This is a genomic window from Variovorax xiamenensis (genome assembly GCF_050916385.1).
Taxonomy (GTDB): Bacteria; Pseudomonadota; Gammaproteobacteria; order Burkholderiales; family Burkholderiaceae_C; genus Variovorax.
The window spans coordinates 224,432-281,104 of the sequence record NZ_CP139038.1; the positions used below are offsets into that span (position 1 = coordinate 224,432).

The 56,673-nt window shown below is 66.3% G+C and carries 46 protein-coding genes, 2 tRNA genes and 3 rRNA genes (2 of these 51 only partly in view); 30 read left to right on the top strand and 21 right to left on the bottom strand.

The annotated features are described in order from the left end of the window. The 5 genes from SFB74_RS00990 to SFB74_RS01010 all read right to left on the bottom strand — a co-directional run. On the bottom strand, nt 1–264 hold the beginning of the coding sequence (locus SFB74_RS00990) for a glutaminase (RefSeq protein WP_432728809.1). Its footprint begins 681 nt before the window's first position; only the first 264 of its 945 coding nucleotides appear in the window; it begins with the start codon at nt 262–264; its stop codon lies beyond the left edge, outside the window. Continuing rightward, entirely contained in the window at nt 261–1,169 is a 909-nt protein-coding gene (locus tag SFB74_RS00995) for a DMT family transporter (protein WP_432728810.1), read from the bottom strand. The genes SFB74_RS00990 and SFB74_RS00995 overlap by 4 nt, the downstream gene beginning before the upstream one ends. Before the next feature lie 93 nt (nt 1,170–1,262). Beyond that, nucleotides 1,263–1,766 (bottom strand): BON domain-containing protein, encoded by a 504-nt coding sequence (locus tag SFB74_RS01000; RefSeq protein ID WP_432728811.1) that lies wholly within the window; start codon nt 1,764–1,766, stop codon nt 1,263–1,265. Continuing rightward, on the bottom strand, nt 1,763–2,308 hold the full coding sequence (locus tag SFB74_RS01005; protein ID WP_432728812.1) for a flavin reductase family protein: 546 nt from the start codon (nt 2,306–2,308) through the stop codon (nt 1,763–1,765). The genes SFB74_RS01000 and SFB74_RS01005 overlap by 4 nt, the downstream gene beginning before the upstream one ends. A gap of 6 nt (nt 2,309–2,314) precedes the next feature. Then, nucleotides 2,315–3,238, bottom strand: coding sequence for a LysR family transcriptional regulator (locus tag SFB74_RS01010; protein WP_432728813.1), 924 nt, complete (start codon nt 3,236–3,238; stop codon nt 2,315–2,317). 73 nt (nt 3,239–3,311) lie between these two features. Here SFB74_RS01010 and SFB74_RS01015 point away from each other — a divergent pair, with 73 nt between their 5' ends. Beyond that, complete coding sequence (locus SFB74_RS01015; RefSeq protein WP_432728814.1) at nt 3,312–5,318, top strand: alkyl/aryl-sulfatase; 2,007 nt, start codon at nt 3,312–3,314, stop codon at nt 5,316–5,318. On the opposite strand, the gene SFB74_RS01020 is transcribed toward SFB74_RS01015, so the two are convergent. Then, nucleotides 5,300–6,529: a nucleoside recognition domain-containing protein gene (locus SFB74_RS01020; protein ID WP_432728815.1), complete on the bottom strand. Its 1,230-nt coding sequence runs from the start codon at nt 6,527–6,529 to the stop codon at nt 5,300–5,302. The two genes, SFB74_RS01015 and SFB74_RS01020, sit on opposite strands and share 19 nt — an antisense overlap. Before the next feature lie 72 nt (nt 6,530–6,601). Between SFB74_RS01020 and SFB74_RS01025 the strand changes: the two genes are divergently transcribed. From SFB74_RS01025 to SFB74_RS01040, 4 genes are all read left to right on the top strand, one after another. Then, nucleotides 6,602–8,179 (top strand): phospholipase D family protein, encoded by a 1,578-nt coding sequence (locus SFB74_RS01025; protein WP_432728816.1) that lies wholly within the window; start codon nt 6,602–6,604, stop codon nt 8,177–8,179. A gap of 113 nt (nt 8,180–8,292) precedes the next feature. Next, complete coding sequence (locus SFB74_RS01030) at nt 8,293–9,858, top strand: metallophosphoesterase (RefSeq protein WP_432728817.1); 1,566 nt, start codon at nt 8,293–8,295, stop codon at nt 9,856–9,858. 2 nt (nt 9,859–9,860) lie between these two features. Beyond that, nucleotides 9,861–11,171 carry a cytochrome-c peroxidase gene (locus SFB74_RS01035; protein WP_432732041.1) on the top strand — a complete coding sequence of 437 codons (1,311 nt, stop codon included), beginning with the start codon at nt 9,861–9,863 and terminating at the stop codon, nt 11,169–11,171. A 94-nt stretch (nt 11,172–11,265) separates the two neighbouring features. After that, nucleotides 11,266–12,426, top strand: coding sequence for an ABC transporter substrate-binding protein (locus SFB74_RS01040; RefSeq protein WP_432728818.1), 1,161 nt, complete (start codon nt 11,266–11,268; stop codon nt 12,424–12,426). A gap of 106 nt (nt 12,427–12,532) precedes the next feature. Here SFB74_RS01040 and SFB74_RS01045 read toward each other — a convergent pair whose 3' ends face one another. The 8 genes from SFB74_RS01045 to SFB74_RS01080 form a co-directional block, all read right to left on the bottom strand. Further along, nucleotides 12,533–13,237 carry an ABC transporter ATP-binding protein gene (locus tag SFB74_RS01045; protein ID WP_432728819.1) on the bottom strand — a complete coding sequence of 235 codons (705 nt, stop codon included), beginning with the start codon at nt 13,235–13,237 and terminating at the stop codon, nt 12,533–12,535. Beyond that, nucleotides 13,230–14,015 carry an ABC transporter ATP-binding protein gene (locus SFB74_RS01050; protein WP_432728820.1) on the bottom strand — a complete coding sequence of 262 codons (786 nt, stop codon included), beginning with the start codon at nt 14,013–14,015 and terminating at the stop codon, nt 13,230–13,232. The genes SFB74_RS01045 and SFB74_RS01050 overlap by 8 nt, the downstream gene beginning before the upstream one ends. Then, a complete protein-coding gene (locus SFB74_RS01055) occupies nt 14,012–14,974 on the bottom strand; it encodes a branched-chain amino acid ABC transporter permease (RefSeq protein WP_432728821.1) in 963 nt (320 codons plus the stop codon). Before SFB74_RS01055 ends, SFB74_RS01050 begins: the two co-directional genes overlap by 4 nt. Continuing rightward, on the bottom strand, nt 14,971–15,831 hold the full coding sequence (locus tag SFB74_RS01060) for a branched-chain amino acid ABC transporter permease (protein WP_432728822.1): 861 nt from the start codon (nt 15,829–15,831) through the stop codon (nt 14,971–14,973). The genes SFB74_RS01055 and SFB74_RS01060 overlap by 4 nt, the downstream gene beginning before the upstream one ends. A 51-nt stretch (nt 15,832–15,882) precedes the next feature. Beyond that, a complete protein-coding gene (locus SFB74_RS01065; protein ID WP_432728823.1) occupies nt 15,883–17,082 on the bottom strand; it encodes an ABC transporter substrate-binding protein in 1,200 nt (399 codons plus the stop codon). 98 nt (nt 17,083–17,180) lie between these two features. Continuing rightward, nucleotides 17,181–17,504, bottom strand: coding sequence for a 2Fe-2S iron-sulfur cluster-binding protein (locus tag SFB74_RS01070; RefSeq protein WP_126472594.1), 324 nt, complete (start codon nt 17,502–17,504; stop codon nt 17,181–17,183). Between the two features lie 117 nt (nt 17,505–17,621). Continuing rightward, nucleotides 17,622–19,067 carry a glutamine synthetase family protein gene (locus SFB74_RS01075; protein ID WP_432728824.1) on the bottom strand — a complete coding sequence of 482 codons (1,446 nt, stop codon included), beginning with the start codon at nt 19,065–19,067 and terminating at the stop codon, nt 17,622–17,624. Nucleotides 19,068–19,076: 9 nt separating this feature from the next. Next, nucleotides 19,077–20,414 (bottom strand): Rieske 2Fe-2S domain-containing protein, encoded by a 1,338-nt coding sequence (locus SFB74_RS01080; RefSeq protein ID WP_432728825.1) that lies wholly within the window; start codon nt 20,412–20,414, stop codon nt 19,077–19,079. Nucleotides 20,415–20,676: 262 nt separating this feature from the next. On the opposite strand from SFB74_RS01080, the gene SFB74_RS01085 reads away from it, so the two are divergent. Beyond that, a complete protein-coding gene (locus SFB74_RS01085; protein ID WP_432728826.1) occupies nt 20,677–21,414 on the top strand; it encodes a GntR family transcriptional regulator in 738 nt (245 codons plus the stop codon). A 97-nt stretch (nt 21,415–21,511) separates the two neighbouring features. After that, complete coding sequence (locus tag SFB74_RS01090; protein WP_432728827.1) at nt 21,512–22,129, top strand: TetR/AcrR family transcriptional regulator; 618 nt, start codon at nt 21,512–21,514, stop codon at nt 22,127–22,129. A 19-nt stretch (nt 22,130–22,148) separates the two neighbouring features. Here the strand turns inward: SFB74_RS01090 and SFB74_RS01095 are convergent, their stop codons facing one another. Next, entirely contained in the window at nt 22,149–23,660 is a 1,512-nt protein-coding gene (locus tag SFB74_RS01095; RefSeq protein WP_432728828.1) for an amidase, read from the bottom strand. A 73-nt stretch (nt 23,661–23,733) separates the two neighbouring features. Continuing rightward, a complete protein-coding gene (locus SFB74_RS01100; protein ID WP_432728829.1) occupies nt 23,734–24,549 on the bottom strand; it encodes a metallophosphoesterase in 816 nt (271 codons plus the stop codon). Between the two features lie 125 nt (nt 24,550–24,674). Here SFB74_RS01100 and SFB74_RS01105 point away from each other — a divergent pair, with 125 nt between their 5' ends. Continuing rightward, nucleotides 24,675–24,848, top strand: coding sequence for a hypothetical protein (locus SFB74_RS01105; RefSeq protein WP_177213568.1), 174 nt, complete (start codon nt 24,675–24,677; stop codon nt 24,846–24,848). 24 nt (nt 24,849–24,872) lie between these two features. Here SFB74_RS01105 and SFB74_RS01110 read toward each other — a convergent pair whose 3' ends face one another. Next, complete coding sequence (locus SFB74_RS01110; protein ID WP_432728830.1) at nt 24,873–25,853, bottom strand: LysR family transcriptional regulator; 981 nt, start codon at nt 25,851–25,853, stop codon at nt 24,873–24,875. A gap of 122 nt (nt 25,854–25,975) precedes the next feature. Here SFB74_RS01110 and SFB74_RS01115 point away from each other — a divergent pair, with 122 nt between their 5' ends. The 6 genes from SFB74_RS01115 (at nt 25,976) to rrf (ending at nt 32,462) form a co-directional block, all read left to right on the top strand. Then, the gene (locus tag SFB74_RS01115; RefSeq protein WP_432728831.1) at nt 25,976–26,518 is read left to right on the top strand and encodes a hypothetical protein; all 543 of its coding nucleotides are present in this window, start codon (nt 25,976–25,978) and stop codon (nt 26,516–26,518) included. 712 nt (nt 26,519–27,230) lie between these two features. Next, nucleotides 27,231–28,765 (top strand): 16S ribosomal RNA (locus tag SFB74_RS01120). An 87-nt stretch (nt 28,766–28,852) separates the two neighbouring features. Continuing rightward, nucleotides 28,853–28,929, top strand: a tRNA-Ile gene (locus tag SFB74_RS01125). Between the two features lie 30 nt (nt 28,930–28,959). Next, nucleotides 28,960–29,035, top strand: a tRNA-Ala gene (locus SFB74_RS01130). 317 nt (nt 29,036–29,352) lie between these two features. Further along, nucleotides 29,353–32,223 (top strand): 23S ribosomal RNA (locus SFB74_RS01135). A 126-nt stretch (nt 32,224–32,349) separates the two neighbouring features. Next, nucleotides 32,350–32,462: ribosomal RNA gene (gene rrf, locus SFB74_RS01140) — 5S ribosomal RNA — on the top strand. The 16S, 23S and 5S rRNA genes sit together here with 2 tRNA genes alongside, the layout of an rRNA operon. A gap of 235 nt (nt 32,463–32,697) precedes the next feature. Here rrf and SFB74_RS01145 read toward each other — a convergent pair. The 3 genes from SFB74_RS01145 to SFB74_RS01155 form a co-directional block, all read right to left on the bottom strand. Then, the gene (locus SFB74_RS01145) at nt 32,698–34,563 is read right to left on the bottom strand and encodes a phosphoenolpyruvate carboxykinase (GTP) (protein ID WP_432728832.1); all 1,866 of its coding nucleotides are present in this window, start codon (nt 34,561–34,563) and stop codon (nt 32,698–32,700) included. Nucleotides 34,564–34,716: 153 nt separating this feature from the next. Beyond that, nucleotides 34,717–34,869 (bottom strand): hypothetical protein, encoded by a 153-nt coding sequence (locus tag SFB74_RS01150; protein WP_170217208.1) that lies wholly within the window; start codon nt 34,867–34,869, stop codon nt 34,717–34,719. A gap of 119 nt (nt 34,870–34,988) precedes the next feature. After that, nucleotides 34,989–36,188, bottom strand: a complete 1,200-nt coding sequence (locus SFB74_RS01155) for a threonine ammonia-lyase (RefSeq protein WP_432731856.1) — start codon at nt 36,186–36,188, stop codon at nt 34,989–34,991. Between the two features lie 116 nt (nt 36,189–36,304). Here SFB74_RS01155 and SFB74_RS01160 point away from each other — a divergent pair, with 116 nt between their 5' ends. From SFB74_RS01160 to SFB74_RS01170, 3 genes are all read left to right on the top strand, one after another. After that, nucleotides 36,305–38,629 carry an ATP-binding protein gene (locus tag SFB74_RS01160; RefSeq protein ID WP_432728833.1) on the top strand — a complete coding sequence of 775 codons (2,325 nt, stop codon included), beginning with the start codon at nt 36,305–36,307 and terminating at the stop codon, nt 38,627–38,629. An 87-nt stretch (nt 38,630–38,716) separates the two neighbouring features. Further along, complete coding sequence (locus SFB74_RS01165) at nt 38,717–40,345, top strand: S41 family peptidase (RefSeq protein ID WP_432728834.1); 1,629 nt, start codon at nt 38,717–38,719, stop codon at nt 40,343–40,345. 202 nt (nt 40,346–40,547) lie between these two features. Further along, nucleotides 40,548–41,750, top strand: coding sequence for a nucleoside hydrolase (locus SFB74_RS01170; RefSeq protein ID WP_432728835.1), 1,203 nt, complete (start codon nt 40,548–40,550; stop codon nt 41,748–41,750). Between the two features lie 18 nt (nt 41,751–41,768). On the opposite strand, the gene recQ is transcribed toward SFB74_RS01170, so the two are convergent. Further along, a complete protein-coding gene (recQ, locus tag SFB74_RS01175; protein WP_432728836.1) occupies nt 41,769–43,661 on the bottom strand; it encodes a DNA helicase RecQ in 1,893 nt (630 codons plus the stop codon). A gap of 293 nt (nt 43,662–43,954) precedes the next feature. On the opposite strand from recQ, the gene SFB74_RS01180 reads away from it, so the two are divergent. The 13 genes from SFB74_RS01180 to SFB74_RS01240 form a co-directional block, all read left to right on the top strand. After that, the gene (locus SFB74_RS01180) at nt 43,955–44,926 is read left to right on the top strand and encodes an ABC transporter substrate-binding protein (RefSeq protein ID WP_432728837.1); all 972 of its coding nucleotides are present in this window, start codon (nt 43,955–43,957) and stop codon (nt 44,924–44,926) included. 4 nt (nt 44,927–44,930) lie between these two features. After that, nucleotides 44,931–45,803, top strand: coding sequence for an ABC transporter permease (locus tag SFB74_RS01185; RefSeq protein ID WP_432728838.1), 873 nt, complete (start codon nt 44,931–44,933; stop codon nt 45,801–45,803). Then, nucleotides 45,788–46,588 (top strand): ABC transporter ATP-binding protein, encoded by an 801-nt coding sequence (locus SFB74_RS01190; protein ID WP_432728839.1) that lies wholly within the window; start codon nt 45,788–45,790, stop codon nt 46,586–46,588. Before SFB74_RS01185 ends, SFB74_RS01190 begins: the two co-directional genes overlap by 16 nt. A gap of 11 nt (nt 46,589–46,599) precedes the next feature. Then, nucleotides 46,600–47,337, top strand: a complete 738-nt coding sequence (gene hutC, locus SFB74_RS01195; RefSeq protein WP_432728840.1) for a histidine utilization repressor — start codon at nt 46,600–46,602, stop codon at nt 47,335–47,337. Nucleotides 47,338–47,395: 58 nt separating this feature from the next. Beyond that, a complete protein-coding gene (hutH, locus tag SFB74_RS01200) occupies nt 47,396–48,955 on the top strand; it encodes a histidine ammonia-lyase (protein WP_432728841.1) in 1,560 nt (519 codons plus the stop codon). 28 nt (nt 48,956–48,983) lie between these two features. Next, complete coding sequence (hutU, locus tag SFB74_RS01205) at nt 48,984–50,705, top strand: urocanate hydratase (RefSeq protein WP_125952689.1); 1,722 nt, start codon at nt 48,984–48,986, stop codon at nt 50,703–50,705. Beyond that, nucleotides 50,705–51,556, top strand: coding sequence for a phytanoyl-CoA dioxygenase family protein (locus tag SFB74_RS01210; protein ID WP_432728842.1), 852 nt, complete (start codon nt 50,705–50,707; stop codon nt 51,554–51,556). The genes hutU and SFB74_RS01210 overlap by 1 nt, the downstream gene beginning before the upstream one ends. Before the next feature lie 124 nt (nt 51,557–51,680). Then, nucleotides 51,681–52,412 (top strand): IclR family transcriptional regulator, encoded by a 732-nt coding sequence (locus SFB74_RS01215; RefSeq protein ID WP_093206958.1) that lies wholly within the window; start codon nt 51,681–51,683, stop codon nt 52,410–52,412. 55 nt (nt 52,413–52,467) lie between these two features. Continuing rightward, a complete protein-coding gene (locus tag SFB74_RS01220) occupies nt 52,468–53,220 on the top strand; it encodes a transporter substrate-binding domain-containing protein (protein ID WP_125952686.1) in 753 nt (250 codons plus the stop codon). A 7-nt stretch (nt 53,221–53,227) separates the two neighbouring features. Further along, nucleotides 53,228–53,896, top strand: coding sequence for an amino acid ABC transporter permease (locus SFB74_RS01225; protein WP_026346849.1), 669 nt, complete (start codon nt 53,228–53,230; stop codon nt 53,894–53,896). Then, complete coding sequence (locus SFB74_RS01230) at nt 53,893–54,471, top strand: HutD/Ves family protein (RefSeq protein ID WP_432728843.1); 579 nt, start codon at nt 53,893–53,895, stop codon at nt 54,469–54,471. The genes SFB74_RS01225 and SFB74_RS01230 overlap by 4 nt, the downstream gene beginning before the upstream one ends. A gap of 32 nt (nt 54,472–54,503) precedes the next feature. Further along, the gene (gene hutI, locus SFB74_RS01235; protein WP_432728844.1) at nt 54,504–55,733 is read left to right on the top strand and encodes an imidazolonepropionase; all 1,230 of its coding nucleotides are present in this window, start codon (nt 54,504–54,506) and stop codon (nt 55,731–55,733) included. Continuing rightward, nucleotides 55,730–56,673, top strand: the 5' portion of a protein-coding gene (locus SFB74_RS01240) for a formimidoylglutamate deiminase (protein WP_432728845.1). Its footprint extends 442 nt past the window's final position; the window shows 944 of its 1,386 coding nt (coding positions 1–944); it begins with the start codon at nt 55,730–55,732; the stop codon falls past the right edge of the window. Before hutI ends, SFB74_RS01240 begins: the two co-directional genes overlap by 4 nt.

Here is a 56,673-nt window from a genome sequence, read left to right on the forward strand (position 1 = left end):
CCACAGCGCGTCGCCCATGCGCTGCATGGCGAGCGTGAGCGTGAAGAGCTTCGACACGCTCTGGATGGAAAAGGGCGTCTCGAAGTCGCCCGCGCCGGCTTCTTCGCCCTCGCAGGTGCGCAGCGCGATGCCGAACTGGCTCGCGTCGACGCGCGCGAGCGCCGGGATGTAGCTGGCCACCTTGCCGCCCTGGCCCAGCTGCGGGCGCAGGGTGGCGACGATCTCGTCGAGGACGGGCTGGAATTTGCTGGTCTTGCTGCTCATGCGGTGCGTTGTACCGCAGGCCGCCGGTTCACCAGCACGATGCCCAGCGCGACGCCGACCAGCGCCACGATCAGCTGCGCCGTGAGCGGCTCCTTCAGCAGCGCCACGCCGAACACCAGCGCGAACAGCGGCGTGAGGAAGGTGAAGGACGACATTTGCGTGGCCGGGTAGTGCCGCAGCAGCCACATCCACGCGAGGTAGCTGGCGAAGGCGCCGACCACCGTCTGCAGGCCGATGGAGGTCCAGGCCCAGGCGGAGTACGAGAAGCCCCAGTGCTCGCCGAGCGCCAGCGACAGCACCGGGCACATCGCCGCAGTCACCGCCACTTGGTAGAACAGCGTCTTCTCGGCGCTGGCCGTGGCCAGGCGCGTGGTGCGCAGCGTGAGCGTGGTCAGGCCCCAGAGCATGCCGGCCGCCAGCGCCATGCCGTCGCCGATGAGCTGCGACGAACTCATGTGGGCGAAGCCCTCGCTGAAGGCCAGCACCACGCCAGAGAACGCGATGAAGAGGCCCAGCCACTGGAAGCCGCGAAGCCGTTCGGCCGGCACCCAGCGCGGCAGCAGCAGCGACACCCAGAAGGGCGCGGTATAGAGAAACACTGTGAGCCGCGAGGCGCTGGTGTGCTGCAGCCCCAGGTAGATGCCGGCGAATTCGCCCGAGAACAGCAGGCCGGCCAGCAGCCCGGGCCACAGCGTGCCGTCGCGCTCGAAGAGCGGCACGCGCCGCCACACGCACCAAAGCCACAGCAGCAAGGTCGCGCCGATCATGCGGATCGAGGCCTGCCACATCGGCGGCACCTCGGCCACGGTGGTCTTGATGAGGATCTGCTGCAGGCCCCAGAAGGCGCAGCAGGCGATGAGCAGGCCGATGGCGAGGCCGTCGAGGTGGGTTTTGCGCTGGATCATGCGGGCGGTCGTTTGCGGCGAATGGCCGCCGGATTCATCCGATGATCGTATCGCGCTCGCGTGTTCGGCGTGCGGGCAAGGCTTCCCGGTCGTCTATCTGGCCGGGGCCACCGGATAGGGCGGCTTGCCGCGTGTGCCCGTCATCAGGTCGGGCACGACGGTTTCCACGTCGGGCACCGCGCGCGCTGCGCGCTCCAGCTTCTTCGCGAGCGCTGCGTCGGGCACGCAGCCCTGCAGGTACACCCAGCGGCGCTGGATGATGACCCAGACGCTGCCCTTCTTCACGCCCGGCACGGCCAGCAGCGCTGCGCGCACCTTGGGCGCGAGCGGCTTGTCGTAGCGGTAGGCGTTGCTGTCGGCGCACTTGCCGGCCAGCCAGCAGGTGGTGCCGCGCTCCAGCCGCGAATGGGTCTGCAGGCGGCGTTCTTCCGTCGTGTAGAACGGGCCCTCGGGCACCGCGCAGGCCGGCAGGCCCGACGAGAGCTGGAAGAACGGGTCGTCGAACCAGTTCTGCTTGAGCGGCGCCGTGGTTTCCTGCGCCGTGCCGGTCTGTGCGGCGAGCAACAGGACGAGCAGGAGCGCAGGGCGGAGAGTCACAAGGGATGCTCTGTGTAGAAGCGCCCGCCGTGAAAGAGCAGCGGCGATGCGCCAGCATCGTGGGAGCAGCGCTCCACCTCGCCGACGAAGATCACGTGGTCGCCTTCGTCGTAGCGGCTGCGGTTGAAGCACTCGAAGCTGGCCGCCGCGCCCACGAGCACCGGCGCGCCGCCCAGGCCCTCGGTGAAGGCCACGTCGGCCCAGCGGTCGATGTTCTTGGCCGCGAAGCGTTCGGCCAGCGCCTTCTGGTTGGCCGCCAGGATGTTCACCGTGTAGTGCGAGCCGGCGCTCAGCGCGGGCATCGAGCCGGCGGCGCGAGAGAGGCTCCACAGCACCAGCGGCGGCGTCAGCGAGACCGAATTGAAGGAGTTGGCCGTAAGGCCGACCAGCGTGCCGTTCGCCGCGCGCGCGGTCACGACGGTGACGCCGGTGGCGAACATGCCGAGGGCTTCACGGAACTCGTCGGACGAAAAGGAGGGCGGTTGGGCCCGGCGGGGAGTGGTCACTGAAAAAGACGCAATGGCTTGAAGGCGGAGGGCCATTTTGGCTCAGCGCCCGCCGGCCTGCCCGAGCGGGTCCATCAACTCGGCCACCAGCCGGGTATAGACGGCTGCGGCCGGGGAGGGCGTGCGCGTCGCCAGCGTGACGAGGCTGTAGTGCGTCTGCATGCGCTCCAGGCCCGCCACCGGCAGGGGAACGAGCGTGTCCGTGTCGTGGCCGGGCACTGGCGCGACCGGCGCGAGGATCACCGCGTCGGCCGTGAGCGCCAGGTGCCGCAGCGTGCCGGCGTCGTCGCAGGTCACGTTGAACACGCCGCGGTCGCCACGCGGCGCCACCCGCTCGAACTGCGCCGCGACCTCCGCCGGCAGGCGTGGGCCGGCGACGGGGTAGGCCATGAGCTTCTCGAGCGTCGCGGGCTGTTGCGGCTTGAGCCTGAGCAGCGGGTGCTTCGGCCGCACGAAGAAGGACACCGGCAGGTTGGGCAGCCGCGCGAGCTTCAGGCCGGGCTGCTGCTTCGTCAGGTCGCGCGTGTCGGCGACGAACAGGTCGAGTTCGCGCCGGTGCAGCCGCTCGCAGAGGGTGGCGGTGTCGGCCACTTCCATGCGCATCTGCAGCTGCGGATGGCGCTGCGTCATGAGCGACAGCGCCGCGCGACCCAGCGTGCCGGCGGCGAAGGGGCCGAAGCCCACCGCGAGGCTGCCGATGGCGAGGCCCTCGAGCTGCAGCACGTCGCGCGCGATCTGCTGCGCGTCGGCCAGCAGCTCGCGAGCACGCGCCAGCACCAGTTCGCCGGCCTGGGTGAAGCGCACGCTGCCGTAGGCGCGGTCGACCAGGCGCGCCTGCAGGTTCTCTTCCAGGTTCTCGATGCTGCGCGAGAGGGCGGGCTGCGAAAGATGCACTGCCTGGGCCGCGCGGCCGAAGCTGCCCTGGTCCGCCAGGGCGACGAGATGCTGGAGCTGGCGAAGCTGCATTTTGCGTTTTGCTTCAAAAGGAAGCACATATTTTGCATTTGCCAATGATTCTGGCGCTTCGCAGAATCGCCGGATGACTTCTTCCTCGCCAGCTTCTTCCTCCTTCTCCGCTGCACTCGTTGCCCTGGCGTGTGCCCTGGGCGCGCCGTCGGCTGCGTTCGCCCAGGCAGCGCCCAAGGCGCCCGAGCCCTCCACGCTCAAGGCCAACGCCGACATGGCGAAGACGCTGCCCTTCGCCAACCGGCAGGACTTCGAGGACGCGATGCACGGCTTCGTCGGCACCGTGCCCGACGCGCTGGTGCCGGGCTCCGGCGCGCGCCCGGTCTGGAACATGAAGCCCTACGAATTCCTCAAGGCCGACGCGCCGGCCGACACCGTCAACCCGAGCCTGTGGCGGCAGGCGCAGCTCAACGCGATCCACGGTCTGTTCAAGGTGACCGATCGCGTCTACCAGGTGCGCGGCTTCGACATCGCCAACATGACCATCGTGGAAGGCGACAGCTCGCTGATCGTGATCGATCCGCTGCTGGCCGCCGAGACCGCGCGCGCCGCGCTCGAGCTCTACTACCAGCACCGACCGCGCAAGCCTGTGGGCACGGTGATCTACACGCATGGCCATGCCGACCACTTCGGCGGCGTGAAGGGCGTGATCGACGAGGCCGACGTGAAGGCCGGCCGTGTGCAGGTGCTCGCGCCCTCGGGCTTCATGGAAACCGCGGTGGCCGAGAACATCCTCGCGGGCAACGCGATGAGCCGGCGCTCGCAGTACCAGTTCGGCACGCTGCTGCCGCCGGGCCCGCGCGGGCAGGTCGACACGGGGCTGGGCAAGGCGCTGGCGCGCGGCACCATGTCGCTGATCGCGCCCACGGCCACCATCGACAAGCCCACCGAGGAGCGCGCCATCGACGGCGTGCAGTTCGTCTTCCGGCTGGTGCCGGGCTCCGAGGCGCCGTCGGAAATGCTCATGTACCTGCCGCAGTTCCGCGTGCTCAACATGGCGGAGGACGTGACGCACAACATGCACAACCTCTACACCATCCGCGGCGCGGAAGTGCGCGACGGCAACCTGTGGTCGAAGTACATCGACGAGGCGCGCGTGGCCTTCGGCGACAAGGCCGAGGTGCTGATCGCGCAGCACCACTGGCCGACCTTCGGGCAGGGCCGCATCGTCGACCTGCTGAAGAAGCAGCGCGACATGTACAAGTTCATCAACGACCAGTCGCTGCGCCTGCTCAACCAGGGCTACACGGCGGCCGACATCGCCGAGACGCTGCGCATGCCGGCGAGCCTGGAGCAGGAGTGGTCCGCGCGCGGCTACTACGGCACGCTGCGGCACAACGCCAAGGCCGTCTACCAGAAGTACCTGGGCTGGTACGACGCCAACCCCGCCAACCTGAATCCGCTGCCGCCGGTGGCCTATGCGAAGAAGACGGTCGAGTACATGGGCGGCGCAGATGCAGTGCTGGTGCGTGCGCGGGAAGACTTCAAGAAAGGCGAGTTCCGCTGGGTGGCCAGCGCGATGAGCCAGCTCGTGTACGCAGATCCGTCCAACCGCGCGGCCCGCGAACTGGGCGCTGATGCACTCGAGCAGATGGGCTACCAGTCGGAGGCCGGCACCTGGCGCAGCGCGTATCTCGTGGGCGCGATGGAGCTGCGCAACGGCGTGCCGAAGATCGCGGGCGGCAACAGCGCCAACGCCGATTCACTGAAGGCCGTGAGCAACGACCTGTTCTTCGACTTCCTCGGCGTGCGGCTCGATGCCGCCAAGGCCGAGGGAAAGAAGATGGCCATCAACTGGAATTTCACCGATTCGAACCAGCAGTTCGTGCTGACGCTGGAGAACTCGGCGCTCACGCACATCGCCGGCTGGCAGCCGGACGCCGATGCCTCCGTGACGCTGAGCCGCGCCACGCTCGATGCGATCACGCTGAAGGAGACGAGCTTTCCGGCGGCAGTGCTCACCGGCAAGGTGAAGATCGAAGGCGACCGCGCGAAGCTGGCCGAGCTGATGTCGATGCTCGATACCTTCGAGCCGATGTTCCCGATCGTCGAGCCGAAGGCTCAGCCGAAGAACCAGTAGCACACGGCGATGGCGGCCACCACGCCCGCCGCCTCGGCCAGCAGCGCGCACGACACCGCGTGCCGCGTGCGCTGGATGCCCACCGCGCCGAAGTACACCGCCAGCACGTAGAAAGTGGTCTCGGTGCTGCCCTGGATGGTGGCGGCCACCAGCGCGGGGAAGCTGTCGACGCCCTGGCTCTTCATGGTCTCGATCAGCATCGCGCGCGCCGCGCTGCCCGAGAAGGGTTTGACCAGCGCGGTGGGCATGGCGTCGACGAAGCGCGCGTCGAGGCCGGCCGCACCCACCAGCCAGCGCAGGCCGTCGAGCGCGAAGTCGAGTGCGCCCGAGGCGCGCAGCACGCCGATGGCGCACAGCATCGCGACGAGGTACGGCAGCAGGTTCTTCGCGATGTCGAAGCCTTCCTTCGCGCCCTCGATGAAGCACTCGTACACCTTGATGCGGCGTATGGCACCGGCCAGCAGGAACACCACGATCACGCCGAACAGCGTGAGGTTGCCCAGCAGCGACGACAGCGAGGCGATGGCGGTTGCCGACAGCGTGCCCAGCAGCGCCATGAAGCCGCCCAGCAGCAGCGCGCCCGGCACCAGGTAGGCCAGCACGACCGGGTCCCACAGCCGCAGGCGCTGCGCCACCGCCACCGACAGCAGGCCGACCAGCGTGGAGGCGCTGGTCGCCAGCAGGATCGGCAGGAACACCAGCGTCGGGTCGCCCGCGCCCTGCTGGGCTCGGTACATGAAGATGGTGACCGGCAGCAGCGTCAGCGACGAGGCATTGAGCACGAGAAAGAGGATCTGCGCGTTGGTGGCCGTCACCGGATCGGGGTTCAGCCGCTGCAGCTCACGCATCGCCTTCAGGCCGATGGGCGTGGCCGCGTTGTCCAGCCCCAGCGCGTTGGCCGCGAAGTTCATGGTGATGAGCCCCAGCGCCGGGTGCCCCGCCGGCACGCCCGGCATGAGGCGCCGGAAGAGCGGCCCCAGCAGCCGCGCGAGCCAGCCGACCAGCCCCGCCGCCTCGGCGATGCGCAGGAAGCCCAGCCAGAGCGTGAGCGTGCCGAAGAGCAGCACCATCACCTCCACCGCCAGCCGCGCCATGGCGAACAGCGCCTCCACCAGCGCCGCGAACACGGTGGGGTCGCCCCCGACCAGCCACCGCCCCAGCGCCGCCAGCGCCGCCACCCCGAAGAAACCAAGCCACAAGCCGTTGAGCACGCTTCTTTTCCTTTTGTTTCGCTTCGATGATAGGCCCGCCATCCGGGGCCGCCGCGAGCTACAGTTCGGCCCATGCGCGCTTCCGTCGTCCGCCGATTCGCCGCTCTCGCACTGGGCGCCGCCGCCCTGTGGCTGGCGGGCTGCGCGAGCCTGCCGCCGCCGCAGCCGCGCCCGGTGGTCACGGCGGTCACCGATGTGTCGCAGACCGAACTGGGGCAGCTCGCGGCCAAGGGCACGCCGGGCGGGTCCACGGCGCTGTCGGGCTTCCGGCTGCTGCCGGAGGCCGCCTTCGCGTTCGATGCGCGCATCTCGCTTGCGCGGCACGCCGAGAAGTCGCTCGACGTGCAGTACTACCTGATCCAGAAGGACGACGTCGGCCTGCTGTTCCTCAAGGAGCTGCGCGAGGCCGCGGCGCGCGGCGTGCGCGTGCGGCTGCTGGTGGACGACCTCTACACGGGCGGCGAAGACGAAGTGTTCAGCACGCTCTCGGCGTTCCCGAACATCGAGGTGCGGCTGTTCAACCCGCTGCCCTCGCGTGCCGACTCGCTGGCGACGCGGCTGCTGTTCTCGCTGAGCGACTTCGGCCGCATCAACCACCGCATGCACAACAAGCTGCTGGTGGCCGACAACAGCTTCGCGGTCTCGGGCGGCCGCAACATCGCCAACGAATACTTCATGCGCAGCACGGCGGCGAACTTCATCGACATGGACGTGCTGTCCAGCGGCCCGGTGGTGCGCCAGATGTCCGAGGGCTTCGACCGCTACTGGAACAGCGAGCACGTGCGCCCCATCGAGCAGATCGCGCCGCTGCGCATGCCCGTGGAGCAGGCGCAGAAGCGCTTCGACGAGATCGCGCGCACCGCGGTGCCCGACGTGGCCATGCACCAGCGCGACGTGCTCGACAAGTCGCCGGTGGGGCAGCAGCTCATCGCAGGCAACGTCGAGCGCTACTGGGCACCGTCGACGCTGTTCGTGGACGACCCCGAGAAGATCACGCGCAAGCCCGACGCCGCCTACGCCGGCAGCGTGACGGAGGGCGCGCTGAGCGTCATCAATTCGGCGCGGCGCGAGGTGAAGATCGGCTCGCCGTACTTCATTCCGGGCGCGCGCGGCATGGCGATGATGAAGGCGGCCATCGAGCGTGGCGGGCGCATCACGGTGGTGACGAATTCGCTGGGCGCCACCGACGAGCCGCTGGCCTACGCGGGCTACGAGCGCTACCGCGCCGACATGCTGAAGATCGGCGTCACCATCTACGAGATCGCGCCCACGCTCACCGGGCGTTCGGGGCGCTTCGGCGACTTCGGCAAGTCGATCAGCCGGCTGCACGCCAAGCTGGCGATCATCGACGACGAGCGCTTCTTCGTCGGTTCGATGAACCTCGACCACCGCTCGGCCGCGGTCAACACCGAGATGGGGCTGGTCATCGACAGTCCCGAGCTGGTGAAGGACTACGACAGGCTCATGGGCGGCGAGCGCGTCAACCTCGGCTACCGGCTGCGCCTGGGGCCCGACGGCCGGCGCGTGCAATGGCTGGAGTACGACGACGCCGGCGGCGACATCGTCCACGAGGACGAGCCCGGCGAATTCCTCTGGCTGCGCTTCAAGAACTGGCTGCTGCTGCCCATCGTGGGCGAAGAGCTGCTGTAGCGGTTCTTTCATCACTGCGCGCCGGCGGCGCGCCTGCAACCGTGTAATACGGATTGCACACTGCCCCTCTAGATTGCGGCGTCCCACGACACAACAACCAGAGGGATTCCCAGATGCGCACCACACCTACCGCAGCCCCCGCGCCGCGCGCCACGCCCGACCTGCGCTGGCTGGCCAGCCTGGCCTGCACCGCCATCCTGCTGCAGGGCTGCAATGGCGGCGGCAACGGCCAGTCGATCGTCCTGGGGCCGCCCGCGGCTCCCGCACCCGCCCCGGCACCAGCGCCCGCCCCGCAGCCCGACGCAGCCTCGGCAGACGCCAACCTGCAGGCCACCTGGGTGGAGATCGGCGACAACAACGCCGCCATCGCGCGCGCCATCACCAGCTACACGGCGCCGGCCTCCGCCATCACGGCCGATGCCAATGCCACGTGCCCGCAGATCACGGTGGACGGCAAGACGACGCGCATGACCTTGCGCGCCGGCGCCGGCACCATGGCGCAGCGAACCACGGCCAGCGATCCGGCCGACTCGAAGCCCTCCGCGTTTCCCGTGTCGTCCTGCGAGACCACGCTGGCGGCCGACGCGAAGCAGGCCGCCATCGGCAGCCGCACGCTGCCGTTGCCCAAGGCCGAGCCGCAGCGCGTTCTCGTGCTGGCCGACACCGGCTGCCGCCTGAAGAAAGCCGACAACGCCTACCAGCCCTGCAACGACAGCACCGTGTGGCCGTTCGCGCCGCTCGCGGCCACCGGCGCGGGCTTCAACCCCGACCTGGTGCTGCACATCGGCGACTACCACTACCGCGAGAACGTCTGCCCCGACGACATCGCCGGCTGCAAGGGCAGTCCCTGGGGCTACGGCTGGGACACCTGGCAGGCCGATTTCTTCAAGCCTGCCGCGCCGCTGCTGGCCAAGGCACCGTGGATCCTGGTGCGCGGCAACCACGAGGAATGCGCCCGCGGCGGCCAGGGCTGGATGCGCTTCCTCGATCCGCGCCCGTACTCCGACAAGCGTTCGTGCAACGACCCGGCCAACGACAGCACCGGCAACTATTCGGAGCCGTATGCGGTGCAGCTGGGCACCGGTTCGCAGATCGTCGTGTTCGACTCGGCCAAGGCCGGCAAGGCGGCGCTGAAGACGGACGACCCGCAGTTCATCGCTTACCAGAAGCAGTTCCAGACCGTCGCGACGCTGGCCGCCAAGGCCGGCATCACGACCACGATGTTCACCAACCACCACCCGATCCTGGCCTTCGCGCCGATCGCGGGCTCGACCCCGGCCTCGGGCAACCTCGCGCTGCAGTCGGTGATGGGCAACCTCAACCCCAAGGCCTACTACCCGAGTGGCGTGCACATCGCGCTGCACGGCCACGTGCACGACTTCCAGGCGCTGAACTTCGCCACCGACCATCCCGCCACCGTGGTGTCGGGCAACGGCGGCGACAATCTCGACGTGGCGCTGCCCGACCCGCTGGCCGCCGGCACCTCGCCCGCGCCGGACGTGACGGTCGACCGCATCACGCACCACAACACCTTCGGCTTCATGCTGATGGAGCGCAAGGCCTCGCCGGGCGTGGGCTGGACCTTCAAGGCCTACACCGTGGCCGGCAAGCTGCTCGCCACCTGCCAGCAGACCGGCCGCACGCTGGCTTGCGACAAGACGGGCATGCTCACGCCGTGACGATGCGCGCAGCGCTGGCGGTGGTGGCCGCATGCCTGGCCTGGCCGGGCACGGCCGCCGTCGCTCTTGCGGCGACCACGACGGAGATCAACCCCGGTGGCCCGCAGAGCGTGGTGATCGATCGCATCGGCGCCACGCCGAAGATCTCCGCGCGTGTCGATCCCACCGCGGCCACCTTCAAGCCCGACCCCGCGCTGGCGGAACTGGGCAAGCGCATCTTCTTCGACACGCGGCTGTCGCAGCCGCAGGGCACCTCGTGCGCGAGCTGCCACGATCCGCTGCGCGCGTTCACCTCTACGCTGAACGCGCCCTCGCTGGCCGGTCCCCGCACCCCGCAGGGCAGCCGCCCGGGGCGCTTCAGCGCGCGCACCGCGCCGTCGCTGCTGTACGTGCGCTATGTGCCGCGCCGGCACTTCTATCAGGACGACGACGCGCCTTTCGCCTCGCCCTTCGGCGGCCTCTTCGCCGACGGCCGCGCCGACACGCTGGCCGAGCAGGCGCGCGGCCCGCTGTTCGACCGCGACGAGATGAACAACGCCTCGCCGCAGAGCCTGCTGCGCAAGCTGCGCGGCACCGACCTGGCGCCCGCGATGTCACTGGCCTTCGGGCCACGCGTGCTGCGCGACCCCGAGCAGGCGGTGAAGGGCATCGGCCAGGCGCTGCAGGCCTACCTGCAGAGCGACGAGATGGCGCCTTTCACTTCGCGCTTCGACGACTACCTGCGCCACCGCACGCCGCTGAGCCCGCAGGAAATGCGCGGCCTCGCGCTGTTCAAGAACCCCGACAAGGGCAACTGCATGTCGTGCCACACGCTGTCCGACACGGCGAGCCGGCCCGAGCGATCGCTGTTCACCGACTTCGGCTACGACGCCATCGCCGTGCCGCGCAACCTCTCGCTGCCCGCCAACCGCGATCCGCGCCGCTTCGACAACGGCCTGTGCCGCACGGCCGCGCAGCTGCGCTGGCCCGAGCCCAACCAGTGGTGCGGCTACTTCCGTACGCCGGGGCTGCGCAACGTGGCGGTGCGCCAGAGCTTCATGCACAACGGCGTGTTCACCACGCTGCGCGACGCGGTCGCGTTCTATGCCACGCGCTCGACCGACCCGGCGAAGTGGTACCACGGCAAGCCCACCTTCGACGACGTGCCGGCGGCCTATCGGGGCAACATCAACGTCAATTCCACGCCGATGAACCGTCGCCCCGGCACAACGCCGGCGTTGACCGACGAGGAGATCGACGAGATCAGTGCCTTCCTCGGCACCCTGACCGACGCGCGCTATGTGGCGGCCATGCCGAAGCCCGCGACGAAGTAGGCGTCCGGGTCATCTCCGGCGCGGGAAGGTGCGTTACATTTCTTCCAAGAGTGTGAACTTTTGTCACAGACGCCTTTCTTCTGGAGACTTCGACATGACCGTTCCCGTGCCGCGCGAGTCGATTGCGCCGCTTTCCAACAGCCGTCGGCGTGCGCTGACCGGGCTGGCCGCCGCCACCGCAGCCGCCGGCCTCGGCTTTCCGGCACTGGCGCAGAACCGGCCGGTGCGCGTGGGAACGACCTTCGACAACAGCAGCGTCGAGAAGGCGAACGGGCAGGGCCTCCACCAGGGCTCGAGCGCCTTCTTCAATGCGCTGAACAAGGCGGGCGGCATCAACGGCACCAAGGTCGAGCTCGTGATGGCCGACGACACCTTCAAGCCCGACGTGGCCAAGGCCAACGCGCTGGCCTTCGAGAAGGACAGTTCCGTGCTCGCGCTGGTGCACCCGCTGGGCACGCGCCAGACCGCCGAGGTGATGGACGCGGTGCCCGGCATGGCCGTGGTGGGCCCCATCACCGGCACGATCTCGCTGCGCAAGAAGAATTCGCCCAACACCTTCTGGGTGCGCGCCAACTACGACCAGGAAGTCGAGAAGCTGGTGAGCACCGCCGCCGTGCTGGGCCAGAGCCGCATCGGCCTCGTGCATTCGGAAGACCCGCTGGGCCAGTCCGTGCTGGCGGCCTTCAAGAACGCGCTGGCCAAGGCCAAGCTCGAGCCGGCGGTCATCGCGACCACGCCCAACACCACCAGCATGGAAGTCGGCCCCGCGGCCGCCGCCATCGCCAAGGCCAAGCCGCAGGTGGTGGTGGTCGGGCTGGCCGGCACGGCGCCGGTGTTCCTGAAGGCGCTGCGCGAGGCCGGCAACAGCAGCTCGGCCTACGGCCTGTCGATCACGGCCAGCGCGCTGTCGGCCATGGGCGACCTGGCCAAGGGCCTGGGCTTCGTGATCGTGGTGCCCTCGCCGTACTCGACCAAGTTCGAGATCGTGCGCCGCTACCAGACCGACATGGTGGCCAACGGCGTCAAGGACTTCTCGCTCACCAGCCTGGAGGGCTACCTGAACGCCGCCGTGCTGGCCGAAGGCATGCGCCGCGCCGGCGGCTCGCTCACGCGCGCCTCGGTGATGTCGGGGCTCGCGAGCATCGAGAACTTCGACCTGGGTGGCGTGAAGATCAACTACGGGCGCACCAACCGCGAAGGCGGCCAGTTCGTGGACGTGGCCGTGATCGGCAGCCGCGGGCAGATGCTCAGCTAGGCCAGGTACTCCCCCCAGGCTTCGCGCACTTCGTGTCGCTTCGCCAACCCCCTCGCCGGGGGCGACACCTGCGGCCCGGCAAAGCCGGTTCCGCGGAGTCCTGCAATCAGACCCCGACGCCCAGCAAGCCTTCCAGCAATTCCTGGTCGGCCGCCAGCGCCGCGCTCGGCCCCGCGTGCACCACCGTGCCGCGCTCCAGCACGATGGCCTTGTGCGTCATCTCCAGCGCGAGCACCGGATGCTGCTCGACCACGATCGAGGCGAGCCCCTCCGATTCGCACAGCCGGCGGATCGCCGCCGCCAGCTCTTCCACGATGATCGGCGCGAGGCCTTCCATCGGCTCGTCGAGCAGCAGCAGTTTCGGGTTGGTCATGAGCGCGCGGCCGATGGCGAGCATCTGCTGTTCGCCGCCCGAGAGCTGGTTGCCGTAGTTGCCGCGCCGCTCGCGCAGGCGCGGGAAGAAGTCGTAGACGCGCTTGAGGTTCCAGCCGCCCAGGCGCGAGATCACCGTGAGGTTCTCCTCGACGGTGAGCGAGGGGAACACCTCGCGCTCCTGCGGCACCCAGCCCAGCCCCGCGCGCACGCGCTGGTGCGAGGGCCAGCGCACGATGTCCGTGCCCTGCCAGCGGATCGCGCCCTGCATCACGCGGGTGTTGCCCATCAGCGTCTCGAGCAGCGTGGTCTTGCCCACGCCGTTGCGCCCGAGGATGGCGAGGCTTTCGCCCTGCTGCAGGGAGAAAGCCAGCCGGTCGAGCACCACGGCGTTGCCATAGCCGGCGGTGACGTTGTCGAAGGCGAGTGCTTCAGGCATGTTGGTCGTGTGGGTGGTGATGGAGGTGCGAACTGCCCAGGTAGACCTCGCGCACGCGCGGGTCGGCGCCGATTTCCGAAGGCGTGCCCTCGGTGAGGATGCGTCCGCCCACCAGCACCGAGATGCGGCGCGCGAAGCGGAAGACCAGCTTCATGTCGTGCTCGATGAAGAGCACGCTGATGTCCTGCGGCAGTGCCGCGATGGCCTCGAACAGCTCGCCGCTCTCGTCCTCCGGCACGCCGGCGGCGGGTTCGTCGAGCAGCAGGATGCGGGGCCTGGCCGCGAGCGCGAGCGCGATCTCGAGCAGCCGCTGCTTGCCGTAGGCCAGCTCGGCCACGGGCACGTCGGCGAGGCTGTCGAGCTTCAGCGTGCCCAGCAGGGCGTGCGCCTCGTCGAACACTGCCGTGCAGCCCTTCAGCGGCCGCCACCAGGTGGCGCCCAGCCCTTCGCGCTCGCTGATCGCCAGCACCACCGACAGCAGCGGCGTGAGGCTGGGGAAGAGCGTGTTGATCTGGAAGGTGCGCGCCAGCCCCATGCGGGCGCGCTTGTCGCCCGGCAGGCGGGTGATGTCGAGCCCGCCCATGTGGATGCTGCCGCTGGTGGGCTTGAGCACGCCGGTCAGCAGGTTGATGAGCGTGGTCTTGCCCGCGCCGTTGGGCCCGATCAGCGCCTGCCGCGCGCCGGGTTCGAGCGAGAGGTTGACGTCGCCCACGGCCTGGAAGGCGCCGAAGCGCACGCCGAGGCCCTGCGTGCGCAGGGAGTGCGTGGTGTTCGTCATCGCGCCTTCCCCGTGCGGACGAAGCGCGAGAGCGCGCCCATGATGCCGCCGCGTCCCAGCATGACGGCCGCGATCAGGAAGATGCCGAGCCAGAACATCCAGTACTGCGGGTTCATGTCCGCGAACCAGTCGTGCACCAGCATGTAGACGATGGCGCCGATCATCCCGCCGTACAGCCGCCCCGTGCCTCCGAGCACCAGGATGATGAGCACCTCGGCCGAGCGGTTGAAGCTGATCGACTCGATGCCGACGAACTGCGTGGTCTGCGCCAGCAATGCTCCGGCTACCCCAGCCACCGCCGCCGAGAAGGCATAGGCCATGCGCAGCCGCGCCTCCACCGGCGAGCCGATGGCCGTCATGCGCTTGCGGCTGTCGTGGATGCCGCGCAGCGCCAGCCCGAAGGGCGAGCGCAGCACCAGCCGCACGAGCAGGAACATCGCGAGCACCACGCCGAAGGCATAGCCGAAGGCGGTCTTGCCGTAGAGGTCGAATTCGAAGAGGCCGAGCACCGGCGCGATGGCCACGCCCTGCAGCCCGTCTGTGCCGCCGGTGATGCCCGAGAGCCGGTTGGCCAGCTCGTACAGCAGCACGCACACGCCGATGGTGATCATCAGCCGCGTGAGGTCGGCGCCGCGCACCACGAGGTAGCTCAGCACGTAGCCCAGCGCGCCGCACACCGCCAGCGCGAACACGAGGCCGCTGAAGGGTTCGCTCCAACCGTATTTCGCGAGCAGGCCGGCCGCATAGGCGCCCGCGCCGAAGAAGGCCGCGTGGCCCACGGTCAGGATGCCCGCGTAGCCCAGCGCCATGTCGAGCGACACGGCGAACAGGCCGAAGATCATGACCTGGCTCATCAGCGTGAGCTTGTCGGGCAGCAGGAAGAAGCTCGACGCGAGCGCGAGCCAGAAGGCGGCTTCGGCGATGCGCATCTGCGCGGGAGAGAGGTTCAGGGCTTTCATGCGAGCCCCTTCTTCGCGACGATGCCGTTCGGCCGCACGAGCAGCATGACGATCATGAAGACGTAGATGAGAAATGCGCCGGTCTCCGGCAGGTAGTACTTGCCCGCCACGTCGACGATGCCGACCAGCAGCGCCGCAATGAAGGGCCCGGTGACGGTGCCCGCGCCGCCCACGCAGACCACCATCAAAAAGTAGACGAGGTACTTGAGCGGGAACGAGGGCTCCAGCCCCAGCATGCCGAGGCTCAGCGCGCCGCCGAGCCCCGCGAGGCCGCAGCCCAGCGAGAAGGTCAGGAAGAAGAGACGCTGCACATGGATGCCGGTGCCGCCGGCCACGCGCTGGTTGTCCACCGCCGCGCGCACCATCGCGCCGTAGCGCGTCTTGCCCAGGCCCAGCAGCAGCGCGGCCAGCACGAGCACGCCGCAGACGATCAGGAACAGGCGGTAGCGGCCCACTTCCAGTCCGGCCAGCGAAACCTGCCCGTCGAGCGCCGGCGGCAGCGTGAAGGGCTGCATCGTCGGGCCGAAGAAGTAGGTGAAGGCGGCGATGGACACGAACACCACGCCGATAGACAGCAGCACCTGGTCGAGCGGATGCGCGCGGTAGAGGCGCCGGTAGAACAGAAACTCCAGCACCGCGCCCGTGACCGCAGCCGCCACGAAGGCGGCCGCCAGCGAGAGCCCGAAGCCCAGCCCGAAGTGGCTCATGAGCACGCTCGCGGCGTAGCCGCCCACCATCGCGAAGCTGCCGTGCGCGAGGTTGACGAAATTCATGAGCCCCATCGTGATGGACAGGCCCACGCCGATGAGGAAGAGGAGCATGCCGTAGGCCACTCCGTCGAAGATCACGATGCCCATGAATTTCCCGCTTGCTGACTCGCTGGCTGAACGATGGATACGAGGGCGCGCCTACTTGGCGGCCGCGCCTTCCTTGGCCGGGTCCTTCACGCGCTCGAACTTGTCGAACTCGACGTTCACCAGCTGGCCGTTCACGCGCTCGGTCTTGCGGATGTAGACGGTCTGCACGATGTCGCGAGTGGCCGGGTCGATCTCCACGGGGCCGCGCGGGCTCTCGAAGCTCAGGCCCTTGAGCGCGTCCATGAACTTGTCGCCGGCGGTGTCGCCCTTGGTCTTGGCCAGCGCGAGGTCGATGGCGGCCATGGCGTCGTAGGCGGTCACGGCGAAGTAGCTCGGGCGCAGCTTGGTGCCGTTGTCGGCGGCGAAGTCCTTCACGAACTTCTGGTTCTTCGGCGAGGGATGCGCGAAGGAGTAGTGATGGCTGGTGACCAGGCCCAGCGCCACGTCGCCGGTGGCGTCGAGGTAGCTGTCGTCGGTGGCCTCGCCGGTGGCGTAGAGCTTGATGCCCGCCTGCTCCATGCCGCGCTCCTTCCACACCTTGAGGAAGGCCGGCGGCATCACGCCCGAGGGGAAGAAGAAGAACACGGCCTGGGGCTTGGCGTCCTTGATGCGCTGCACGTAGGCCGAGAAGTCGGGGTTGTTCATCGGCGTGCGCACCTCGCCCGAGACCTTGCCGCCGCCGGCGGTGAAGGTCTTCTTGAAGGCCGTTTCCGCATCGACGCCCGAGGCGTAGTCGGCGACCACGGTGTAGGCGTCCTTGATGCCTTCCTTGAGCATGTAGCGCGCCATCGGGTCGGTGACCTGCTGCACGGTGAACGACAGGCGCGCCACGTAGGGCGAGCTGGTGGTGATGGCCGACGACGCCGCGTTCATCACGATGGTCGGGATCTTCGCCTGCGTAGCGATGGCGCCCACGGCATACGCGTTGGGGCTGAAGTCCAGGCCGGTGAGCACGCTCACCTTGTCGCGCACGATGAGTTCCTGCGCGATGCGCTTGGCGGCGTCTGGCGCGGGGCCGGCGGTGTCCTTCTTGATGATCTCGACCGTGCGGCCGCCCACCTTGCCGCCGTGCTCCTTCAGGTAGAGCGCGATGCCGGCGTCGAACTGGCGGCCGTAGTCGGCGTAGGGGCCCGAGTAGGTGGCGATGAGGCCGATGCGCAGCGGCTCGCCGGCGGCATGCGCCGGGGCGCCCGCGATGCCGAGGCCGGCCAGCAGCAGGGTCGAGAGGAGAGTTCTCTTGGTCATCGTCATGGAAAAGAGCCTTTCAGGTGGAGTGGATGCGCCCGCTCGGGCGCCGCTGTTGTGTAACCGGGTGCAAACAAGGCGGGCGATGATGCCCGAGGCAGGCGTCAAACCTGCGTATCGGGCACGCGCACCGTGAGGCCATCGAAGGCCGCGGTGATGCTGAGCTGGCAGCTCAGGCGCGAGCCGGGCCTGCGCTCGGACGCCACGGCATCGAGCAGTGCGCTCTCCATGTCGTCGGGCGGCGGCAGCAGGTCGATGAAGGCGTCGTCCACGTAGACGTGGCAGGTGGCGCAGGAACAGCAGCCGCCGCACTCGGCGTCGATGCCGCGCACGTTGCCGCGGATGGCGGTCTCCATCACGCTGGCGCCGACCTTAGCGTCGACCTCGCGCGTGGTGCCGTCCTTGAGGATGTAGTGGATCGTGGGCATGGGTTTCAATGGAAATGGCGGCCGCCGCCGGGCCGCCCCAAGGCGGGCCGCGCCTCCCCCTTGGGGGGTGGAGTTACACGCAGCGAAGCGGAGTGAAAAGCCGGGGGGCTCATGGCTCTAGAACATGTCGAAGTACTCGCGGTGTTCCCACTCGCTGACTTCGAGGTTGAAGCGGGCGATTTCCGCTTCCTTGATGTGGCAGAGGTAGTCGACGAAGGTCTTGCCCATCTGCGCGTTGAGCATCTCGTCGCGGCGCAGGCAGGCGAGGGCGTCGCTCAACGAACGGGGCAGTTGCTCCGCCGGCGTCTCGTACGGCGCGTCGGCCGAGGGGCCTGGGTCGATCCTGTTGCGGATGCCGTCGAGGCCCGAGAAGAGCTGCGACGCCAGGTACAGGTACGGATTGGCCGTCGGCTCGCCCACGCGGTTCTCGATGCGCGTGGCGGACTGGCCCGGGCCGCCGAGCACGCGCAGCATCGCGCCGCGGTTGTCCTTGGCCCAGATCGCGCGGTCGGGCGCGAGCGAGAAGGGGCGGTAGCGCCGGTAGCCGTTGATGGTGGGGCTCGCCAGCGCGGCGGCGCCGCAGGCGTGCGCCTTGAGGCCGCCGAGGTAGTGCATGCCGAGCTCGCTGAGGGGCTGCCCCTCGGCCTCGGGCATGAAGGCGTTGACGCCGTCGCTCTTGCGGCGCAGCGACTGGTGCAGGTGCCAGCCGCTGGACATCACGTTCGGGATCTTCGGCCGGCACATGAAGGTGGCGTGCAGCCCGTTGCGCTGGCAGACCTGCTTGATGGCGCTGCGCAGCAGCACCATGGTGTCGGCGGGCATGACGCCGGCGGTGGGGCCGAAGGTCAGCTCGAACTGGCTGGGGCCGAATTCGATTTCCAGCGAGCGCAGCGGCAGGCCGAGCGCCATGAGCTGCGAGCGCAGCAGCTCCATCAGCCCGTCGACGCGGTCGTAGCGCAGCTCGGTGAGGTACTGGTGGCCGTGCGAGAGCAGCGACACGCGCGGCGGCTCGCCGGGCTGGCCCGAGTCGGCCAGGCCCATGCGCGCGTCGTCGAGCTTGAAAACGTGGAACTCGACCTCGAGGCCGGCGATGAAGTCCAGCCCCAGCTCGTCGAGCTGGTGCACCGCGCGCTGCAGGATCTGGCGCGTGGCGAATGGGCAGGGCTTGCCGTCGGCCATGTAGGCGTCGCACATCACCCAGCCTGTGCGCGGCGACCACGGCAGGACCTTGAAGGTGGAGGGGGCGGCCACGATGGTGAAGTCGGCGCCGCCCTGCAGGCCCTCGACGGCGAAGCCACCGCCCTGGGTGAACACCGGGAACACGGTCTTGTGCGAGGTGTCCTTGGCCAGCAGGGTGGAGGTGAGGTTCACGCCTTCCCAGAGGGCCGAGCGCGCCTCGGCGGCGACCAGCGTCTTGCCGCGCAGGATGCCGTGCTGGTCGGGCCAGGCGAAGCGGACGAGATCGACCTCGCCGCCGTCGATGCGGCGCACCAGTTCCCTGGCCTGCGCGTGCTGGTCTTCGCTCCAGAGGCCGAAGCGGTCGACGAATGTGTGGCTCGTCATGACGTGTGCTCAGGCAGCGGCCAGGCGTGCGGAAGCCCAGTCCGACTTCAGGCGCCGCGCGCGGTCGGCGTCCTGCCAGTAGGCCTCGGTGGAGGCTTCGTCGGCGACGTTGCGGCCGATGCCGTCGATGGAGGGCGGGCCGGTCATGGCGCTGGCCTGCGCGGCGTCGATGATCATCGGCGCGCCTTCGCCGGCCAGCGTGGCCTCGATGGCCTTCACCAGCACGCGGCGGTAGGCAATGATCCCCTTGTCGGTGCTGCCCAGGTGCTCGCGCGTGCGGTCTTGAATGGCGCCCTGCGACTCCACCGCCCACTGGTCGTGCACGTTGATGTCGTCGCCCATGCCGGTGTAGGTCTCGGTGAGCTGCTCCTCGACGCTGTAGCCGTAGTTGTTGCGCTTGTTCTTGCGCGACGTGTAGTCGGGCAGTTCGTAGAGCTTCAGGCGCTGCTCGCGCATCTGCTGCTTGTCGACCGGGCCGGTGAAGCTGGTGAAGATGGCGTACCAGTAGCAGTGCGTGTCGTCCACCGGCACGTGCCACTGCGAGATGGTCATCTCGGCGCTCATCGGAATCACGAAGGCCTGCGGGAACACCACGTTGGTCACGCGCACGTGGGTGGTGTCTTCCGAGAGCTTGCGCAGCGCCTTCAGGCGGAAGCCGTAGTCGGTGGGCTCGACGCTGATGTCGGGCCGGTCGTACTCGCGCAGCACCTTGGTGATGGGCATGTCGGAGTCGGCCGAGGCGCCGCGGAACTGCTTGCCGTAGCTTTCGGAGGTGTCCTCGTCCTCGAAGAAGCGGTGCAGGTACGAGGCGTGCGCCGGGTCGATGCCCACTTCGAGCGCCTGCAGCCAGTTGCACTCGAACAGGCCCTTGAAGGCGAAGGTGTGGCTGTCGGGCGCGACGAAGCAGTCGAACTCGGGGAAGGCGGGGGGCTCGCCCTCGCCGATGTAGGCGAAGACCACGCCGCTCTTTTCGACCACCGGATAGGCCGACTGCTTGATGCGGCTGCACAGCTTGCTGGTGGCGGGCTCGGCGGGGGTCTCGAGGCAGTTGCCCTTGGCGTCGAACAGCCAGCCGTGGAAGGCGCAGCGCAGGCCGCCGTTTTCGAGTCGGCCGAAGGCGAGGTCGGCGCCGCGGTGCGGGCAGTCGCGGTCGAGCATGCCGAGCTGGCCGCTCTCGTCGCGGAACAGGACGAAGTCCTGCCCCATGAGCTTCACGGGCTTGACCGGGCGCGGGCCGGCCAGCTCGTCGACCAGGGCCACCGGCTGCCAGTAGCGGCGCAGCAGCTTGCCGGCGGGGGCGCCGGGTCCGACGCGGGTGATGAAATCGTTCTGCTCTGCGCTGATCATCGTGCGGGCTCCATCGTGGGGACTGTGGAAAGAGGCTTGCAGCTATTGCATGCAACTGTATGCATTCTCTTGGTGAACCTCGATCCGGGTCAAACTTTCATCTCCGGTTTTGCCCCAATCTGGGGCTTGGAACGGGAGAAATCAGGGTAAATGCTGAGCGTATCGTCAGTTTTTGACACTTGTTGCGACGTTGTGCATGCAACAACCGAGCCAGCGTAAATACGCTGCGTGCAATGGCGGCGTCGTCTCCTAGAATTCGCCGATGGACTCCCAACAATCCCGCGTGCTCGTGCAACTGCGCGACATGATCCTCAAGGGCGAATTCGGGCCCGGAGAGCGGCTGGCCGAGATCCCGCTGGCCGAGAAGCTCGAGGCTTCGCGCACCCCGGTGCGGCTGGCGCTGGCCAGCCTGGAGCACGAAGGGCTGATCGAGCAGTCGCCCAGCGGCGGCTACCAGATGCGCCGCTTCACCTCGCAGGAAGTGGCCGACGCCATCCGCGTGCGCGGCGTGATCGAAGGCTTCGCCGCGCGCCTGCTGGCCGAGGACGGTGCGTCCCGCCAGCTGCTGCGCGACCTGAAGGAATGCCTGGAAGACGGCGACCGCGCCGTCAACAAGCCCAGCATGGAACTCGACGACTACGCGGCCTACGTCGAGATGAACGACCGCTTCCACAAGCTGATCATCGAAGGCTGCGGCAACCTCGCGCTCAAGCGCGTGATGGACATGCTCGGCGGCCAGCCCTTCGCCGCCCCGAGTGCGATGCTGCCGATGCAGTCGTCGATGGAAGAGGGCCAGCAGTGGATGCGCCAGGCGCACCGCACCCACCATGCGATGGTGCAGGCCATCGAGCGCGGGCAGGGCTCGCGGGCGCAGGCGCTGGGCGAGGAGCACGTCGAGATCGCGCGCATGAACCTCGACTACGCGCTGGAGCGGCCCGAGCTGGCGGCCGAACTGATGCCGGGCATCAAGCTGGTGTCCAAGGGGCGCGGCGGGGCCTGAGCCGGGTCGGGCAACCGGTCGGTCTGCAATAGACTGGTCGGTCTTTTTGCGCGCACTGCGTCTGCCTGGCGACGGTCGTGACTAGAATTCCGGCCATATGAGCGCCACCGCCCCCGCCAAGATCTCGTTCAAGGAGCAGATGCTGCAGGCCCGCGAAGAGGCCATCGTGCAGACCGCCAACCGCCTCCTTGCCGAAAAAGGCTTCGAATCGATGACGGTCGACGAGGTCGCCGCCGCCGTCGGCATCGCCAAGGCCAGTCTCTACAAGCATTTCCCGAGCAAGGAAGACCTGGCGGCAGCCGCGATGGTGCGCATCATGCAGCGCACGCTCGATTTCCTGGCCTCGCTGCCGGCCGACGACAAGCCTGTCGCCAAGCTGCGCGCCGTGGTGCGCTGGGCGATGGAAGTGCAGCTTGCCGGCGAGATGCCCCTGCTGCCGCACCAGAACTCCAGCCTGCGCGCCGCGCTGATGAACAACCGCGGCTACCTCGACCGCCTCGTGACCATCAGCGACCGGCTCGGCGGCTGGATCCAGGCCGCGCAGGCCGATGGATCGCTCAACCCGAAGCTGCCGGCGATCGCCGTGCTCTACACGCTGTTCGCGCGCGCCTGCGATCCGGTGCTCGGTTTCCTGAAGGCCGGCGGGCAGCAGAGCGACGAGCAGATCGTCGAACTGGTGCTGGCCACCTGCTTCGACGGACTGGCTACGCGCTGATCCGCGACGGCTTCGCCGCTCAGCTGCTGCTGAGCGCGCGCCGAGGCGTCACCACAGCTTCCACCGCCGCGCCGACCGCCAGCAGCCGGTGATCGGTGTTGCCGATGCTGGCGAGCATCAGCCCGACGGGCGCCGTGCCCGCGTCGTGGCAGGGCACCGAGAGCGCGCAGCCGTCGAACAGGTTCACCACCGAGGGGTTGCGCAGCATGCGGGCGTTGATGCGGTAGTAGGTGTCGTCGTCCTTCAGCACCTCGGCGATCGGCGGCGCGATGTCGGGCGTGGTGGGCATCAGCATCGCGTCGTAGCCGATGGCGGCCGTGTTGATCGAGCGGATGAACTGGCGGCGCAGCGCCTGCAGCTGCAGGTAATCGGGCGCGGTGATGGTTTCGCCGGTCTTGATGCGGGCCAGCACGCGCGGGTCGTACTTGGCCGCGCCGGTCTTGATGAATTCGCGGTGCCACGTGAAGGCTTCGGCCGCAGTGATCATGCCGCGCGGGTTGATGGTCGGCGCCTTCGCGAACTCGGCCATCGGCAGCTCGGTGATCGTGGCGCCCGCGGCCGAGAGCTTGGCCAGCGCCGATGCGAAGGCGGCGGCGACGGGCGGCGACAGCTCGTCCTGGAAGAAGGTCTTGGGCACCGCGAAGCGCAGGCCGCGCATCGGCAGCACGCGCAGCGGGCGCTGCAGCTCGGCGGCCAACACGGCGTCGAGCAGTGCGCAGTCTTCCACCGTCCATGCCATCGGCCCGGCCGAATCGAAGGAGGTCGACAGCGGCAGCACGCCGTCGAGCGGAATGCGCCGCTGCGTCGGTTTGAAACCCACCAGCCCGTTGAGGGCCGCCGGGATGCGCAGCGAGCCGCCGGTGTCGGTGCCGATGGCGCCGGCGGCCATGCCGTCGGTCAGCGAGATCGCGCCGCCCGAGGTCGAGCCGCCGGGAATGCGGCCCGTTGCGCGGTCGTAGACGTTCTTCGGCGTGCCGTAGTGCGGGTTGATGCCCAGGCCGGTGTAGGCGAACTCGACCGTGTTGGAGCGCCCGATGACGATCGCGCCGGCGCGCCGCAGCCGCTCGACCACGATGGCATCGCGCGTTGCGGGCGGCTGGCCTGCAAGCACCATCGAGCCGCCGAGCGTGGTGACGCCGGTCTCGTCGAACAGGTCTTTCAGGGAGATCGGGATGCCGGCGATGGGCGAAGCGGCGGGGCGGCCGCTCTTGCGTTCGGTGTCGAGCCGCGCGGCGGCGGCGCGGGCCGAATCGGCATGCACGCGGATGAAGGTGCGCGTGCCTTCGCCGGCGGGGTTCTGGATGGCGGCCAGCGCTTCTTCCACCAGCTGGCTGCTGCTGAGACTGCCGGCCGCGAGGCGGCGCGACATCTCGGCCATCGAGAGCTGGCCCATGGCCCTGCCGCCGGCCGCTTCGCCCGGTTTCTGGGCGAAAGCCCGCGGCCAGAAGGAGAACAGACCGGTGGCCGCGGCTGCGCCGGCGGCCTGCTGCAGGAAGTTGCGTCGTCTTTGTTGTTTCTGCTGCTGCGTCATGGCGCGCTCCCCCATCGGTCGGATGGAATCGGACCAGTCTACACAGCCGCGGCGGCGAACGCGTTGCCGGCCGTTACCGCGCGGCGGGCACCTCGATCAGCAGTTGGGGCTTGTAGCCTTCCTGTTCGCCGTTACGGGCGTAGCCCAGCGGGTTGGCGACCACGCGGCAGCCGTTCTTCACGTAGTCGGACGGGCAGTGGAGGTGGCCGTGCAGCCAGAGCTGTGCGTGGGGCAGCAACTCGTCGAGGGCGTTGCAAAAACCTGCTGTGCCGGGTGTCAGTCCGTAGCGGGGATCGCCGCTCTCGAGGCTGGGGGCGAAGTGGGTGATGGCGACCGTGGTGCCGTCGAACGGCTCGGCCAGCGCCTGTTTGAGCCAGGTCTGGCAGGCCAGTGCCTGGTCGCGCAGCTGTGCGGCGAGGAAGAGTTCGCCGTTACGCATGGTGGCCGCTTTTTCAAGATAGAAATCGGCGGCGCGCATGGCCTTGCCGCGCTTCTTGAGCGCCTCGGCGAGGCTGTCGGTCGGTTCGGCGAGCGCGTCGAAGTCGGCCCAGAGGGTTGTGCCGATGAAGCGGATGCCCTCGATCACCCGGGTTTCGCGTTCGAGCCAGATGATGTCGAGCTCGTCGCAAAGCGCGCGCAGGCGCTGGTGGGTCTCGTCGAAATCGACGCTGTCGTACTCGTGGTTGCCCGGTACGTAGATCACCGGCACGGGCCAGCCCTTGCGGGGCGAGAAGCGGCCCAGGCCGAAATCGGTGTCGGTCAGCCGGGAACCTTGCTGGTAGGAGCCGATGTCGCCCGCCAGGATCAGCATGTCGGCGCCGGGCAGCGGCTCGGCGCGGAAATGGGGGTGGGACTCCAGGTGCAGGTCGGAAAGCAGTTGCAGCTTCATCGTCGGGCCAGTCTAGGTGAATTGCCCCATGCATGACGTGCATAAGGTTTGGCTTGATCTTCTAGGGTTAACCCTTATTCTTGGAACATCAACCACTCCAGCGCAGCTACGAGCCGCGCACCATCATGTTCAGCCTCATCGCCCAAGTGGCCCGTTTCTTCCGTTCTTCCAGCGTCAATGCCCCGGCCAGCCACGCCGCCGCACTGATGGAAAGCGCCGACATGCGCGCCGGCCGCGGTGCTCATCACGCCCAGGAACTGCGCGCCGCAGCCAGCGCCTGGCTCAGCGTCGTCCGCTGATCGAACATATATAGAGCAAGCAGGTCAGCCGGGCACCTTCTGTCCGAGGACCGACCCGGCGAAGGCCGCGGCTGCCGAGCGCAGCAACGCATTGCGCAGCCATTCATGAGAATGCCCGTGCTGGGCGCGCCGGTGCCAGATGGCATCCACGTGCACCGGCGGCTGGTCGAATGGCAGGTCGCGCAGCACCAATTGATCGTCGATGCCGGTCACGGTCACGAAGTGGCGGGGCAGCACGGTCAGCAGATCCGAATTGGCGACCACCCGTCCTGCGGTGAAGAACTGGTTCACCGTCACCACGATGCGCCGCTCGCGGCCCATGGCGCCCAGCGTCTGGTCGATGAAGCCATAGGGCCGGCCCGAAAAACTCACCAGCAGGTGCCGGGCGGCGCAGTAGTCGTCGAGCGTCAGGGGCGCATTCGCCAGCGGATGGCCGCGCCGCATCACGCACACATATTGGCCCAGATAGAGCCGCTGGGTCTCGAACGGCACCCCCACACCCGATTGCCCGCGCGCCGCGAGGCTCGCGATCACCGCCGGGAAGTAGCCGATGGCCATGTCGACTTCTTCCTGTTCGAGCATGCGGCGCGGGTCTCGCGTGGTCAGCGGCAGCACGCGCAGGGAAATGGCCGGGGCTTCTCTTTCGGCGATCTGCACCAGGCCTGGGATGAGCTCGGCTGCAGTGGCGTCGGCCATTGCCAGCAGGAAGGTGGTGTCGGCGGTGCCCGCATCGAATTCGCCCGGGGCCAGGGTGTGCTGCAACTGGCGCAGGGCCTCGCGCACTGTTGGCCAGAGCGCGAGCGCTCTAGGGGTGGGCTCCACGCCTGCGCCCGAGCGGCGCACCAGTTCATCTCCCAGGACTTCGCGCAGGCGCCGGAGCGCATTGCTCACCGCGGGCTGGGTGATCGACAGGTTGCGGGCGGCGCGCGTGAGGTTGCGCTCGGCCATCACCTCGTCGAAGACGCGGAGCAGGTTGAGGTCGAGCGTGCGAAAGTTGACGTCCATCAGTCTTGTGAATGATAAACATCAGAAAGATAAAGTGGATAAACACTGGGGTAATCCCTAATATCACCCCCATCGGCCTTGTTCGCCACCACTGATTACCACTGTCCCAGGAGGGATGCATCATGACCAGCTTCGTTCACGTTGACCAACCTACTGTCCACCCCGGCGTGCGTCGCGCCGAAGTACTGTTCGGCCAGATCCAGGCCGCCCGCGCCGGTGCCAATGGCGCCCGCCCGCTCATTGCCCTGTTGATCGTTGCTATCGCAGCAGCGGTGCTGGTGGTGACCGAGTCGCTCGTTTCCAACTGGAACGAAGGCGGCCTGCTCGCTGCCTGGACGGTGTTCTGCATTGCAGCCATCGCCTTGTTCGCGCTGTTCGCTGGTTCGGTTCGTCAGAGCAGCCTTGCTGCCGCATGGCGCGCAGCTGCGGAACGTCGCGCCGCTGCGCGTGCGGATGCCCGCTTCCTCGCAACCGCGCAGAGCGACCCGCGCGTGATGCAAGAGCTGCAGGCCGCAATGTGGCGTCAGCAGGCCGAAGGCACTGTGCCTGCGGCTGACGCAGCGAAGATCGATGCACTGGCTCGCATGAGTGCCCGCTCGCAGGAAGTGCGCATGCCCACGCTGTACGAAGCGATGCGCCGCATGAACAGCTCGCGCTACTACTAAGCAGCAGCGCTCCGCTGAATGAAGAAGCCGCCTTCGGGCGGCTTTCTTCATTTATGAGGGAAGGGGTAGAGCCTTCGTGCAAAAAAGTGGGCGTGAGTAGACGGGGCCTCAAAATCTGTCATATACTCGTGGGCTTCGCTGCTGAATGCCTCTGGTGTTCAGGTCCAGTCGGTCTCTTCGGGGTTGGTTGGATGGGCTGAAGAAAAAGTCTTCGAAAGTTGACGCGGTTTGAAAAAACGGTGCATAATCGAAGGCTTCGCTGAAACGAACTGCTTCAGCAACTTGCAATGAAAGTTGCGGGTTGCGAAAGAAGTTGGTCGATGCGAAAAGCCAAAATAGTTTGGTGAGATTTGAAAAAATCGTGCTAGACTGCAAGGCTCCGCTGAAATGACTTCGGCGGCTGACAATGAAAATTGTGAGCTGCGGATAACGAAGAAATAGAAAGCGAAAAAAAGTTTGGCGATTCTTTAAAAATCGTGCTAGACTACAAGGCTTCGCTGATCGCAGCAAGCAAACGAAGTAAACGACAAGTTGCTTCGGTGATCGTTAAAAAATTACAGCCGATAAGCGTGGGCGTTTGAAGGTAATTGCACAAGTTCTTCGGAACAAGTCGCAAGACTTAAAACGCTCATGAGAATAGAAGTGAAGTTCACTTCAATTCCGTTTTTGTGAGTTTTGCTCCATCGCGAGATGGGGCGCAAAAATCAAGATCGAACTATAGAGTTTGATCCTGGCTCAGATTGAACGCTGGCGGCATGCCTTACACATGCAAGTCGAACGGCAGCGCGGGAGCAATCCTGGCGGCGAGTGGCGAACGGGTGAGTAATACATCGGAACGTGCCCAATCGTGGGGGATAACGCAGCGAAAGCTGTGCTAATACCGCATACGATCTACGGATGAAAGCAGGGGATCGCAAGACCTTGCGCGAATGGAGCGGCCGATGGCAGATTAGGTAGTTGGTGAGGTAAAGGCTCACCAAGCCTTCGATCTGTAGCTGGTCTGAGAGGACGACCAGCCACACTGGGACTGAGACACGGCCCAGACTCCTACGGGAGGCAGCAGTGGGGAATTTTGGACAATGGGCGCAAGCCTGATCCAGCCATGCCGCGTGCAGGATGAAGGCCTTCGGGTTGTAAACTGCTTTTGTACGGAACGAAACGGCCTTTTCTAATAAAGAGGGCTAATGACGGTACCGTAAGAATAAGCACCGGCTAACTACGTGCCAGCAGCCGCGGTAATACGTAGGGTGCAAGCGTTAATCGGAATTACTGGGCGTAAAGCGTGCGCAGGCGGTGATGTAAGACAGTTGTGAAATCCCCGGGCTCAACCTGGGAACTGCATCTGTGACTGCATTGCTGGAGTACGGCAGAGGGGGATGGAATTCCGCGTGTAGCAGTGAAATGCGTAGATATGCGGAGGAACACCGATGGCGAAGGCAATCCCCTGGGCCTGTACTGACGCTCATGCACGAAAGCGTGGGGAGCAAACAGGATTAGATACCCTGGTAGTCCACGCCCTAAACGATGTCAACTGGTTGTTGGGTCTTCACTGACTCAGTAACGAAGCTAACGCGTGAAGTTGACCGCCTGGGGAGTACGGCCGCAAGGTTGAAACTCAAAGGAATTGACGGGGACCCGCACAAGCGGTGGATGATGTGGTTTAATTCGATGCAACGCGAAAAACCTTACCCACCTTTGACATGTACGGAATTTGCCAGAGATGGCTTAGTGCTCGAAAGAGAGCCGTAACACAGGTGCTGCATGGCTGTCGTCAGCTCGTGTCGTGAGATGTTGGGTTAAGTCCCGCAACGAGCGCAACCCTTGTCATTAGTTGCTACATTCAGTTGGGCACTCTAATGAGACTGCCGGTGACAAACCGGAGGAAGGTGGGGATGACGTCAAGTCCTCATGGCCCTTATAGGTGGGGCTACACACGTCATACAATGGCTGGTACAAAGGGTTGCCAACCCGCGAGGGGGAGCTAATCCCATAAAACCAGTCGTAGTCCGGATCGCAGTCTGCAACTCGACTGCGTGAAGTCGGAATCGCTAGTAATCGTGGATCAGAATGTCACGGTGAATACGTTCCCGGGTCTTGTACACACCGCCCGTCACACCATGGGAGCGGGTTCTGCCAGAAGTAGTTAGCTTAACCGCAAGGAGGGCGATTACCACGGCAGGGTTCGTGACTGGGGTGAAGTCGTAACAAGGTAGCCGTATCGGAAGGTGCGGCTGGATCACCTCCTTTCTGGAAACAGGCAATTTAATTTAAACGCCCACACTTATCGGTTGTTGGAAGAAGTCGGTTGTCTTCATGTGAAGATAATTGGCGAATGGGTCTGTAGCTCAGCTGGTTAGAGCACCGTCTTGATAAGGCGGGGGTCGTTGGTTCGAGCCCAACTAGACCCACCAAATCTTCTGATATCTCGTGTGAGAGTTTGAGGGGGATTAGCTCAGCTGGGAGAGCACCTGCTTTGCAAGCAGGGGGTCGTCGGTTCGATCCCGTCATCCTCCACCAACAACTCGATGCTTATTCAACACCAAAGCAGCTTCTTGCGAAAGCATGAGGCTTCTTTGTTGTTGATCAGGATCTCTTGATCAATCGGCTGTTCTTTAAAAATTCATAGAGTCGAATCAGCGTTGCTGATGGAAACTGCACATTCGTAAAGGTTTAGTGCAGACCGTGCCATCAGCAACATAGAATTTTTGATTGCGTCAAAAGAAACTTCAATTTCGAATCAAATCGATTTTTGAAGACGGCATAACGCGCTAGGTGAAAGACCTGGCAATTCCTTGATTGACTTTGGTTTCCGTGAGGAAACGTCAAAGTTATAGGGTCAAGTGAATAAGAGCACGTGGTGGATGCCTTGGCAATGATAGGCGACGAAGGACGTGATAGCCTGCGATAAGCTTCGGGGAGCTGGCAAATTAGCTTTGATCCGGAGATTTCCGAATGGGGAAACCCACCGAAAGGTATCGTTATCTGAATACATAGGGTAACGAGGCGAACCGGGTGAACTGAAACATCTCAGTAGCTCGAGGAAAAGACATCAACCGAGATTCCGAAAGTAGTGGCGAGCGAAATCGGAGAAGCCTGTTAGTGATAGCACAAGACATAACGGAACAGCTTGGAAAGGCTGGCCATAGCGGGTGATAGCCCCGTACGTGAAATGACCTGTGTGGTACTGAGCTAACGACAAGTAGGGCGGGACACGAGAAATCCTGTCTGAATATGGGGGGACCATCCTCCAAGGCTAAATACTCATCATTGACCGATAGTGAACTAGTACCGTGAGGGAAAGGCGAAAAGAACCCCGGGAGGGGAGTGAAATAGATCCTGAAACCGCGTGCTTACAAAAAGTAGGAGCCCGCAAGGGTGACTGCGTACCTTTTGTATAATGGGTCAGCGACTTACATTCAGTGGCAAGGTTAACCGAATAGGGAAGCCGTAGAGAAATCGAGTCCGAATAGGGCGATCAGTCGCTGGGTGTAGACCCGAAACCAAGTGATCTATCCATGGCCAGGATGAAGGTGCCGTAACAGGTACTGGAGGTCCGAACCGACTAGTGTTGCAAAACTAGCGGATGAGCTGTGGATAGGGGTGAAAGGCTAAACAAACTTGGAAATAGCTGGTTCTCTCCGAAAACTATTTAGGTAGTGCCTCAAGTATTACCTTCGGGGGTAGAGCACTGTTTTGGCTAGGGGGTCATGGCGACTTACCAAACCAAGGCAAACTCCGAATACCGAAGAGTACAGCTTGGGAGACAGAGCACCGGGTGCTAACGTCCGGACTCAAGAGGGAAACAACCCAGACCGCCAGCTAAGGTCCCTAAAATTGGCTAAGTGGGAAACGAAGTGGGAAGGCTAAAACAGTCAGGATGTTGGCTTAGAAGCAGCCATCATTTAAAGAAAGCGTAATAGCTCACTGATCGAGTCGTCCTGCGCGGAAGATGTAACGGGGCTAAGCCAGTTACCGAAGCTGCGGATTTGCAATTTATTGCAAGTGGTAGGAGAGCGTTCTGTAAGCCTGTGAAGGTGCGTTGTAAAGCGTGCTGGAGGTATCAGAAGTGCGAATGCTGACATGAGTAGCGTTAAAGGGGGTGAAAAGCCCCCTCGCCGTAAGCGCAAGGTTTTCTACGCAACGTTCATCGGCGTAGAGTGAGTCGGCCCCTAAGGCGAGGCAGAGATGCGTAGCTGATGGGAAACAGGTCAATATTCCTGTACCGATTGTTAGTGCGATGTGGGGACGGATCTTAATAGGTCATCCGGGTGTTGGATATCCCGGTTTAGATGGATGTAGGCGTGCATTAGGCAAATCCGGTGCACATATACCGAGGCCATCGATCGAGCCAGCTTGCTGGTGAAGTGATTGAACGAGGTTCCAGGAAAAGCCACTAAGCTTCAGCTAACAACGACCGTACCGCAAACCGACACTGGTGCGCGAGATGAGTATTCTAAGGCGCTTGAGAGAACTCAGGAGAAGGAACTCGGCAAATTGACACCGTAACTTCGGAAGAAGGTGTGCCCTATTAGTGTGAAGCGAGCAGCGGAGCATGAACGGGTTGCAAAAAATCGGTGGCTGCGACTGTTTATTAAAAACACAGCACTCTGCAAACACGAAAGTGGACGTATAGGGTGTGACGCCTGCCCGGTGCTGGAAGATTAAATGATGGGGTGCAAGCTCTTGATTGAAGTCCCAGTAAACGGCGGCCGTAACTATAACGGTCCTAAGGTAGCGAAATTCCTTGTCGGGTAAGTTCCGACCTGCACGAATGGCGTAACGATGGCCACACTGTCTCCTCCTGAGACTCAGCGAAGTTGAAATGTTTGTGATGATGCAATCTCCCCGCGGAAAGACGGAAAGACCCCATGAACCTTTACTGTAGCTTTGTATTGGACTTTGAACAGATCTGTGTAGGATAGGTGGGAGGCTTTGAAGCAGGGTCGCTAGATCTTGTGGAGCCAACGTTGAAATACCACCCTGGTGTGTTTGAGGTTCTAACCTAGGTCCATTATCTGGATCGGGGACAGTGCATGGTAGGCAGTTTGACTGGGGCGGTCTCCTCCCAAAGCGTAACGGAGGAGTTCGAAGGTACGCTAGTTACGGTCGGACATCGTGACGATAGTGCAATGGCATAAGCGTGCTTAACTGCGAGACTGACAAGTCGAGCAGATGCGAAAGCAGGACATAGTGATCCGGTGGTTCTGTATGGAAGGGCCATCGCTCAACGGATAAAAGGTACTCTGGGGATAACAGGCTGATACCGCCCAAGAGTTCATATCGACGGCGGTGTTTGGCACCTCGATGTCGGCTCATCTCATCCTGGGGCTGTAGCCGGTCCCAAGGGTATGGCTGTTCGCCATTTAAAGAGGTACGTGAGCTGGGTTTAAAACGTCGTGAGACAGTTTGGTCCCTATCTTCCGTGGGCGCTGCAGATTTGAGGAAGCCTGCTCCTAGTACGAGAGGACCGGAGTGGACACACCTCTGGTGTATCGGTTGTCACGCCAGTGGCATTGCCGAGTAGCTAAGTGTGGAAGAGATAACCGCTGAAAGCATCTAAGCGGGAAACTCGTTTCAAGATGAGATCTGCCGGGGCCTTGAGCCCCCTGAAGAGTCGTTCAAGACCAGGACGTTGATAGGTCAGGTGTGGAAGCGCAGTAATGCGTTAAGCTAACTGATACTAATTGCTCGTGCGGCTTGACCCTATAACTTTGATCAGTCAGATCAAGGTGTTATGCCAAGTTGACGCATTCAAAACAATTCAGAAAACTGATTCCAAACTCTATGAATTCGTTTGATTGATCGCGTGATCAGTCAGACAACCCTTTATGCCTGATGACCATAGCGAGTTGGTCCCACTCCTTCCCATCCCGAACAGGACAGTGAAACGACTCAGCGCCGATGATAGTGCGGGTTCCCGTGTGAAAGTAGGTCATCGTCAGGCTCTTACAGCCCAGAAACCCCCAGTCGTATACCGGCTGGGGGTTTTTGCTTTGCAGAGCTGAAAACAGAACAGAAACAGAAAACCAGCTAAAGGTTGCGCACGCCTGAGCTATCTACCCCCGCCGCGCCTGCTGCTACTAGCTCCGACAAGAGCTCTCCGGTCGATCTGCTTTATGTGGAAATAAAAAAGCCCGATGGAATCTCCATCGGGCTTTTTACTTTGAAGCAGCCAGCTATCAGGCGGCCAGACGCTGCTCAATCGCAGCTTTCGTCTCCGGCAGTTCCTTCGGCAGATGATGCTCGAGCTGCTTGAACAGCTCAGTATGCAGCTTCAATTCCGCTTCCCAAGCGGCCTTGTCGATGCTCGTCACCGTAGCGAACTGCTCAGCGCTGAAGTTCAAGCCAGTCCAGTTCAGATCCTCATAGCGCGGGCTCACGCCAGTGATGTGGTCGATGCCTTCAGCCTTGTTGCCTTCGACGCGGTCAATCATCCACTTCAGTACGCGCATGTTCTCGCCATAGCCTGGCCAGACGAACTTGCCGTCGGCGCCCTTGCGGAACCAGTTGGTCGTGTAGATCTTCGGTAGCTTCGCGCCCGCAGCTTCGAGCTTCTTACCCAGATTGAGCCAATGCTGGAAGTAGTCGCTCATGTTGTAGCCCATGAACGGCAGCATCGCGAACGGATCGCGGCGCACAACGCCTTGCTGGCCAGCTGCAGCAGCAGTCGTCTCCGAACCCATCGTCGCAGCCATGTAGACGCCTTCGACCCAGTTGCGGGCCTCGGTCACCAGCGGCACGGTCGTCGAACGACGGCCACCGAAGATGAACGCGTCGATTGCCACGCCCTTCGGATCGTCCCAGGCGTCATCCAGCGCGGGGTTGTTCGTGGCAGCCACGGTGAAGCGCGAGTTCGGATGCGCCGCCTTGGCGCCGGTTTCCTTCGCGATCTGCGGCGTCCAATCCTTGCCTTGCCAGTCGGTCAGATGCTCGGGCAGCGTCTTGGTGTCCTGCTCCATGCCTTCCCACCACACGTCGCCGTCGTCGGTCAGCGCCACGTTCGTGAAGATCACGTCGTGATGCAGGCTGTCCATGCAGTTCGGATTGGTCAGCATGTTGGTGCCAGGCGCCACGCCAAAGTAACCCGCCTCAGGGTTGATGGCGTACAGGCGACCGTCCTTGCCAGGCTTGATCCAGGCGATGTCGTCGCCGATGGTCGTGACCTTCCAGCCCTCGAAGCCTGCCGGCGGCACCAGCATCGAGAAATTCGTCTTGCCGCACGCGCTAGGGAAAGCTGCCGCCACGTGATATTTCTTGCCCTCGGGACTGGTCACGCCCAGGATGAGCATGTGCTCCGCCAGCCAGCCTTCGTCGCGGCCCATGTTGGACGCGATGCGCAGCGCAAAGCACTTCTTGCCCAGCAGCGCGTTGCCGCCATAGCCTGAGCCATAGCTCCAGATCTCGCGCGTCTCGGGGTAGTGGACGATGTACTTGGTCTTGTTGCACGGCCAGACCACGTCCTTCTGGCCGGCCTCGAGCGGTGCCCCAACGGTGTGCACGCACGGCACGAACTCGCCGTCAGCGCCCAGCACTTCGTAAACGGCCTTGCCCATGCGGGTCATGATGCGCATGTTGACCGCCACATAGGGCGAGTCAGAGAGCTCGATGCCGATATGCGCGATCGGCGAGCCCAGCGGGCCCATGCTGAACGGCACGACGTACATCGTGCGGCCCTTCATGCAGCCGTCGAACAGCGGCTGAAGGGTCGCGCGCATTTCGGCGGGGGCCATCCAGTTGTTGGTCGGGCCCGCGTTTTCCTTCTGCTCGGAGCAGATGTACGTGCGGTCTTCCACGCGCGCCACGTCGCTCGGATCGGACACCGCGAGGAACGAATTGGGCCGCTTGGCGGGATTGAGCTTCTTGAAGGTACCGGCGTCGACCAGCTGCTGGCAGAGGCGGTCGTACTCTTCCTTGCTTCCGTCGCACCAGTGGATGGCTTCGGGTTTGCACAGCGCGGCCATGTCGGCCACCCAGGCAATCAGCTTTGCGTTCTTGACGTATGAGGGCGCCTGAATGGTGAGGCCCTTCATCGTGGGTGCGTTCATCGGAAAATCTCCTAAGTTGAAAAATCGTCTTTCCGAACGGGACGCCGAGCCAGCTCAGGCACGGAGGTCCGTTTGAGAAAACGTTTCGCTTCGGGAGATTGCGTCAGCGCGGGCCGCACCGCCCGCGGACAAAGGCGCTAACGCCTGTCAGCTTCAGGCCATGAAGACGGCGATGGATGCCAGCAGCAGCATCAGCACGCCGCCAGCCAGTGGAAGCACCAGCGGCATGAGGTGAACGACCGATTCGACGGCGTCGTGTTCGACGGCCGCGCCTTGGCTCGGCTCGACGGGAGTGGGATTGGACATCGGGAAATTCCTCGAATACGCAATTGACAAACTGATGGCATTTTACCGGCGGGGCGCCCGGAGCCGGTCTAGGGGGATGCGAGCCCCTCAATGAGGCCTTCCGGGGTTGATCTTGCAGCTCAATGCTGCTCTTCAGCCTCGAAGCCGGCATCCTTCAGCGCAGCGAGCACGCTGGCCAGATGAGCTCGTCCCCGGGTCTGCAGGACCAGCTCGACATCGACGTTCTGGGCCGCCAGCATGGTGAACGCGCGCTGATGGTGAACCTCGTCGACGTTAGCGCCTGCTTCGGCCACAGTGGCCGTGATATGGGCCAGCGAGCCCGGCACATCGCGCGCGCTCACGCGTATGCGCGCCAGCCGCCCGGCCCGCACCATCCCGCGCTCGATGATGGCCGCCAGCAGCAGCGGATCGATGTTGCCGCCCGACAGCACCAGCCCCACGCGCTTGCCCCTGAAGCGCTCGGGGTGCCGGATCAGCGCCGCCAGCCCGGCGGCCCCCGCACCTTCGACCAGGGTCTTTTCGATCTCGAGCAGCATCAGCACGCCTTGCTCGATGTCGCCCTCGTCCACCAGCAGCAGGTCGTCGACCTTGCTCGCGATGATCTGCTGGGTCAGCACCCCGGGCGTGCCGACCGCGATGCCCTCGGCGATCGTGCTCGTGCCCTGCGCGTGGTGGGTGCCTTTGACGGCATTGACCATCGCCGGAAATCGCGTGGTCTGCACGCCGACGATCTCGATGCTCGGCTTGCGTTCGCGCGCGGCGACCGCCATGCCGGCGATCAGCCCGCCGCCGCCCACGGACACCACCAGCGCGTCGAGATCGGGCACGGCGTCGAGCATCTCCAGCGCCACAGTGCCCTGGCCCGCGATGATCGCTTCGTCGTCGTAGGGATGCACGAAGGTCAGCCCCCCGCGTTGCGCAAGCGCGAAGGCATGGGTTCGCGCCGCTTCCAGCGTGTCGCCGTGAAGCACCACTTCGGCGCCGAAACCGCGAGTGCGTTCGATCTTCACGCCGGGCGTGAAGCGCGGCATCACGATCAGCGCCCGCAGTCCGAGCCGCTGCGCGTGATAGGCCACACCCTGCGCATGGTTGCCGGCAGACATGGCGATCACTCCGCGTGTACCGTTCTCGGAAAGATCCACCAGCTTGTTGCACGCCCCCCGCTCCTTGAACGAGGATGTGAACTGCAGGTTCTCGAATTTCAGGAACACTTGCGCGCCGACGATTTCCGACAGGGTGCGTGACTCCACGCACGGCGTGTTGAGCACCTGACCTTGCAGGCGCGCCGCGGCGCGCTCGATTTCCTGGATTCCGACCATGGCGGGCATTGTGGCTGGAATCGCACCCATCAGGGGTTTTCCCGTTTACTGGTCTTCCCGAAGCCAAAAGTCTGCGTTATGGTCTGTCCGAAATTGTCCTCGTTGGAGGTTGCCTGATGGCCAAGCGTGCGGGTGTCGATGTCGTGGCTGCTGCGGTACGCGGGCAGGCATTGCCGTCGCCCGGACTCAAGGAGGCGCCGGTGCTCGAGCTCATGTGCTCGCACTTCGTGCTGACCCTGGCCGCCAAGCAGGGGCCGCGCTTCAACGTGCGGCGCGACATCAACGGCCTGCTCTCCCTCACGGGCCGTCACCTGGTGTGGCCCGCCGCCGTGCTGCAGCGGCTGCGCGAATTTCTCGGACGTCGCTGCGCGGGCAACGAGGCCTGGAAGGGCGTCGAAGACTTCGATGGCCGCACGCTGCTGGAGCGCCATGGCGTCTGGCGCGGGCCTTATGAGGAAGGCACGCTCTTCTTCTATCTCGACGAATACGCGAAGGACCAGCCCAAGGACCTGCTCTCGGTTCTGGCTGTCACGCGCGACTGGCTCACGCACGCGCTGCGCAAGCAGTCGACGCTCGTCGAGAAGAACATCGATGCCCTCGCGGGCCTGCTTCAACTCAACAAGGCCGAGCGTGCGTTGCTGCTGTACGGCACCCTCGCGCGCTACCAGCGCGACCTGCGCTCGCTGCTGGTCGAATTCAAGGTCAACAACGCCCCCGAGGCGTACGCCGCCATCGCCGACATTGCGGGCGTGAACGCGAGCGACGTGGGCGAGGCGCTGCGCGCGGGCTCGCGGCTGGAGCGCATCGGGCTCGTCGAGAACCTCATCTCCGAGCACAACATCACCGACCTCGCCGACCTGATGAAGGTCAGCGAGAAGCTGCCGCCCGTACTCATGCGCGAGTACCGCGACCACAACGAGCTGATGGCCGTGTTCACGCGGCCCTCGGCCAAGAGCGCGCTCACGCCGCAGGACTTCTCCTTCGTGCAGGAAGACGCGCAGATGCTCGTCACGCTGCTGCGTGCGGCGGTCGCGCGCAAGGAGCCTGGCGTCAACGTGCTGCTTTACGGCCCACCTGGCACCGGCAAGACCGAGCTCGCGAAAGTCGTGGCGCAGGCCGCCGGGCTCGAGCTCTTCGAAGTCGAATACGCAGACCGCGACGGCAATTCGCTGAGCGGCCGCGACCGCTACCGCTCCCTGCAGATCGCGCAGGTGTTCCTCAAGGGCAGCGCGCAGGCCGCGCTGCTGTTCGACGAGGTCGAGGACGTCTTTCCGCCCATCAGCACCGAAGCCGCGCAGTTCATGGCGCGCGCCGAACAGATCCCCGCGCCCACCAGCGGCAGCGTGAGCGGCAAGGCCTGGGTCAACCAGATCCTCGAGGCCAACCCCGTGCCCACGCTGTGGGTCACCAACCGCATCGAGCAGATCGACCCGGCCTTCCGCCGCCGCTTCGCCTACCACCTCGAACTCAAGTCGCCGCCACCCGGCGCGCGCGAGCAGCTGGTGAAGAAGACGCTCGAAGGCGTGGTCGTGTCCGAAGCCTTCACCGCCAAGCTGGCCGAGCGAAAGGGCCTCACGCCCGCGCAGATCCGCACCGCGGTGCGCTTCGCCGGGTTGGCAGGGGCCGAAGGCGCATCGATGGAGACGCTCATCGAGCGCCAGCTTCGCAACGCCGACCTTGCCCTCGGCACTGCCGATACAGGCCGCGGCGAACGCCGCAGCGTCACGACCTACGACCTCGACATGCTCAATGTCGAGACCCGTTTCGAGATCCCGCGCATCGTCGAGGCGCTGAAGGCGCGCGGCCACGGCACGCTGTGCTTCTACGGCGCACCCGGCACCGGCAAGACGGCGCTGGCCGAGCACATCGCCAAGGCGGTGGGCCGCCCGCTCATCGTCAGGCAGGCCAGCGACCTCATGAGCAAGTACGTCGGCGAGACCGAGCAGAACATGGCCGCCATGTTCCGCGAGGCCGAGACCGAAAAGGCCGTGCTGCTGCTCGACGAGGCCGACAGCTTCCTGCAGGACCGCCGCGGCGCGCAGCGCACCTACGAAGTCACCGAGGTCAACGAGATGCTGCAGGGCATGGAGCGCTTCAACGGTGTCTTCGTCTGCACCACCAACCTGCTCGACCGGCTCGACCAGGCGGCGCTGCGGCGCTTCACCTTCAAGATCAAGTTCATGCCGCTCACCGCCGCGCAGCGCGAGCGCATGTTCATCACCGAGGCGCTCGCGGGCGACGCCGAGCTCATGACGGGCGCCATGCGCTCGCGCCTGGCGCAACTGGCCCAGCTGTGCCCGGGGGATTTCGCGGCGGTGAAACGGCAGACCGATATCCTCGCGGCGGAATTCTCCGCGAGCGAGTTCCTGGACCAGCTCGAGGCCGAGCACCGCATCAAGCCCGAAGTGCGCGAATCGCGCGGCATGGGCTTCGTGCAGTAATAGCAGCGGCGGGCACAGCGGCTTGGGCGGCCGCCGCCGCGCAGAACGAAAACATCCGTCCGCCGACGCGGACACGAGGAGGAACGCATGGTGGGCTTTCGCAAGGTCGACGACGCGCGGCGGGCGCCGCAGCAGCGTCCTGGTGCATGGACTGCCGCCGGTGCCGTGCTCGCGGTGGCGATTCTGCTGGCGGGCTGCGGGGGCGGTGGAGGAGGGGGCGGCGGCGGAGGCCTGCCGATCGGCCTGATTCCCGGCACCACGACACCGCCGGCCACGAATCCGGGCACCGGCGACGGCGGCATCGTCGCCTCGGCCACCGTCGCCGGCCTGTGCGCATCGCCACGCAGCGGCATCAACCCCGACACCGGCGGCGCCTATCCCGACCGCAGCGGCACGATCGACAACGAGAAGAGCTGGGTGCGCGGCTGGATCGACGAAACCTACCTCTGGTATGGCGAGGTGCCCACCACACTCAAGGCCGCCGACTACGCCACCCCCATCACCTGGTTCAACGTGCTCAAGACGACGGCCACAACGTCCACGGGCCGCGCCAAGGACCGCTTTCACTTCACCTACGACACCGAGGTCTACCGCCAGCTCACGCAGGGCGGCGTCTCCGCCGGCTACGGCATGGAGACGGCGGCCATACGCAGCTCGCCGCCGCGCGACATCCGCATCGCCTTCGTCGAGCCGAACTCGCCCGCCACCGGCGCGGGCCTGCAGCGCGGCGCGAAGATCCTCAACATCGACGGCGTCGACGTCGTCAACAGCACCGGCACGGCCAACGTCAACGCGATCAACGGGGCCCTGTCGCCCAAGGCCGTCGGCGAAGCCCACACCTTCACATTCGAGGTGGGCGGCGTGGCGCAGTCCCCCGTGAAGCTGACGGCGGCCACGGTCACCAGCACGCCGGTGCAGAACGTGCAGGTCATCGACACCGGCAGCGGCCGCGTGGGCTACCTGCTGTTCAACGACCACATCACAACGTCCGAGGCGCAGCTCATCTCGGCGGTCAACACCTTCAAGCAGGGCGCAGGCATCCAGGACCTGGTGCTCGACATGCGCTACAACGGCGGCGGGCAGCTGCTCATCGCGAGCCGGCTGGCCTACATGATCGCGTCACCGTCGGCGACCGCTGGCAGGACCTTCGAGCAGCTGGTCTTCAACGACAAGAACCCGTTCCGCCTCACGGCCGCGCAGACGCTCACGCCTTTCACCACCACCAGCCGCAGCGGCCAGCCACTGCCGACGCTCGGCCTGTCGCGCGTGACCGTGCTCACCGGCCCCGACACCTGCTCGGCGAGCGAGTCGGTCATCAACAGCCTGCGCGGCGTGGGCGTCACCGTCAACCTCGTGGGCGGCACCACCTGCGGCAAGCCCTACGGCTTCTATCCGCAGGACAACTGCGGCACCACTTACTTCGCGATCCAGTTCAAGGGCGTGAACCAGCAGGGCTACGGCGACTACAGCGATGGCTTCACGCCCAATGCCGGCTGCGCCGTGGCCGACGACTTCAACCACCAGCTCGGCGACAAGGCCGAGGCGCGGCTCGCCGCGGCGCTCGCGCTGCGCAGTTCGGGTTCCTGCCCCGTCTCCACCAAGACCGCCGTCGAAGGCCTGGAGAAGGCGGCCGAGCCGCAGGCGGAGCAGCCCTATCTGCCAGGCCGTTCGCCGCTGCGCGAGAACCGGCTGATCGGCCTGCCCGACCCGGCCTGAACTGCCTGGGCTCCCCTGAGAGCCGGCTCCGGCTCTTCTTCGGGCTCGCGGAAAACCCCTAGCGCCGGCGCTTGCCACCCCCGTCGCTCGCGCCGTAGAGTGGGTTAAACGTTTGCGCAAAGCTTTGCGCAAACGTTTGTATCTCAGGCAGGCACGACTTGCCCGGCCTGAGAACCAACTTCCTAGTACCAGGAGAGAGAAGATGCGCAAATGGATCGGGGCGATGTTCATCGCCGTCATCACGGTGTTGGCGGGCTGCGGAGGCGGTGGCGATGGGGGCGGCGGAGGGATCGGCCTCGGTCCGGGCTGGGGCGGCGGTGGCGGCGGATCGGGCGGCGGCGCCGGCCCGCAGAAGATCATCATCGACAGCGACTACAACACCATGAGCGACGACGGCCAGCTCGGCGTCATGGCCGCGCAGCTGCAGGCCGACGGCAAGGTCCAGGTCATGGGCATCAGCGTGGTCTCGGGCAACCAGTGGCTGAAGCAGGGCGTGGCCGACGCGCTGATGTCGGTGGAGCGCCTGGGCGTGGGTGACCGCATCGGCATCTACTCGGGCGCGAACTACGCGCTGAACCACACTTACGCCAACGTCGAGGCCGAGATGGCCGCCGGTGCCGGCGGCGACGGCTACCTCGGCGCCTGGGGAGGCCCCGAGCCCAAGACCGACGCCGATCTCAAGCCCTCGCCCGACGGCTTCGCGAAACGCACGGTGGTGCAGCGCAAGACCGCGGTCGACTTCATCGTCGACACCGTGAAGGCCAACCCCGGCGAGATCACCATCCTGGCCATCGGCCCGCTCACCAACATCGCGCTCGCGGTGAAGCAGAACCCCGAGATCGTGCCGCTCATCAAGAAGATCATCTACATGGGCGGCGCCGTCGACGTGCCGGGCAACACCACCAATGCCGCCGAGTTCAACTGGTGGTTCGACCCCGACGCCGCGCAGTTCGTGGTGCGACTGCCGATCCCGCAAGTGGTGGTGCCGCTGGACGTGACCGACACCGTGTTCCTCACCAAGCCCATCTACGACCGCATCGCGCACCCGGCCAAGCCCACGGCCGTGACCGACGTGTTCCAGAAGCTCAACGGCTACGGCTTCGACGGCAAGAACGGCTTCGAGACCAACCCGAACTACACGCAGAACATCTGGGACACGCTCACGCTGGCCTACCTGATCGACCCGAGCTTCGCCACGCAGACGGTGGACCGCTATGTCGACGTGATCGCCAAGCCGGGCGCCGCCGACAACGGCCGCTCGATCGGCTACTCCTCGCAGCCCGCGGGCGCGACGCTGCAGAAGATGACGGTGGTGAAGAAGTTCGACAACGCACGCTTCTTCGAGCTGTACGTCGACCTGCTCACGCGGCCGGTGCCCGTCACGCTGCCCGCCGCGGCGAACTGACAGGGCGTCAGCCAGGCATCAGAACGCCTCGCAGACGCGCAGCACCTCGCTGCCGTAGGCCTCGAGCTTCTTGGTGCCGATGCCGCTGATGCCCTGCAGGTCTTCCAGCGTCGCGGGCGCGCGCTCGGCGATGGCCGCGAGCGTGGCGTCGTGGAAGATCACGTAGGCCGGCAGGTTGTGTTCCTTCGCGACCTCGGCGCGCCAGGCTTTCAGCGCGTCGAAGCGCTTCCTGCCCATGTCGTCGAGCTTGGCCGCGGCCGGCGGCGGCGCGCCCTTGGCGGTTTTCTCGCGCCGGGGCTTGCGCTCCGCCGGTGACGACACCGATTCGCGCAGCGTCACCTGCGTCTCGCCCCTGAGCACCGAGCGCGAGCCTTCGGTGAGCTTCAGCGTGTTGAAGGCTTCCGCGTCCACCGCCAGCGCGCCGGTGGCGATCAGCTGGCGCAGCACGCCGCGCAGCGCCACCTCGCTGAACTCGGCGCCGATGCCGAAGGTGCTGATGCGTTCGTGGCCGAACTGTTTGACCTTCTCGGTGCTCTTGCCGCGCAGGATGTCCATGATGTGCCCGGCGCCGAAGCTGATGCCGCTCAGTTGCTGCACGCGGTAGATGGTGCTCAGCAGCTTGCGCGCGGCATCGGTGCCGTCCCACACCTGCGGCGGGTTCAGGCAGTTGTCGCAGTTGCCGCAGGGCGTGCTCTTCTCGCCGAAGTAGCCCAGGAGGCGCACGCGCCGGCAGTCGCTGGCCTCGGCCAGCGAGAGCAGGGCGTCGAGCTTGCCGCGCATCACCTGCTTGAATTCTTCGCCGGCGGGGCTCTCGTCGATCATGCGCCGCTGGTTGACCACGTCCTGCAGGCCGTAGGCCATCCAGGCGTCGGCGGGGCCGCCGTCGCGGCCGGCGCGGCCGGTTTCCTGGTAGTAGCCCTCGATGTTCTTGGGCATGTCGAGGTGGCCGACGAAGCGCACGTCGGGCTTGTCGATGCCCATGCCGAAGGCGATGGTCGCGACCATCACGATGCCTTCCTCGCGCAGGAAGCGGTCCTGGTGCTGCTGGCGCACCGCGGCGTCGAGGCCCGCGTGATAAGGCAGGGCGTTGATGCCCGCGTCGCGCAGCTGCACCGCCACGTCTTCCACCCGCTTGCGCGACTGGCAATAGACCACGCCGGCGTCGCCCTCGTGCTCGCGCTCGATGAAGCGCAGCAGCTGCGTGGTGGCGTCCTTCTTCTCGACGATGGTGTAACGGATGTTCGGCCGGTCGAAGCTGGAGACGAACTGCCGCGCGTCTTCCAGCTGCAGCCGCTCGACGATGTCGGCGCGCGTGAGCGCGTCGGCCGTGGCCGTGAGCGCGATGCGCGGCACGCCGGCGTAGCGCTCGTGCAGCACGGTGAGGGCGCGGTACTCGGGGCGGAAGTCGTGGCCCCACTGGCTCACGCAATGCGCCTCGTCGATGGCGAAGAGCGAGAGCTTGCCGCGCTCCTTCAGCGAATCGAGCTGCGAGAGAAAGCGCGGCGTGTTCACGCGCTCGGGCGCCGCGTACAGCAGGGTGATCTCGCCGCGCAGCATGCGGCGCTCCACGTCCTGCGTCTCTTCCCAGTCGAGCGTGGAATTGAGGAAGGCCGCGCTCACGCCGGCCTCGTGCAGCGCGCCCACCTGGTCGTGCATCAGCGCGATGAGCGGCGACACCACGATCGCCACGCCGCGCCCCGCGCGCTGCCGGGCGATGGCCGGGATCTGGTAGCACAGCGACTTGCCGCCGCCCGTGGGCATCAGCACCAGCGCGTCGCCGCCGCCCACCACGTGATCGACGATGTCTTGCTGGGCCCCCCGGAACTGCGCGTAGCCGAAGACCTCGTGGAGGATGTCGGAAGGGGCGCTGCTGCCGGAGATGTCGATGGGTTGGGGGGCGAGGGAAGACACAGGCGGCGGGCGGGGGAGGTCGGAAAGGGGAGGAAGAGAGCGGCCGTCGATTGTCCCCCAGCGCCGTGGATATGACTGTGGCACGAGGTTTGCAATGGTTGCCGCCGTCCTGCGCCCTTCTTGTCTAGACAGCAAAAAGGTGCATTTCCCAAGCAAATGCACCAGAAATGACCTTTCGGGTTATCCTGTATATACAAGTTGGGGCGCCTGGCAACAATGCGAGGCGTGCGTTACCCGGCCATCGGGCCCGCCGCCGAGCTTTTTTCCCCTCAAGAACAGACCCAGGAGTACCCATGGTCAAGACGGTAGTTGTGAAGTTCGCCTCGCTGGTTGCAGCGGGCGCATGTGCGGCAGGCATGGCCGGAACGGCCGCCGCCCAGGATCTGACGAAGATCTCGCTCGGCATGTCGGGCTGGACCGGCTTCGCGCCGCTCTCGCTGGCGGACAAGGCCGGCATCTTCAAGAAGAACGGCCTGGACGTCGAACTCAAGATGATCCCGCAGAAGGACCGCCACCTCGCGCTGGCCTCCGGCGCCATCCAGTGCGCGGCCACCACCGTCGAGACGCACGTGGCCTGGAACGCCAACGGCGTGCCCATCGTGCAGATCTTCCAGATGGACAAGTCCTACGGCGCCGACGGCCTCGCAGTGCGCGGCGACGTCACCAAGTTCTCCGACCTCAAGGGCAAGACCATCGGCGTCGACGCGCCCGGCACCGCGCCCTACTTCGGCCTGGCCTGGATGCTCAGCAAGAACGGCATGTCGCTGAAGGACGTGAAGACCACCACGCTGTCGCCGCAGGCCTCGGCCCAGGCCTTCGTGGCCGGCCAGAACGACGCCGCGATGACCTACGAGCCCTACCTCTCCACCGTGCGTGCCAACCCCTCCGCCGGCAAGATCCTCGCCACCACGCTCGACTACCCGATGGTGATGGACACCGTCGGCTGCGCGCCCACCTGGCTCAAGGCCAACGCCAAGGCCGCCGCCGCGCTCACCAAGTCGTACTTCGACGCGCTCGACATGATCAAGGCCGAGCCCGAGAAGTCGAACGAGCTCATGGGCTCCGCCGTGAAGCAGAGCGGCGAGCAGTTCGCCAAGTCGTCGGCCTTCCTGCGCTGGCAGGACAAGGCGGCCAACCAGAAGTTCTTCGCGGGCGAGCTCACCAGCTTCATGAAGGAAGCCGCGCCCATCCTTCTGGAAGCCGGCGTGATCCGCAAGGCGCCCGAGGACTTCTCGGTCACCTTCGATGCAAGCTTCGTCAAGTAAGAACATGTCGCAGATGCCTTCCGCATCGGTGGTCGCGGCGCCTGCGCCGCAGCAGGCCGCCAGGGCCGCGGCGCTGGTCGTCGCCCCCGCGCGGCGCCGCGCGCTCGCGCCGCTCGAGCCCATCGGCACGCGCGCCCGCGTGCTGCTGGGGCTCGCGTTCTTCGTCGTCTTCGTGCTCGTGTGGGCCGTCGCCACGCTCGGCGGCTTCGTGCCGCCGACCTTCCTCGCGAGCCCGCCGACCATGGTCAAGGAAGGCTGGCTGCTCTTCACCGAGTACGGCTTCATCGGCGACATCGGCATGACCGTGTGGCGCGTGTTCGGCGGCTTCCTGCTGGCGGCCGTGTTCGCGGTGCCGCTGGGCATCGCCATGGGCACCTGGAAGGCCGTGGAAGCCTTTTTCGAGCCCTTCGTCTCGTTCTGCCGCTACCTGCCGGCCTCGGCCTTCATTCCGCTGCTCATCCTGTGGGCGGGCCTGGGCGAGATGCAGAAGCTGCTGGTGATCTTCATCGGCTCCTTCTTCCAGATCGTGCTGATGGTGGCCGTCACCGTGGGCGGCGCGCGGCGCGACCTCGTGGAGGCCGCCTACACGCTGGGTGCCAACAGCCGCGGCATCGTGGCGCGCGTGCTCATTCCGGGCGCGGCGCCCGGCATCGCCGAAACGCTGCGCCTCGTGCTCGGCTGGGCATGGACCTACGTGATCGTGGCGGAGCTGATCGGCTCGTCCTCGGGCATCGGCCACATGATCACCGACAGCCAGGCGCTCCTGAACACCGGCCAGATCATCTTCGGGATCATCGTGATCGGCGTCATCGGCCTGCTGTCCGACTTCGCCTTCAAGGCAATCAACCGCCGCTTGTTTGCATGGGCCGCACTGTGATGTCGCTGAACCAACTTTCCATCCAGGGCGTCTCGCGCGTCTTCACCGGCACCAAGGGCCAGCGCACGCAGGCGCTGCAGCCGATCGACTTCGAGGTGAAGGAGAACGACTTCGTCACCATCCTCGGCCCCTCGGGCTGCGGCAAGTCGACGCTGTTGCGCATCGTGGCGGGGCTCGACTTCCCGACCACCGGGCAGGTGCTGCTCGACGGCGAGCGCATCGAAGGCCCGGGCGCCGACCGCGGCGTGGTGTTCCAGAGCTACACGCTCTTTCCGTGGCTCACGGTGGCGCAGAACATCCGCTTCGGCCTGCGCGAGCGCGGCATGAGCGAGGCCGACCAGAAGGAGCGCAGCGAGTTCTTCATCGCCAAGGTCGGCCTGCGCGGCTTCGAGAACCACTTCCCGAAGCAGCTCTCCGGCGGCATGCAGCAGCGCACGGCGATCGCGCGCGCTCTCGCCAACGACCCCAAGATGCTGCTGCTCGACGAACCCTTCGGTGCGCTCGACAACCAGACCCGCGTGCTCATGCAGGAGCTGCTGCTGGGCATCTGGGAGTCGGCGCAGAAGACGGTGCTGTTCGTCACGCACGACATCGACGAGGCGATCTTCATGGCCAATCGCGTGGCGGTGTTCAGCGCACGGCCCGGTCGCATCAAGACCGAGATCGCGGTCGACTTCCCGCACCCGCGCAGCTACACCATCAAGACCTCGCCGGAGTTCATGGAAATCAAGGCACGCCTGACTGAAGAGATCCGCGCCGAATCGATGGCCGCGGCGGAGCATTGACCGAAGACACGATGAAACGCGACCTGCCGACCCTCGCGCTCTACGCGCAAGTCATGGATCACATCTCCCGCAAGATCCAGGACGGGACGTGGCCGCCCGGCCACCGCCTGCCGTCGGAGCACGAGCTGGTCGCGCAGTTCGGCATGGCGCGCATGACGGTGAATCGCGCGCTGCGCGAGCTGGTGGAGCAGGGCCGCATCGTGCGCGTGGCGGGCGTCGGCAGTTTCGTGGCGGAGAACAAGCCGCAGTCCACGCTGCTGCAGATCGCCAACATCGCCAGCGAGATCCGCCAGCGCGGGCACGACTACCGCTGCGAGATGATCGCGGTCGAGCGCCTCGCCGCCTCGCCCGACGTGGCCGCATGGCTCGACAAGCGCGCCGGCGACTCGGTGTTCCACAGCGTGTGCCTGCACCTGGAGAACGGCACGCCGGTGCAGCTCGAGGAGCGCTTCGTTAATCCGCAGGTGGTGCCCGACTACCTCGAGCAGGATTTCGGCGCGACGCCGCCCAGCGAGTACCTGGTGCGCAACGTGCCCTTCGACCAGATCGAGCACGTGGTCGACGCCGTGCTGCCCAACGCCGAGCAGGCCGAGCGGCTCGCGATGACGCCCACCGACCCCTGCCTGCTGCTCACGCGCCGCACCTGGTCGCGCAACGTCCCCGTGACCTGGGTGCGCTGCCTGCATCCCGCTTCCCGCTACAGCCTGGGCAGCCGCTTCAAAGCCGACGGCAACCCGAGCTTCGGCTGATTTTTCGTCCTCAGAGACCTCCGATTTCACTCGCAACTACTTGTATAGACAGGTTCACATGCCAAGCAAACACACCGCCCATCCAGATGCCACCCTGACCCTCGTGCCCGGCAAGGTCGACCTCGCGACGCTGCGTCGCATCCAGGCCGGCGGCGTGCGGCTCGCGCTCGACGCGTCGGTGCGCGAAGGCATGCAGCGCGCCGAAGCCGCCGTGCGCCACATCGTCGAGAACGACCAGGTCGTCTACGGCATCAACACCGGCTTCGGCAAGCTCGCCAGCACGCGCATCGGCAACGACCACCTCGCCGAGCTGCAGCGCAACCTGGTGCTCTCGCACAGCGTGGGCACGGGCGAGCCGCTGGCCGCGCCCGTCGTGCGCATGATCCTCGCGACCAAGGCGGTGAGCCTGGCGCGCGGGCACTCGGGCGTGCGACCCGCGCTGGCCGACGCGTTGCTGGCGCTGTTCAACGCAGGTGTCACGCCGAGCATCCCGTGCAAGGGCTCGGTCGGCGCTTCCGGCGACCTCGCGCCGCTCGCGCACATGGCCTGCGTGCTGATCGGCGAAGGACAGGCGACGCTGGCCGACGGCAAGGTCGTCGGCGGTGCCGAGGCGATGCGCAGCATCGGCCTCGAACCCTTCGTGCTCGGCCCCAAGGAAGGCCTCGCGCTGCTGAACGGCACGCAGGTTTCGACCGCGCTCGCGCTGGCGGGTCTCTTCGGAGCGGAAGACGTGTTCGCCTCGGCCCTGATGTCGGGCGCGCTCTCGCTCGAAGCCATCCAGGGCTCCATCAAGCCCTTCGACGCGCGCATCCACGCCGCACGCGGCCAGCCCGGCCAGATCGCGGTGGCAGGCGCCGTGCGCACGCTGCTCGAAGGCAGCGAGATCGTTCCCTCGCACGCCGACTGCGGCCGCGTGCAGGACCCTTACTCGGTGCGCTGCATCCCGCAGGTGATGGGCGCCTGCCTCGACAACCTCGCGCACGCCGCGCGCGTGCTGGTCATCGAGGCCAATGCCGCATCGGACAACCCGCTGGTCTTCACGGACACGGGCGAAGTCATCTCGGGCGGCAACTTCCACGCCGAGCCCGTCGCCTTCGCGGCCGACATCGTGGCGCTGGCCGTGAGCGAAGTGGGTGCGATCTCCGAGCGCCGCCTCGCGCTGCTGCTCGACAGCGGCCTGTCGGGCCTGCCGCCATTCCTCGTGCGCGACGGCGGCCTCAACTCCGGCTTCATGATCGCGCAGGTCACGGCCGCGGCGCTCGCTTCGGAGAACAAGTCGCTCGCGCACCCCGCCAGCGTCGACAGCCTGCCGACTTCCGCCAACCAGGAAGACCACGTGTCGATGGCCACCTTCGCGGGCCGCCGCCTGGCCGACATGGTCAACAACACGGCAGTCGTCGTCGGCATCGAAGCCATGGCCGCCGCACAAGGCATCGAACTCAAGCGCAAGCTGAAAAGCTCGCCGCTGGTCGAGGCCGAATTCGCCGGCATCCGCCAGAAGGTCGCCTTCCTCGAGACCGACCGCTACCTCGCTCCCGACATCGAAGCCATGCGCCTGTGGGCGCTGAAGGCCGAGCTGCCGGCCGCCCTGCTCGACATCCTGCCCAGTCACTCGTAAAACACACCCCGATTAGGAGAACCACGCCATGAACGCTCCCGACAAGTTCGCCCTGAACACCGCCACCGACCCGCGCCACGACCCGACGCGCGTGATCCGCGCGCCGCGCGGCAGCGAGCTCAACTGCAAGAGCTGGCTCACCGAGGCCCCCTTCCGCATGCTGCAGAACAACCTCGACGCCGAGGTGGCCGAGCGCCCGCAGGACCTGGTGGTGTACGGCGGCATCGGCCGCGCCGCACGCGACTGGGCCTGCTACGACCAGATCCTCGCCTCGCTGAAGGAACTGAATGACGACGAGACGCTGCTCATTCAGTCGGGCAAGCCCGTCGGCGTGTTCAAGACGCACGAGAACGCACCGCGCGTGCTGCTCGCCAACTCGAACCTCGTGCCGAAGTGGGCCAACTGGGAGCACTTCAACGAGCTCGACCGCAAGGGCCTCTTCATGTACGGCCAAATGACGGCCGGCAGCTGGATCTACATCGGCAGCCAGGGCATCGTGCAAGGCACCTTCGAAACCTTCGTGGAAGCCGGCCGCCAGCACTACAACAACAGCCTCGCGGGCAAGTGGATCCTCACGGCCGGCCTGGGCGGCATGGGCGGCGCGCAGCCTCTCGCGGCCACGCTGGCCGGCGCGGTGTCGCTGAACATCGAGTGCCAGCAGTCGAGCATCGACTTCCGCCTGCGCACCCGCTACGTCGACAAGCAGGCGCGCGACATCGACCACGCCTTCGAGCTCATCAAGCAGCACTGCGACGCGAAGGAGGCCGTGTCGATCGCGCTGCTGGGCAATGCGGCCGAGATCCTGCCCGAGCTGGTGAAGCGCGCGAAGGCCGGTGGCCTCAAGCCCGACCTCGTGACCGACCAGACCTCCGCGCACGACCTCATCAACGGCTACCTGCCCGCCGGCTGGAGCGTGCCGCAGTGGCAGGCCGCCATGAAGGACGCCTCGCAGCACGACGCGCTGAAGAAGGCCGCCGCGAAGTCGTGCGCCGTGCACGTGCAGGCCATGCTCGACTTCCAGGCCATGGGCATCCCCACGGTCGACTACGGCAACAACATCCGCCAGGTGGCCTTCGACGAGGGCGTGAAGAACGCCTTCGACTTCCCGGGCTTCGTGCCGGCCTACATCCGCCCGCTGTTCTGCGAAGGCAAGGGCCCGTTCCGCTGGGTGGCGCTCTCGGGTGACCCGGAAGACATCTACAAGACCGATGCCAAGATCAAGGAGCTGTTCCCCGAGAACAAGCACACGCATCGCTGGCTCGACATGGCGCGCGAGCGCATCGCCTTCCAGGGCCTGCCCGCGCGCATCTGCTGGCTGGGCCTGGGCGAGCGCCACATCGCGGGCCTGGCCTTCAACGAGATGGTGAAGAACGGCGAGCTGAAGGCGCCGATCGTCATCGGCCGCGACCACCTCGACACCGGCTCGGTGGCCAGCCCCAACCGCGAGACCGAGGCCATGAAGGACGGCACCGATGCCGTGAGCGACTGGCCGCTGCTCAACGCGCTGCTCAACACGGCAGGCGGTGCCACCTGGGTCAGCCTGCACCACGGCGGCGGCGTGGGCATGGGCTACTCGCAGCACTCGGGCGTGGTGATCGTGTGCGACGGCACCGATGCCGCCGCCAAGCGCATCGAGCGCGTGCTCTTCAACGACCCGGCCACCGGCGTGATGCGCCATGCCGACGCGGGCTACGACATCGCCGTGGCCACCGCGAAGAAGCAGGGCCTGAAGCTGCCGATGGTGAAGTGATGGCGGGCGCAGCCTTGCCCGATGCCCTGGAATTGCAGCGCCGCGTGCGGGAGCGCGTGGACGACGAACTCGTCGCGCAATTCCAGCGCGACGGCGCGGTCTGCATCCGCCAGCTGCTCACGCCCGACGAGCTCGCGCTGCTGCGCGGCGGCATCGAGGCCAACCTCGCCGCGCCCAGCCCGCGCGCCAAGATCGCGAGCCGGCCCGACGACCCGGGCCGCTTCTTCGAGGACTTCTGCAACTGGCAGGAGATCGGCGAGTTCCGTCGCTTCATCTTCGAGGCACCGCTCGCGCAACTCGCGCAGCGGCTCATGGGCTCGAACACCGTGCGCCTGTACCACGACCACCTGCTCGTGAAGGAGCCCGGCACGCGCCAGCGCACGCCGTGGCACCAGGACCAGCCCTGCTACAACATCGAGGGCGAACAGAACGTCAGCATGTGGATACCGGTCGATCCGGTGTCGCGCGCCGCCACGCTCGAATTCGTGGCCGGCTCCCACAAGGGGCCGTGGCTGATGCCGCGTACCTTCATGGACAACCACGCCAAATGGTTTCCCGAAGGCAGCCTGGAAGACCTGCCCGACATCGAGGGCGCGCGCGAGCGCTTTCCCATCGTGGGCTGGAACATCGAGCCCGGAGACTTCGTCTGCTTCCACATGCTCACGCTGCATGCGGCGGCCGGCGTGGAAGGGCCGAACCGGCGCCGCGTGTTCTCGGTGCGCTTCCTGGGTGACGACATCCGCCACGCGCCGCGCAGCTGGAAGACCTCGCCCGATTTCCCCGGGCTGGCCGACACGCTGCCGGCGGGCGCGCCCATGGACGACGCGCGCTTCCCGCTGCTGGTGGGCTAGCTCCGCTTTAAGCCGAAGGTAGAAAGAAAAAGCAGGCCCATTCCCACTCGATGGGAATGAAGGCTTGGAAGTGGGAACGGTGGGCAAGATACTGCACGCCGGTTCCATTCATCCGATCGACCGCATGACGACCCCGCCCGACGCCCCCGCCAACGACCGCGCGCTCTTCGTGCTGTCGGTGCTGGCGCAAAGCAAGGCGGCGATGACCGCGGCCGAGCTGGTGCGGGCCACCGGCCTGTCGCAGAGCACGCTGTACCGGCAGATCGCCACGCTGCGCCGCTGGGGCTTCGTGATGGAGTCCGACGGCCGCTACTCGCCGGGCCCGGTCAGCGTGCAGTTGGCCACCGGCTTCGACGGCAACTCCGACCTCGTGATCGCCGCGCGCGCCGACATGCGCGCGCTGGCGCAGCAAAGCCACGAGAGCGTGGCGCTGGTCACGGCCGTGAACGACCGCGTCGTGTGCCTGGAGATGATCGACAGCGAGCAGTCGCTGCGCTGCTCCTTCGACCGCGGCCGCAGCGTGCCCGCGCGCGATGGCGCCAGCGCCAAGTGCCTGCTGGCCCACATGCCGCTCGACCAGCGCGACGCCCTGCTCGACGGGCTCGCCGAAAGCCCCGAGCGCCGCGCCGAGCGCGCCGCCGAACTCGACGCCATCCGCGAAGCCGGCCATGCCGTGACCCACGGCGAGGTCGATGCCGGCGTGTGGGGTGCGAGCGCGCCGGTGCTTTCCCCGGGCCGGCGCCTGCGCGGCGCGATCACGCTGATGGCGCCGCTCACGCGCGTCGAGGGCATGGAAGCTGCATTGCTCCACATGACCGTCGTCACGGCGGCCCGCATCTCGCGGGCGCTGCAGTAGCCGCTGCCGCTTCTTTTCTTCTTCCTCCTTCATTCACACCACGAAAGTCCCTGCCATGAACACCCGCCGCTCCATCGTCGCCGCCGCTCTTTCCGGCCTTGCCATCTTCGGTTTCGCGGGTGCCGCGCACGCGCAGGGCGAGCCGCTGCGCGTGGCCACCGACGCCACCTTCCCGCCCATGGAATTCGTGGAGAACGGCAAGCGCACCGGCTTCGACGTGGAGCTGGTCGAGGCCATCGGCAAGACGCTGGGCCGCAAGATCGAGTGGATCGACATCGACTTCAAGGGCCTCGTGCCGGGCCTCATTTCGAAGCGCTTCGACATGGCGGTTTCGGGCATCTACATCACCGACGAGCGCAAGAAGGTCGTCGACTTCACCGTGCCCTACTACGCGGGCGGCCTCGTGGTGATGGTGAAGGACGGCAACACGGCCATCAAGACGCCGGCCGACATCAACGGCAAGAAGGTCAGCGTGCAGGTGGGCACCAAGTCGGTGAGCTACACGAAGGAGAAATTCCCGCAGGTGCAGCTGATGGAAGTCGAGAAGAACCAGGAGATGTTCAACCTCGTCGACATCGGCCGTGCCGACGCCGCGGTGACCGGCAAGCCCGCCGCCTACCAGTACGTGCGCACGCGCGGCGGCCTGAAGGTGCTGCCCGAGCAGATCACCACCGAGGAATATGGCATGGCCATCCGCAAGGACACGCCCGAGTTGACCAAGGCCGTGAACGGCGCGATCGAGAAGCTGAAGGCCGACGGCACCTACGACCAGATCGTGAAGAAGTGGTTCAGCACGGCTGCGAAGTAAGCCCGCCATGGATCTCGATTTCTCGCCAGTCTGGCAAGGCTGGCCCGACCTGCTGCGCGGTGCATTGGTCACGGTGGAGATCACCGCCTGCGCGCTCGCGCTGGGCTGCGTGCTCGGCCTGCTGGTCGGCATCGGCCGGCTGAACCCGAAGCGGCGCTGGCTCTATGGCGCATGCACGGCTTATGTGGCGGCCATCCGCGGCACGCCGCTGCTGGTGCAGCTGTTCATTCTGTTCTTCGGCCTGCCGCACTTCGGCATCCTGCTGCCGGCCTTCGTGTGCGGCGTGCTGGGGCTCGGCGTGTACTCGGGCGCCTACGTGTCGGAGATCGTGCGCGGCGCGATCCAGTCGATCGACAAGGGGCAGACCATGGCCGCGCAATCGCTGGGCATGACGCCCGGCCTCGCGATGCGCCACATCGTGCTGCCGCAGGCGGTGGTGCGCATGATTCCGCCGCTGGGCAACGAGTTCATCGCGCTGATCAAGAACTCGGCGCTGGTGTCGTTGCTGACGATTCACGACGTGATGCACGAGGGGCAGAAGATCATCAGCGTGTCGTACCGCTCGCTGGAGGTGTACCTGGCCATCGCGGTCGTGTACTTCGTGCTCACCGGCACGATGACGCTGGTGCTGCGGCACTTCGAACAGCGGCTGCGCCAGGGCGGAATGGTGCGATGAGCGGCGGCGTGCTTCGTCATTTCTCACGCGCCTCGCTGCCCGTGACGCCATGGAAGAACGGCGGCGGCACCACGCAGGAAGTCGCCAGCTGGCCGCAGGGCGCGGGGCTCGACAGCTTCGGCTGGCGCGTGAGCATCGCCACCATCGCGGCGGCGGGGCCGTTCTCGGTGTTCGCGGGCGTGGACCGCAGCATCACGCTGCTCGAAGGCGACGGCGTGCGGCTCTTCACGCACGACGGGCGCATCGACCACCGCCTCGACACCGCGCAGCGCCCCTTCGCCTTCAGCGGCGACGAGGCTATCGACTGCATGCTGCTCGGCGGCTCGTCGAACGACTTCAACGTGATGACGCGGCGTGGCCAATGGCGCGCCGACGTGCGCGTGCTGGACGGTGCCACGGCCATCGAGGCAGCGCCGCACGGCGTGCTGCTGGCGCTGCGCGGCGTGTGGCGGCTGAACGATGAAGCCTGCCGCGAAGGCGAGGGCCTGCAGTGGGCCGGCAAGGCACAGGCCTGGCATGCGATGCCCGAGGGCGCCGATGCACGGCTGCTCGCGGTGCGCATCCTGCCGGCTTGACCTGCAGTGCAGACGCAACAACAGGAACGACGATGAAACCCGCCATCAACGAATTCCCCTCGGCCGACGGCCTCTGGACCGGCATCCGCCTCGCCACCGATGCAAACGTGGAAGGCGCCATCGTGGTGGAGCAGGGCGCGATCCGCTGGGTCGGCGCCCGAAGCGCGCTTCCTGCCGAATTCGCCGGACTGAAGAAGCACGACGGCGGCGGAGCGCTGGTCACTCCGGGGCTCGTCGACTGCCACACGCACCTGGTCTACGGCGGCCAGCGCGCCAACGAATTCGCGATGCGGCTCGCCGGCGCCACGTACGAAGAAGTGGCGAAGGCCGGCGGCGGCATCGTCTCGTCGGTGCGCGCCACGCGCGAGGCCGACGAGGACATGCTCTTCGCGCAGGCGGCGCCACGGCTCGAACAGCTGCTGGCCGACGGCGTGTGCGCCATCGAGATCAAGTCGGGCTACGGCCTCTCGCTGGAGCACGAGCGCAAGCAGCTTCGCGTGGCGCGACGCCTCGGCGAAGCCTATGGCGTCACGGTGCGCACGACATTCCTCGGCGCGCATGCGCTGCCCCCCGAATACGCAGGCCGCAGTGGCGACTACATCGACCTCGTCTGCAACGAGATGCTGCCTGCGCTCGCGGCCGAAGGGCTGGTCGAAGCCGTGGACGTGTTCTGCGAACGCATCGCCTTCTCGCTCGCCGAGACGGAGCAGGTCTTCAAGGCCGCGAAGGCGCTGGGCCTGCCGGTGAAGCTGCATGCCGAACAGCTCTCGGACATGGGCGGTGCCGCGCTGGCTGCGCGTTACGGCGCGCTGTCGTGCGACCACATCGAGCACCTGTCGGCCGAGGGCATCGAGGCGATGCGCCAATCCGGCACCGTGGCGGTGCTGCTTCCCGGCGCCTACTACACGCTGCGCGACACGCACCTGCCGCCCATCGCCGCACTGCGCGCCGCGGGCGTGCCGATGGCGGTGTCCACCGACCACAACCCCGGCACCTCGCCCGCGCTGAGCCTGATGCTGATGGTGAACATGGCCTGCACGCTGTTCCGCCTCACGGTGCCCGAGGCACTCGACGGCGTCACCGTGCACGCGGCGCGCGCGCTGGGCCTGCAGGACACGCACGGCGCCATCGCGCCCGGCATGCCCGCCAACTTCGTGCTGTGGAACGTGCGCGAAGCGGCCGAGCTTGCCTACTGGTTCGGACAGCAGCCCGTGCGCGCCGTGGTGCGGCAGGGGCGCATCGCCATTGGAGCCAACGCATGACGACAAACACTCTTTTCGCAGCCGACGCGCTGCTGCCCGGGGGCTGGGCCAAAAACGTCCTGCTGGCGTGGGACGACGCAGGCCGGCTCACGCAGGTGCAGGCCAACGCGCAGCGGCCCGCCGACACCGAAGCCGCGCGCGGCCCCGTGATCCCCGGCATGCCCAACCTGCATTCGCATGCCTTCCAGCGCGCCTTCGCGGGCCTCACGGAGCATCGCGCCGAGCAGCACGACAGCTTCTGGAGCTGGCGCACGCTGATGTACCGTTTTGCCGCGCGCCTGGGCCCGCAGCACATGGAAGCCATCGCGACCTGGCTCTACGCCGAGATGCTGGAGGCGGGCTACACCAGCGTCTGCGAGTTCCAGTACGTGCACCACGACGTGGACGGCCGTCCCTACGCCGACGACGCCACGCTGAGCCTCGCGCTGCTTCGCGCGGCGAAGACGGCCGGCATTGGCTTCACGCTGCTGCCGGTGCTTTACCAGACCGGCGGCTTCGGCGACCTGCCGCCCACCGAAGGCCAGCGCCGCTTCGTCCGCTCGACCGAATCGATGCTGCGTTTGCTCGAAGCGCTCAAGCCCCAGTGCGACGCGCAGGGCGCACGCCTGGGCCTCGCGCCGCATTCGCTTCGCGCCGTGCCGCCCGAGGGCCTGCGCGATGCCATCGCGGGGCTCGAGGCCATCGACCGCACCGCGCCCATCCACATCCACATCGCCGAGCAGACGAAGGAAGTGGACGACTGCGTGGCCTGGAGCGGCCTGCGCCCCGTCGAATGGCTGCTCGACCACGCGCCGGTCGACGCGCGCTGGTGCCTCGTGCACGCCACGCACATGAACGACGCCGAGTACGAGTACGCGGCCCAGAGCGGCGCGGTCGCGGGCCTGTGCCCGACCACCGAGGCCAACCTCGGCGACGGCATCTTCGACTTCGGCAAATGGCG

What these genes read in the sequence shown, in the direction of transcription:
- SFB74_RS00995 (WP_432728810.1), bottom strand. Translation starts at nt 1,169, where the DNA reads ATGATCCAGCGCAAAACCCACCTCGACGGCCTCGCCATCGGCCTGCTC.
- SFB74_RS01005 (WP_432728812.1), bottom strand. Translation starts at nt 2,308, where the DNA reads ATGGCCCTCCGCCTTCAAGCCATTGCGTCTTTTTCAGTGACCACTCCC.
- SFB74_RS01010 (WP_432728813.1), bottom strand. Translation starts at nt 3,238, where the DNA reads ATGCAGCTTCGCCAGCTCCAGCATCTCGTCGCCCTGGCGGACCAGGGC.
- SFB74_RS01015 (WP_432728814.1), top strand. Translation starts at nt 3,312, where the DNA reads ATGACTTCTTCCTCGCCAGCTTCTTCCTCCTTCTCCGCTGCACTCGTT.
- SFB74_RS01025 (WP_432728816.1), top strand. Translation starts at nt 6,602, where the DNA reads ATGCGCGCTTCCGTCGTCCGCCGATTCGCCGCTCTCGCACTGGGCGCC.
- SFB74_RS01030 (WP_432728817.1), top strand. Translation starts at nt 8,293, where the DNA reads ATGCGCACCACACCTACCGCAGCCCCCGCGCCGCGCGCCACGCCCGAC.
- SFB74_RS01035 (WP_432732041.1), top strand. Translation starts at nt 9,861, where the DNA reads ATGCGCGCAGCGCTGGCGGTGGTGGCCGCATGCCTGGCCTGGCCGGGC.
- SFB74_RS01040 (WP_432728818.1), top strand. Translation starts at nt 11,266, where the DNA reads ATGACCGTTCCCGTGCCGCGCGAGTCGATTGCGCCGCTTTCCAACAGC.
- SFB74_RS01045 (WP_432728819.1), bottom strand. Translation starts at nt 13,237, where the DNA reads ATGCCTGAAGCACTCGCCTTCGACAACGTCACCGCCGGCTATGGCAAC.
- SFB74_RS01050 (WP_432728820.1), bottom strand. Translation starts at nt 14,015, where the DNA reads ATGACGAACACCACGCACTCCCTGCGCACGCAGGGCCTCGGCGTGCGC.
- SFB74_RS01055 (WP_432728821.1), bottom strand. Translation starts at nt 14,974, where the DNA reads ATGAAAGCCCTGAACCTCTCTCCCGCGCAGATGCGCATCGCCGAAGCC.
- SFB74_RS01060 (WP_432728822.1), bottom strand. Translation starts at nt 15,831, where the DNA reads ATGGGCATCGTGATCTTCGACGGAGTGGCCTACGGCATGCTCCTCTTC.
- SFB74_RS01065 (WP_432728823.1), bottom strand. Translation starts at nt 17,082, where the DNA reads ATGACGATGACCAAGAGAACTCTCCTCTCGACCCTGCTGCTGGCCGGC.
- SFB74_RS01070 (WP_126472594.1), bottom strand. Translation starts at nt 17,504, where the DNA reads ATGCCCACGATCCACTACATCCTCAAGGACGGCACCACGCGCGAGGTC.
- SFB74_RS01075 (WP_432728824.1), bottom strand. Translation starts at nt 19,067, where the DNA reads ATGACGAGCCACACATTCGTCGACCGCTTCGGCCTCTGGAGCGAAGAC.
- SFB74_RS01080 (WP_432728825.1), bottom strand. Translation starts at nt 20,414, where the DNA reads ATGATCAGCGCAGAGCAGAACGATTTCATCACCCGCGTCGGACCCGGC.
- SFB74_RS01085 (WP_432728826.1), top strand. Translation starts at nt 20,677, where the DNA reads ATGGACTCCCAACAATCCCGCGTGCTCGTGCAACTGCGCGACATGATC.
- SFB74_RS01090 (WP_432728827.1), top strand. Translation starts at nt 21,512, where the DNA reads ATGAGCGCCACCGCCCCCGCCAAGATCTCGTTCAAGGAGCAGATGCTG.
- SFB74_RS01095 (WP_432728828.1), bottom strand. Translation starts at nt 23,660, where the DNA reads ATGACGCAGCAGCAGAAACAACAAAGACGACGCAACTTCCTGCAGCAG.
- SFB74_RS01100 (WP_432728829.1), bottom strand. Translation starts at nt 24,549, where the DNA reads ATGAAGCTGCAACTGCTTTCCGACCTGCACCTGGAGTCCCACCCCCAT.
- SFB74_RS01105 (WP_177213568.1), top strand. Translation starts at nt 24,675, where the DNA reads ATGTTCAGCCTCATCGCCCAAGTGGCCCGTTTCTTCCGTTCTTCCAGC.
- SFB74_RS01110 (WP_432728830.1), bottom strand. Translation starts at nt 25,853, where the DNA reads ATGGACGTCAACTTTCGCACGCTCGACCTCAACCTGCTCCGCGTCTTC.
- SFB74_RS01115 (WP_432728831.1), top strand. Translation starts at nt 25,976, where the DNA reads ATGACCAGCTTCGTTCACGTTGACCAACCTACTGTCCACCCCGGCGTG.
- SFB74_RS01145 (WP_432728832.1), bottom strand. Translation starts at nt 34,563, where the DNA reads ATGAACGCACCCACGATGAAGGGCCTCACCATTCAGGCGCCCTCATAC.
- SFB74_RS01150 (WP_170217208.1), bottom strand. Translation starts at nt 34,869, where the DNA reads ATGTCCAATCCCACTCCCGTCGAGCCGAGCCAAGGCGCGGCCGTCGAA.
- SFB74_RS01155 (WP_432731856.1), bottom strand. Translation starts at nt 36,188, where the DNA reads ATGGTCGGAATCCAGGAAATCGAGCGCGCCGCGGCGCGCCTGCAAGGT.
- SFB74_RS01160 (WP_432728833.1), top strand. Translation starts at nt 36,305, where the DNA reads ATGGCCAAGCGTGCGGGTGTCGATGTCGTGGCTGCTGCGGTACGCGGG.
- SFB74_RS01165 (WP_432728834.1), top strand. Translation starts at nt 38,717, where the DNA reads ATGGTGGGCTTTCGCAAGGTCGACGACGCGCGGCGGGCGCCGCAGCAG.
- SFB74_RS01170 (WP_432728835.1), top strand. Translation starts at nt 40,548, where the DNA reads ATGCGCAAATGGATCGGGGCGATGTTCATCGCCGTCATCACGGTGTTG.
- SFB74_RS01180 (WP_432728837.1), top strand. Translation starts at nt 43,955, where the DNA reads ATGGTCAAGACGGTAGTTGTGAAGTTCGCCTCGCTGGTTGCAGCGGGC.
- SFB74_RS01185 (WP_432728838.1), top strand. Translation starts at nt 44,931, where the DNA reads ATGTCGCAGATGCCTTCCGCATCGGTGGTCGCGGCGCCTGCGCCGCAG.
- SFB74_RS01190 (WP_432728839.1), top strand. Translation starts at nt 45,788, where the DNA reads ATGGGCCGCACTGTGATGTCGCTGAACCAACTTTCCATCCAGGGCGTC.
- hutC (WP_432728840.1), top strand. Translation starts at nt 46,600, where the DNA reads ATGAAACGCGACCTGCCGACCCTCGCGCTCTACGCGCAAGTCATGGAT.
- hutH (WP_432728841.1), top strand. Translation starts at nt 47,396, where the DNA reads ATGCCAAGCAAACACACCGCCCATCCAGATGCCACCCTGACCCTCGTG.
- hutU (WP_125952689.1), top strand. Translation starts at nt 48,984, where the DNA reads ATGAACGCTCCCGACAAGTTCGCCCTGAACACCGCCACCGACCCGCGC.
- SFB74_RS01210 (WP_432728842.1), top strand. Translation starts at nt 50,705, where the DNA reads ATGGCGGGCGCAGCCTTGCCCGATGCCCTGGAATTGCAGCGCCGCGTG.
- SFB74_RS01215 (WP_093206958.1), top strand. Translation starts at nt 51,681, where the DNA reads ATGACGACCCCGCCCGACGCCCCCGCCAACGACCGCGCGCTCTTCGTG.
- SFB74_RS01220 (WP_125952686.1), top strand. Translation starts at nt 52,468, where the DNA reads ATGAACACCCGCCGCTCCATCGTCGCCGCCGCTCTTTCCGGCCTTGCC.
- SFB74_RS01225 (WP_026346849.1), top strand. Translation starts at nt 53,228, where the DNA reads ATGGATCTCGATTTCTCGCCAGTCTGGCAAGGCTGGCCCGACCTGCTG.
- SFB74_RS01230 (WP_432728843.1), top strand. Translation starts at nt 53,893, where the DNA reads ATGAGCGGCGGCGTGCTTCGTCATTTCTCACGCGCCTCGCTGCCCGTG.
- hutI (WP_432728844.1), top strand. Translation starts at nt 54,504, where the DNA reads ATGAAACCCGCCATCAACGAATTCCCCTCGGCCGACGGCCTCTGGACC.